Raw genomic sequence first — 55,483 nt, 5'->3', positions numbered from 1 at the left:
GGGACCGAAGGCTGACGTTCGCCGAGCACGCCGCCCAGGTGGCCTCGCTGGCACGGGTGCTGCGCGAGGAGCACGGCGTCGCCAAGGGCGACCGGGTCGCCATCGCCGCCGCCAACTCGGTCGAGTGGATCCAGACGTTCTGGGCCACCGTGTCGATCGGCGCCGTGGTGGTCGGTTTCAACGCCTGGTGGTCGGCGCGCGAGCTGGAGTACGGCGTCGGGCACGCGGCCCCCTCCCTGGTCGTGGCCGACGCCAAGCGGGCCGCCCTGCTCGCCGGGGTCGAGGTGCCCGTGCTCTCGGTCACGGAGGACATCTCCCGCTTCGCCGCCGCGTACGGCGACGAGCCGCTGCCCTCCGTTGACGTCGCCGAGGACGACCCGGCCGTCATCCTCTACACCTCCGGCACGTCCGGCCGTCCCAAGGGCGCGGTCCATACCCACCGCAACCTGCTGTCCGTCGTGGAGTACCACCGGCTGAACGACGCCCTGCTGAAGGCGCTCGGCGAGCCGCTGGACCCGATGGACCGTGTCCATCTGCTCGCCCTGCCGCTGTTCCACATCGCCGGCCTGCACAATCTGGTCGTGCCGCGCCTGGCGACGGGCAGCAAGATCGCCCTGTACGAAGGCGCCTTCGAGGCGGATGCCGTGCTGCGCATGGTGGAGCGTGAGCGGATCACGAACTGGGGCGCCGTCCCCACGATGGCCAACCGGCTCCTGGAACACGGCGACGTCAGCGGGTACGACACGTCCTCGCTGACCGCGTTCTCGCTGGCCTCCGCACCCTCCTCGACCCGGTTCAAGGAGCGGCTGCGCAAACAACTGCCGTTCGCGAAGGACTCGCTCGTGGACAGTTACGGCCTGACGGAGTCCTGTACCGCGATCGCCGTGGCCACCTCCCAGGACCTCGCGGAGGCACCCGGATCGCTCGGCCGGCCGGTCACCGGTGTCCAGTTGGAGATCCGCGATCCCCTCGGCGAAGCGCTTCCCGAGGGGGAGGAGGGCGAGGTGTGCGTCCGCAGCGCCTTCAACATGCTGGGTTACTGGGGCGACGAAGAGGCCACCGGGAACGCGATCGGCGAGGACCGCTGGCTGCGCACCGGCGACATCGGCTGCCTGCGGGAGGGGCGACTTTATCTGACCACTCGCCGCTCCGACCTGATCATCCGCGGTGGGGAGAACGTCTACCCCGCCGAGATCGAGGGGGTGCTGAGCGCGTACCCCGAGGTCTTGGAGTGCATCGTGCTCGGCGCCCCGCACCCCGACCTGGGCCAGGAAGTGGCGGCCGTCGTGGTGACCGGGGCCGGATCCGCGGTCACCGAGGAGGCCCTGCGCGCGTACGCCGTCGGCGAGCTCGCCTACTTCAAGGTCCCGACGCGCTGGCGACTCACCACCGAGAGCCTGCCCCGCAACGCGACGGGCAAGGTGATCCGCGCGTCCGTGCGGCCCTGACCCGCCGACTCCGGCGCTGTCCCCCGCCGTCCCGGACCGTGTGGGTCCGGGACGGCGGTGGCCTGAGAGACGTGGGCGCTCAGAACACCGACGGTCCGCGCAGCGTCGCCTCGGCTCCGCCGTCGGTGTAGAGCACCTGTCCGGTGATGTGGGTGTTCTCGGCCGAGGCCAGGAACGCCACCGCCCGGGCCACGACCTCGGGTTCCATGTAGCCGCCCAGCGGCATCGGGACGGCGGTGTCCATCGCCCGTTTCATCGCCGGATCGTCGAAGAGTCCCGCGCTCATCGGGGTGAGCACCACGCCGGGGGCCACCACGTTCACCGGGATTCCGGCATCGGCCCACCCATCGGCGACGGCGGTCCTCCGGGCCCACTGGGCCAGTGCCGACTTCGACGAGGGGTAGAGCTGCCGCTCCCGCCCGTCCGCGATCGCCGCCCGGGCGTGGACCAGGGCGGTCTCCTCGTCGTCGGCGAGGCAGGCCGCCACGACGGCCGGGTCCGCCGGCTGGGTGCCGGAGATCGACCCGATCAGCACCGCGCGCGGGGCCGACGATGCGGCAAGTGCGGGCTGCAGGGCCGTCACGAACCCGGTACTGCCGAAGTAGTTCACGGTCACCATGGCCTCGCCGGGCACCGAGGTGCCGGCGCAGGTGACCACGGCGTCCACCACTCCGCCGGCCGCCAACCTCGCGGCCCCGGCCGCTGCGGCGCGGCCGTCCGGCGTGGCCAGATCGGCCTCGATCTCCGCACCCCGCAGGTCGACCCCGATCACACGGTCGCCCCGCGCCCGTAGCAGTGCGGCGAGGGCCGCTCCGATCCCGGAGCCGGCTCCGGTCACGACGACGCAGCGGGTCATGGCATCTCCTCACATCGAAGGGTCGGGCGTGCGGACCGCCGTCCGACCGGAGCCCGGCGCGGGCCGGACCGGACGGACCGTTCGTCCGGGACTCGGGTCCGCACCCGACGCTACGGCGAGCGTGCGGGGCCGGGGACGCCGATTCCCGGTGACCGGGAAGCGGGCGGGACGGCGGCGAACGTCTCCCGCCCACCGGGACGAGGCCCGCCCGGTGCCCGCCTCACCGGTTTGGATGTGAGCTCCCGTACCGTACGAAAGAGGTGCCCATGCGACTCGGAATCACCAGTCCCGTCGTCACGGCCGTCCCCGGCGCCCACTCCCCCTGGGAGCGCACCGCCGGCATCGAGGAGCTCGGGGCGATCGCCGAGGCCGCGGACCGCTTCGGCTTTCACCACCTGACCTGTTCCGAGCACGTGGCCGTCCCCACCGGCATCGCCGAGCAGCGCGGGGGGACCTACTGGGACCCGCTCGCCACGTTCGGCTACCTCGCCGCCCGCACCAGCCGCATCCGGTTCGCCACCCAGGTCCTGGTGCTCGGCTACCACCACCCGCTGGCCATCGCGAAGCGCTACGGCACGCTCGACCGGATCTCGGGCGGCCGTCTCGTCCTGGGGCTCGGTGTCGGCAGCCTGGAGGAGGAGTTCGCCCTTCTCGGCGCGGCCTTCGAGGGCCGTGGCGCGATCGCCGACGACGCCATCGCGGCGCTGCGCGCCGGGCTGTCACAGCGCGAACCGGCCTACCACGGCAAGCACTTCGACTTCGAGGGCTTCATGGTGGAGCCGCATGCCGTGCAGGAGCGGGTGCCGTTGTGGATCGGTGGCCGCACACCGCGTTCGCTGCGCCGCGCCACGACGTACGGCGATGGTTGGGTGCCCTTCGGGCTCTCGCTGGAGAAACTGCGGGAGATGGTCGATGCGGCCGACCTGCCCGAGGGCTTCGAGGTCGTCCTCAGCGCCGGCCGTCCGCTCGATCCGGCCGGGGACGGGGAGCGTTTGGCGGTGGCGCTGCGGAAGGTCGCCGATGCCGGGGCCACGCTGGTGAGCGTCTCCCTCGCCGCCGAGTCGGCGGCCCATTACGTCGAGCAGGTCGAGGCGCTGGCCGCGATCGCCGCCGATCTCACCTGAACTCCGCAGATCTCCGCCCCCGTTCCGACAAGGAGAAACCATGATGGATGACCGGATGGCCGCGCTCGAGGCACGGCTGCGGCAGTTGGAGGACGAGCGGGAGATCGCCCGCCTGATGGCGTCGTACGGGCCGCTCGTTGACAGCGGGGCGGCGGACGAGGTCGCCGCGCTCTGGGAACCGGACGGCGTGTACGACATCGACGAGGTCTACCTCGCCGGTCAGGAGCAGATCGGGGCGATGGTGCGCTCCGACGCCCACCAAAGCTGGATCCGAGGAGGATGCGCGCACGTGGTGGGCCCCCCGCACATCACGGTCGACGGCGACGAGGCGGTCGCGGTGTGCCACTCGCTGATGGTCGTGCACGAGGAGGGCCGGTACATCGTCCGCCGGGCCACGGCCAACCACTGGCAACTGCAGCGCGCCGCGACCGGCTGGCGGGTCACCACCCGTACCAACCGCATCCTCGACGGGCGACCGGAGTCCCCCCGACTACTGAACAGCGGAGTGCGGGGCGAGAAGGCATGAGGCTGAAGGGGCGCGTCGCGATCGTCACCGGCGCCGGGAACGGCATCGGCGCCGCAGTCGCCCGGCGGTTCGCCGCCGAGGGGGCCAGCGTGCTGGTCGCGGAGGTGAACGAGGAGACGGGCCACGCCGTGGCCGACGAAACCGGCGGCCTCTTCCTGCGTACGGACCTCGTCAACAACGCCTGGGCCGCAGGCAACGTCGGTCGGGTGGAGGACAAGACCGACGAGATGCTGGCTCGCGGCCTGGGCATCGGCTTCTACGGACCGTTCTGGGCGATGCAGGCGGTCTTCCCCCACATGAGAGACCGGGGCTGGGGCCGGGTGGTCAACATGTGCAGCCTCAACGGCGTGAACGCGCACATGGGGACGCTGGAGTACAACGCCGCCAAGGAGGCCCTGCGCACCCTGACCCGGACCGCCGCCCGGGAGTGGGCCCCCACCGGAGTGGTGGCCAACGCGATCTGTCCCGGCGCGAAGAGTGCGGCCTTCCGGAGCATGATGAGTCGGCATCCCGAGCTGGAGGCGAAGACCAGCGGCATGAATCCCATGGGAAGGGTCGGGGACCCCGCCCACGACATCGCCCCGGTGGCGCTGTTCCTCGCCGGGGAGGACGCGCGCTACGTCACCGGCAACACGGTCTTCGTGGACGGCGGGGCGCACATCAACGGAGTGGCATGGGCCCCCGACCTTCCATGAGCCCGGACGTTGTCGACCTCGTCACCAGGCGGTAGGAGCAGGGGGCTTGTGGGCCGCGTGGCGGGGCGGTGGCACCCACCGGACCGGGTGGGTGCCCCCCCCCCGCCGCTCTGCGTCAGCGCGCCCCGTACACCGGCTGCGGGGGCTCGGAGTCGGCGAGCAGCTTGAGCGCCGCCTCCCCCGCCTCCGCCGGCGTCCAGCGGGCTCCCTTGTCCGCGGTGGGCCCCGGCCGCCAGCCCTCCATGACGGTGATCCGGCCGGCCTCGGCCTCGAAGACCCGGCCGCTCACCCCGGCGGACGCGGCGGAGCCCAGCCAGACGACGAGGGGGGAGACGTTCTCCGGGGCCATGGCGTCGAATCCGCTGTCCTCGGGGGCCGCCATGGTTTCGGCGAAGGTCTGCTCGGTCATCCGGGTCCGGGCGGCCGGGGCGATGGCGTTGACCTGGACGCCGTAGCGGCCCATCTCGGCCGCGGCGACCAGCGTCAGACCGATGATCCCTGCCTTGGCGGCGGAGTAGTTGCCCTGTCCGACGCTGCCCAGGAGACCTGCCCCGGAGCTGGTGTTGACAACCCGCGCCTCGGGCGTACGGCCGGCCTTCGCCTCGGCGCGCCAATGCGCGGCGGCGTGCTTGAGCGGCAGGAAGTGGCCCTTGAGGTGGACGCGCATCACCGCGTCCCAGTCGTCGTCGTCCAGGTTGACGAGCATGCGGTCGCGCAGGAATCCGGCGTTGTTGACGAGGGTGTCGAGGCGGCCGAAGGCATCGAGGGCGGTGGCGATCAGTGAGGCCGCGCCCTCGGTGGTGGTGATGTCGCCGCCGTGTGCCACGGCCTCGCCGCCGAGTGCGCGGATCTCCTCGACAACCTGCTGGGCGGGCCCGGTGGCCCCTCCCGTGCCGTCGAGGCCCACTCCGAGGTCGTTGACGACGACCTTGGCGCCCTCGGCGGCGTGGGCGAGGGCGTGCGCGCGCCCGAGCCCGCGGCCCGCCCCGGTGATGACGGCGACGCGTCCCGTGCACAGTCCGGTCATGGGTGTGTGTCCTTTCGGTGAGCGAATCCAGTGCCCCTCCCGGCAAGCTTTGCCGGTCACCGCACTTGGTCTGCGGCCAGAACCCGCCGGCCGGTGTCGGAAGCGGCGCGTCCGGTCGGTTCGGCGATCGCTGCCATGGACATCTCCCGCCGCACGCCGATCACTGCTAGCTTGCAACCTAACAAACGCTTGGTGGAAAGGTAGCTGATCTGCTCATGGGTGTCTCCACCTCCGCCCCGGAAGAGGGCATCGCCCTCGTCTCCGTGGACTACCCCCCGGTCAACGCCCTCCCCGTACAGGGCTGGTACGACCTGGCCGCCGCGGTACGCGCCGCGGGGGCCGATCCGAAGGTGCGCTGCGTAGTGCTCACCGCCGCGGGCCGCGGTTTCAACGCCGGCGTGGACATCAAGGAAATGCAGCGCACGACCGGGCACGACGCCCTGATCGGCGCAAACCGCGGCTGCTACGAGGCGTTCGCCGCGGTCTACGACTGCGAGGTGCCGGTGGTCGCCGCCGTGCACGGCTTCTGCCTGGGCGGCGGCATCGGCCTCGTCGGCAACGCCGACGCCATCGTCGCCGCCGACGACGCGACCTTCGGGCTGCCCGAGCTGGACCGGGGCGCGCTCGGCGCGGCAACCCACCTCGCCCGACTGGTCCCCCAGCACCTGATGCGGGCCCTGTACTACACCTCGCGGACCGCCACCGCGCAGGAGCTGCACCAGCACGGCTCCGTGTGGCGGGTCGTACCGCGCGAGCAACTGACGGACGCGGCGCTGGAGCTGGCCCGCGAGATCGCCGCCAAGGACGGGACGCTGATCCGCTTCGCCAAGGCCGCGATCAACGGCATCGACCCGGTCGACGTACGCCGCAGCTACCGATTCGAGCAGGGCTTCACCTTCGAGGCCAACCTCAGCGGCGTGGCCGACCGCGTCCGCAACACCTTCGGCACGGAACAGGAGCAGCAGTCGTGAGCAGGGACAAGACCATGACCGCCGACGAGGTCGTCGGCCGGCTGGAGAGCGGCATGACGATCGGCATCGGCGGCTGGGGTTCCCGGCGCAAGCCGATGGCGCTGGTGCGCGCGCTGCTGCGCTCGAACGTCACCGACCTGACCGTCGTCTCCTACGGCGGTCCGGACGTCGGGCTGCTCGCCGCCGCCGGACGGATCCGCAAGCTGATCGCCGCCTTCGCCACGCTCGACTCCATCCCCCTCGAACCGCACTTCGGTGCGGCCCGGCAGCGGGGTGCGTTCGAGATGGTGGAGCTGGACGAGGCCATGTTCATGTGGGGGCTGACCGCCGCCACGCAACGACTGCCCTTCATGCCGGTGCGGGCCGGGCTCGCCTCGGACGTGATGCGTGTCAACCCGCAGCTGCGGACGGTCACTTCACCGTACGAGGACGGCGAGGAGTTCGTCGCGGTCCCGGCACTGCGGCTGGACGCCGCGCTCGTCCACCTCAACCGCGCCGATGTGCACGGCAACGCCCAGTACCTCGGCCCCGACCCGTACTTCGACGACCTGTTCTGCGAGGCCGCCGACACCGCATACGTCTCCTGCGAGCAAATCGTGGACACCGCGGAACTGCTCAAGGAGAACGGACCGCAGACGCTGCTGGTCAAGCGCGCGTTCGTGAACGGTGTCGTCGAGACCCCGAACGGCGCGCACTTCACGTCGTGCGTGCCCGACCACGACCGCGACGAGACGTTCCAACGGACCTACGTCCAGGCCGCCCGCGACCCCGAGGCGTGGCAGGCGTTCACCGAGCGGTTCCTGTCCGGGGACGAGGCCGCGTACCAGGCCGCGGTGGCGGCGTTCCACGAGGAGGAAAAGTGAGCGGCAGCACAGCGACGACAACGGCGACGCGGGCCGAATACTGCGTGGTGGCCTGCGCCGAGGCATGGCGGGACGCGGGCGAGGTCCTGGCCAGCCCGATGGGGACCGTCCCCACGATCGGGGCCCGGCTGGCGAAGCTCACCTTCTCCCCCGATCTGCTGCTGACCGACGGCGAGGCGCTGCTCATCGGCGACGTGCCGGCGGTCGGCGCGAAGTCCGAGGTGGCGGAGGGGTGGCTGCCGTACCGTCAGCATCTGACCATGACCGCCACGGGACGGCGGCACGTGATGATGGGCGCGACCCAGATCGACCGCCACGGCAACCAGAACATCTCCTGCATCGGCGACTGGGCCGCCCCCAAGCGGCAGCTGCTGGGGGTGCGCGGCGCCCCGCTCAACACCCTGAACAACCCGACGAGTTACTGGATCCCAAGGCACTCGGCGCGGGTGTTCGTCGAGCGGGTCGACATGGTCTGCGGCGTCGGCTACGACCGCGCCGCCGCGGCCGGCCCCGCCGCAACCCGCTACCACCGCATCCCGGACGTCATCAGCAACCTCGGCGTCTTCGACTTCGAGACCCCGGACCGCACGATGCGGCTGCGCTCCCTGCACCCCGGCGTCACGGCCGAAGAGGTCGTCGAGGCCACCGGCTTCGCGCTCACGATCCCCGACGAGGTGCCGTACACCCGCGAGCCCACCGCCGCGGAGCTGCGGCTGATCCGCGAGGTCATCGACCCGAAGGGCGTGCGCGAGCGCGAGGTCCCCGCATGAGCGGCGCCGGCATCACCACCCCCTTCACCGAACTGGTCGGCGTACGCCACCCCATCGTGCAGACCGGGATGGGGTGGGTCGCGGGTCCCCGCCTGGTCACGGCGGCCGCCGAAGCGGGCGCGCTCGGCATCCTCGCCTCCGCCACGATGACCGTCGAACAGCTCCGCTCCGCCGTCCGCGAGGTCACCTCACGCACGGACGCGCCGTTCGGCGTCAACCTGCGGGCGGACGCGGGGGACGCGGCCGAGCGGGTACGGATCATCATCGACGAGGGCGTCAAGGTCGCCTCGTTCGCGCTGGCGCCCTCCCGTGAGCTGATCGCGCGGCTGAAGGACGCCGGGGTGGTGGTCATCCCGTCCATCGGCGCCAGAAGGCATGCGGAGAAGGTCGCCGCCTGGGGCGCCGACGCGGTGGTGGTGCAGGGCGGCGAGGGGGGCGGCCACACCGGGAGCGTCGCGACCACCGTCCTGCTCCCCCAGGTCGTCGACGCGGTGGACATCCCGGTCATCGCGGCGGGCGGCTTCCACGACGGCCGCGGCCTGGTCGCCGCGCTGTCCTACGGCGCGGCCGGGATCGCCATGGGCACCCGCTTCCTGCTCACCTCCGACAGCACCGTGCCCGCGGCGGTCAAGGCGAAGTATCTGGCCGCGGCGGTGACGGACGTGACCGTCACCACCGCCGTGGACGGCCTGCCGCACCGGATGCTGCGCACCGAAATGGTGGACGCGCTGGAACGCTCGGGACGGGCCGCCGCGCTGCTGCGGGCGGTCCGGCACGCCGCGGCCTTCAAGAAGGAATCGGGCCTGGGCTGGGCGCGGATGATCCGCGACGGCCTGGCGATGAAGCACGGCAAGGAACTGACCTGGAGCCAGGTCCTGCTGGCCGCCAACACCCCGATGCTGCTCAAGGCGTCGATGGTCGACGGGCGTACCGATCTCGGGGTGATGGCCTCCGGCCAGGTCGCGGGGCTGATCGACGATCTGCCGTCGTGCGCCGAACTCGTCGACCGCATCATGGCCGAGGCGGACGCCACGCTCCGCGGTCTGCCCCTTCCCCTGCCGCGCTGAGAACGAGCACGGCGAAGCGCGAGTGCCCGCGGCCTTGACGGCCGCGGGCACTCGCGCTTCGGTGCGCCGGACATCCGGGCGACGCCGTACGGGGTGCGGCGTCCCGGACCGGGAACCGCACCCCGCACGGATGCTTGTCTGACAACACGTCAGAGGCGTTCGATGATGGTGACGTTGGCCTGGCCGCCGCCCTCGCACATGGTCTGCAGGCCGTACCGGCCGCCGGTGCGGTCGAGTTCGTGCAGCAGGGTGGTCATCAGCTTGGTGCCGGTGGCGCCCAGGGGGTGGCCGAGGGCGATGGCGCCGCCGTTGACGTTGACCTTCTCCGGGTCGGCTCCGGTCTCCTTCAGCCAGGCCAGGACGACCGAGGCGAACGCCTCGTTGATCTCGACCAGGTCGATGTCGTCGAGGGAGAGCCCGGTCTTCTTCAGCGCGTACGCCGTCGCCGGGATCGGCGCGGACAGCATCCGGATCGGGTCCTCGCCGCGCACCGAGAGGTGGTGGATTCGGGCCCGCGGGGTCAGGCCGTGCTCGCGGACGGCCCGTTCGGAGGCGATGAGCATCGCGGCGGCCCCGTCCGAGACCTGCGAGGAGACGGCGGCGGTCAGCCGGCCGCCCTCGACCAGCGGCTTCAGGCCGGCCATTTTCTCCAGCGAGGTGTCCCGGCGCGGGCCCTCGTCGCTCGTCACGTCGCCGTAAGGGATGATCTCCCGGTCGAAGCGGCCCTCGTCGATGGCCCGGATCGCCCGCTGGTGCGAGCGCAACGCGAACTCCTCCATCTGCTCCCGGGTGATGCCCCACTTCGCGGCGATCAGCTCGGCGCCGTGGAACTGGTTGACCGGCTGGTCGCCGTAGCGCGCCCGCCAGCCCGCGGAGCCGGCGTACGGCCCCTCGGTGAGTCCGAGCGGTTCGGCGGCCCGGCGGCTGGCGAAGGCGATCGGGATCTGCGACATGTTCTGGGTGCCGCCGGCGACGACCAGGTCCTGGGTGCCGGAGAGCACCCCCTGGGCCGCGAAGTGCACGGCCTGCTGGGAGGAACCGCACTGCCGGTCCACGGTGACGCCCGGCACCTCCTCCGGCAGCCCGGCGGCCAGCCAGCAGGTGCGGGCGATGTCCCCGGCCTGCGGGCCGACGGTGTCCAGGCAGCCGAAGACGACGTCCTCGACGGCCGCCGGGTCGATGCCCGTGCGCTCGACGAGCGCGGTGAGCACGTGTGCTCCCAGGTCGGCCGGGTGCGCGGCGGCGAGCCCGCCGTTGCGCCTGCCTACCGGGGTACGGACTGCTTCGACGATATAGGCCTCGGCCATGACTGCTCCTTGTTCTGTGTTCACAGTGACATGTCAGTCCCGCAGGGCGATGCCCTCCAGCACCATGGACAGGTACTGGCGGGCGATCTCCTCGGGGCTGTGCTGTCCGCCCGGCCGGTACCACGACGCGGCGACCCAGACGGTGTCGCGCACGAAGCGGTAGGTGAGCCGGATGTCCAGATCGGCACGGAAGATCTCGGCGGCGACGCCGCGTTCCAGGGTTGCCAGCCACGCCTTCTCGAATTTCACCTGCGAGTCGGCGAGATACTGGAATCGTGGCTGGGAGGAGAGGTGCTTGGACTCCTTCTGGTAGATGGCGACCGCGGCACGGTGCCGGTCGATCTCCCGGAAGGATTCGGTGACGAGGGCCTCGATGGTCTCCCGCGGGCCGAGTCCGGCGGCGAGCACGGCGTCGTACCGGGTCCACAGGTCGTCCAGGAAGGTGGAGAGGATCTCGTCGAGCATCGACTCCTTGGAGTCGAAGTGGTAGTAGAGGCTTCCCGCGAGCATCCCGGCGGCGTCGGCGATCTTGCGGACGGTGGTGGCGTTGTATCCCTGCGCGGCGAACACCTCGGCGGCGGCGGCCAGGAGTTCGCTGTGCCGCTCGGGGGACGGGCTCATCGTGGTCTTCTCGCCTTTGCCGGGCGCGCTGCGCTTCGGTATCCGGTCATCACCCGTCACGCCCGCTGGCTGCTGACGGAGACCGTCTCGCCCGTCATGTACGAGGAGTAGCCGCTGGCCAGGAAGACGATCACGTTGGCGACCTCCCAGGGCTCGGCATAGCGGCCGAACGCCTCGCGCTCGGTGAGCTCGGCCAGCAGTTCGGGGGTGGTCACCTTCACCAGGTGCGGGTGCATCGCGAGGCTCGGCGCGACGGCGTTGACGCGCACGCCGTACTCGGCGGCCTCGACGGCCGCGCAGCGGGTGAGCGCCATCACGCCAGCCTTGGCGGCGGCGTAGTGCGCCTGGCCGCGCTGGGCGCGCCAGCCGATCACCGAGGCGTTGTTGACGACGACGCCCCCGCGCTCCCGCTCCTTCATTCGTCGCAGCGCGGCGCGGGTGCAGCGGAAGGTGCCGTTCAGAGTGACGTCGAGAACCGTGGACCACTGCTCGTCGGTCATCTCGACCAGGTCGGCGGTGCCGCCGAGTCCGGCGTTGTTGACGACGATGTCGAGGTCGCCGTGCTGCTCCTGAGCGAGGTCGAAGAGGGCCGCGACCTGCTGTTCGTCGGTGACGTCGCACGGCAGTGCGGCGACCCGGTCGGCGCCGTACTCCTCGGCGAGCGCTTCGGCGCTCTCCTTCAGCCGGCGCGCATGGGCGTCGCCGATGACGATCCGGGCGCCCTCCTCCAGGAATCTGCGGGCGGTGGCCCCGCCGATGCCCGCACCCGCGGCGGCGGTGATGACGGCGGTGCGGCCGTCGAGCAGTGCGTGGCCGGGCACGTAGGGCGGCGGTGTGGTCATGGGCGGGCCTCCTTGGGCAGGCCGAGGACGCGCTCGGCAATGATGTTGCGCTGGATCTCGTTGGAACCGGCGTAGATGGTGTCGGAGCGGGAGAAGAGGAACAGCCGCTGCCAGTCGGTGAGGTCGTACGGCTGACCGGCCGCCAGCATGCCGTCGGCGCCGCACACGTCCATGGCGAGCTCGCCCAGTTCCCGGTGCCAGGTCGCCCAGAAGATCTTGCCGATGGACGCCTCGGGGCCGGGGGCGCCCGCGGCAACCTGGTCGAGCATCCGCAGGGCGTTGCAGCGGATGGTCTCCAGACCGACCCAGGCGCGGGCGAGCCGGTCGCGGATCAGCGGGTCGTCGGCCGCGCCGTTGCGCCGGGCCAGTTCGATGAGGGACTCCAGTTCGCGACGGAAGCCGACCTGCTGGCCGAGGGTGGAGACCCCGCGCTCGAAGCCGAGGGTGGCCATGGCCACCTTCCAGCCCTCTCCGGGGGCGCCGACGACGTGTCCGGCGCGGGTGCGCGCACCGTCGAAGAACACCTCGTTGAACTCCGAGGTACCGGTCAACTGGTTGATCGGCCGGATCTCGACGCCGGGCTGGTCCAGCGGCACCAGGAGGTAGGACAGGCCCTGGTGGCGGGTCGATCCGGCTTCGGTGCGGGCGACGACGAAACACCAGTCGGACTCGTGGGCCAGTGAGGTCCAGATCTTCTGCCCGGTGACGACCCAATCTCCCCCACTCTCGGCTCCGCTCGAGCGGGAGGTGCCCCCCTCATCCCGCTCGGCGCGGGTCCGTACGTTCGCCAGGTCGGAACCGGCGTCCGGCTCGCTGTATCCCTGGCACCACAGCTCCCGGGCCTCCACGATCGGTGGCAGGAACCGCTCCTGCTGCTGGGGCGTGCCGAAGGCGATGAGGGTGGGGCCGAGCAGCTGTTCCCCGATGTGGCCCACCCGGGCGGGGGCGTCGGCCAGGGCGTACTCCTCATGGAAGGCGACCTGTTGCTCCAGGGTCGCGCCCCGGCCGCCGTACTCCTTCGGCCAGCCCACGCACGTCCAGCCCTCGGCCGCCATGTGCCGTTCCCAGGCGAGCCGATCGGCGAATGCCTCGTGCTCCCGGCCCGGGCCGCCGCGGCCACGCAGGCTCGCGAACTCCCCTGTGAGGTGGGCGGCCAGCCAGTTGCGGAACTCGGTACGGAACTCCTCGACGCTGCTCATGGCCGTACGGTAGTCTACCAAACACTTGTTAGGGAAGGAGGGGGCCCGATGACCGCTGCCCATGACGAACCGGTGTGCTACGAGAGGCAAGGCCCGGTCGCGACCGTCACCATGAACCGGCCCGACTACCGCAACGCCCAGAACTCCGCGATGACCTACGCCCTGGACCGGGCCTTCTACCGCGCCGCCGACGACGACGAGGTCAAGGTCGTCGTCCTGGCCGGAGCGGGGAAGCACTTCTCCGCGGGCCACGACATCGGCACGCCGGAACGGGACGCCCATCTGCCGTTCGACCGCAAGGCGGGCCTGTGGTGGGACCACTCGGACAAGCAGGGAGCGGAGAGCCGCTTCGCCCGCGAGTCCGAGGTCTACCTGGGCATGTGCCGCCGCTGGCGCGAACTGCCCAAGCCCGTCATCGCCTCGGTGCAGGGCGCCTGCGTCGCCGGGGGCCTGATGCTCGCCTGGGTCTGCGACCTCATCATCGCCTCCGACGACGCGTTCTTCGCCGACCCGGTGGTCCGCATGGGCATCCCCGGCGTCGAGTACTTCGCGCACCCCTGGGTGATGCCGCCGCGCATCGCCAAGGAGTTCCTGTACACCGGCGACCGGATGAGCGCCCAGCGGGCGTACGAGGTCGGCATGGTCAACCGCGTCGTCCCGCGCGCCGAACTGACCGAACGTGTCACGGAGTTGGCGACCCGGATCGCCGAGATGCCGCGCATGGGGCTCGCCCTCACCAAGCGCGCGGTCAACCAGGCCGAGGACCTGCAGGGTCTGCACACCGGCATGGACTCGGTCTTCGGACTGCACCACCTCGCACACGCGCACAACGCCGAGACCGCCCCCGACGCGCTGGGCGGCATGGACATCCGCGCGATGAAGAAGGCGGGATCCTGATGGACCTCGATTTCACTGAGCAGGAGGACGCCTTCCGCGCCGAGGCCAGGGCCTGGCTCGCCGCGCACGTCCCCGGTACCCCGCTGCCCTCCCTGGAGACCGCCGAAGGCTTCACCGCCCACCGGCAGTGGGAACGCACCCTCTTCACGGACCGCTGGTCGGTGGTCTCCTGGCCCGAGGAGTACGGCGGACGCGGCGGTTCGATCCTTCGATGGCTGATCTTCGAGGAGGAGTACTACGCGGCCGGCGCGCCCGGCCGGGTCAGCCAGAACGGCATCAACCTGCTCGCCCCCACCCTCTTCGAGCACGGTACGCAGGAGCAGCGCACCCGCATCCTGCCCCGCATGGCGAGCGGCGAGGTCATCTGGGCCCAGGCCTGGTCCGAGCCGGAGTCCGGCTCCGACCTCGCCTCCCTGAGCTCGACGGCCGTGCGCACCGACGGCGGCTGGCTGCTGGGCGGCCAGAAGACCTGGTCCTCGCGGGCCGCCTTCGCCGACCGGGCCTTCGGCCTCTTCCGCAGCGACCCGGATGCCGGCAGGCCGCACCAGGGCCTGACGTATCTGATGTTCCCGCTGGACGCCGACGGCGTGACCGTACGGCCCATCGGCCGGCTGGACGGCAAGCCCGCCTTCGCCGAACTCTTCCTCGACGACGTGTTCGTGCCCGACGAGGACGTCATCGGCGAGCCCGGGCAGGGCTGGCGGGTGGCGATGAGCACCGCGGGCAACGAGCGCGGCCTGACCCTGCGCAGCCCCGGCCGCTTCACCGCGGCCGCCGACCGCCTGACCGCGCTGTGGCGGGAGCGGGCCGACCCCGCCGACACGGCTTTGCGCGACCGGGTTGCCGATGCGGTGATCGGTGCCCGCGCCTACCAGCTGTTCACCTACGCGGGCGCCTCGCGCCTGGCCGGCGGCGGCGCGATCGGCGCCGAGTCCAGCCTCAACAAGATCTTCTGGTCCGAGCTCGACATCCCCCTGCACGAAACCGCCCTGGACCTCCTCGGTCCGTACGGCGAGCTGGCCGACGGCGCCGAGGAGGCGCCCGGACACGGCAGTTGGGCCGAGGGCTACACCTTCTCCCTCGCCGGGCCGATCTACGCCGGCACGAACGAGATCCAGCGCGACATCATCGCCGAGCGGCTGCTCGGCCTGCCGAAGGGACGCCGGTGATGCGGTTCCTCCTCGACGACGAACAGCGGGAGTTCGCCCGCACCCTGGACGGCATGCTCGGCTCGTACGACACCATGGGTGCCGTACGGGCCTGGGCGTCCGGCGACCACGGACCCGGGCGCGCGCTGTGGGACCGGCTCGCGCAGGCCGGGGTCTTCGCCCTCGCCGTACCCGAGCAGCACGACGGCCTCGGCCCGCTCCCGCTCGAACTGGCCGTCGCCTTCACCGAACTGGGACGGCACGCCGTCCCCGGACCGCTGGTCGAGACCGTCGCCGCCGCCGCGCTCCTGGACCGGCTCGGCGACGAGGCCGCTGCCGCCGATTGGCTGCCCGTGATCGCCTCCGGCAAGACGGTCGCCTCGCTCTGCCTGCTCTCCCCCGACAGCCCCTACGCCCTGGACGCCGATGCCGCCGACGCCGTCTTCGTCGTGGACGGCGACACCCTGCGCCTGGCGGAGTCGGCGGGCCCCGTCCAGCCGTCCGCCGACCCGGCCCGACGGCCGGCCCGGCCGGTCGGGGGAACCGTGCTGGCGCGGGGGCCCGAGGTGGTCGCCGCGGCCGCGTACGCCGCCGACGTCGCGGCGCTGGCCGCCGCCGCCCAGGCCCTCGGGCTGGGCCGCGCCCTGCTGGCGCGCACGGTCGAATACGTCCGGCAGCGCACCCAGTTCGGGGTGGCCATCGGTTCCTTCCAGGCGGTGAAGCACCGGCTGGCGGACACCCTCCTCGCCCTCGAATTCGCCCAGCCGCTGGTCCACTCGGCCGCCCTGGCCCTGGCCTCCGGCCGGGCGCCGGCCCGCGAGATCGCGGCAGCCAAGGTCACGGCGGGCGAGGCCGCGTACGCCGCGTCCCGCACGGCCCTGCAACTGCACGGCGCCCTCGGCTACACCGACGAACTCGACCTGTCGTTGTGGATCCGCAAGGCCCGCCCGCTGCGCGACGCCTGGGGCACCCCCGCCGCGTGCCGGGCCCGCGTTCTCCAGGGAGCAGACATATGAGACTGACGGAGGAACAGGAGGAACTGCGGTCCGCAGTAAGGTCGTTGCTCGCACGTTACGAGGGTGCGACGGCCTGGCGTCCGCTGACCGGGCAGATCGGCGTCGCGGGGCTCGCGGTCCCCGAGGAGTACGGCGGCGCGGGCTGCGGAGCGGCGGAAGTCCACGTCGTGATGGAGGAGTTGGGGCGGGAGCTGAGCCCGGTCCCCTTTCTCGGCTCCGCGGTGCTCGCGGTGCAGGCGCTGCTCGCCTCCGGTGACGCGGCGGCCTGCACCCGGTTGCTGCCGCGGCTCGCCGAGGGCCACGCGGTGGGGACGCTGGCGTGGGCCGAGCAGGGTTCCTGGGACCCGGCGGCGATCCGGGCCGGGGCCGTCGCCGTCCCCGGCGACGGCGGCATTTGGCGGATCACCGGAACCAAGGAGCACGTGCTGGACGGCACAGAGGCCGATGTGCTGCTCGTGGCGGCCCGCACGGCGGCCGGGGTCTCGCTCTTCGAGGTAGCCGTGGACGGTGCGGGAGTACGCCGCGAGGCGGTGGTGACGATGGATCTGACGCGGCCACAGGCGCGCGTGGTCCTCGACGGCGCCGAGGGCCGACTCATCGGCACCGACGGCGAGGGCGACCGGGTGCTGCGGCACGTACTGGACCTGGCCTGCGCGGCGCTCGCCGCGGAGCAGGTCGGCGCGGCCGAACGCTGTCTCGAACTCACGGTCGCGTATGCCAAGGACCGCGTCCAGTTCGGCCGACCCATCGGTTCCTTCCAGGCGGTGAAGCACCGGCTCGCGGACGCGTACGTGCTGGTGGAGTCGGCGCGCTCGGCCGCACTCGGCGCGGCCTTCGCGGCCGTCGAGGGCTCGTCGGAGCTGAGCCGGTCCGCGGCCGTCGCCAAGTCCGCCTGCTCGGAGGCGTTCTCCGCGGTGGCGGGCGAGATGATCCAGCTGCACGGCGGTATCGGCATCACCTGGGAACACACCGCGCACCGCTACTTCAAACGCGCGCACGGCTCCGGCCGGCTCTTCGGCCCGCCGTCGTGGCACCGGGGCCGGCTCGCCACCGGCCTGGGGCTGACCGCCGCGTGACCGGCCGGGCACAAGCCCGGTCACCCGGGTCCGTGGTTCCAGCCACGGATTCCAGTAAGACCGACCGGAGCCTGAAAGAAGGCGGGACCATGGACAGCAACAACCCGATTGACTTCACCGGACGGGTCGTGGTGGTCACCGGGGGCACCAAGGGCATCGGTGCGGCGATCGCCGAGGCGTTCCTCGGCGCGGGCGCGGATGTGGTCGTCTGCGGCCGCAACGAGCCGGGGTCGCTGCCCGGTTCGAACGGGCGGCACGCCGTGTTCCTCCCGGCCGATGTCCGCGACCCCGCGGCGGCGGCGCGGCTCGTCGACGGCGCCGTGGACCGCTTCGGCCGGCTCGATGTCCTCGTGAACAACGCCGGCGGCTCACCCGACGCCGAAGCGGCCACGGTCTCGCCGCGGTTCGTCGAGAAGATCGTCGCCCTCAATCTGCTGGCCCCGTTCTACGTGGCCCAGGCCGCCAACCGGGTCATGCAGACCCAGAGCGGTGGTGGCTCGGTCATCAACATCGGCAGTGTCTCCGCCCACGACCCGCAGCCCGGCACGGCCGCCTACTCCGCCGCCAAGGCCGGTCTGCTCACCCTGACCAGGGCATTGGCCCTGGAGTGGGCGCCGAAAGTGCGGGTCAACCACATCACCACCGGCCTGATCCGCACGGAGAGCGCCGCGGCCGTCTACGGCGAGGACGGCGGGGCCGCGGTGGCGCGGGTCGTCCCGATGGAGCGGATGGCCGTCCCGCAAGATGTCGCGGGCGCCTGTCTCTACCTCGCCGGTGGCCTCGCCTCCTACGTCAACGGCGCGGACCTGGCGGTGCACGGCGGCGGCGAGTTCCCTTCCCGCTATCTCGCCGTGAAGTCCGGCGAGACGGGGTGAGGGTGAGGGTGAGGCCGGGCGGACGGGCCGGTTGAGGTCTGTGTTCGGGCCCCTCAGGGGCCCGAACGGGAACGGCCGCGCGGGTGCCGCGCGGCCGTTTCCCTTTTCCGTCTCGCCGTGACCGGACATTCCGTCTCGCCGTGACGCGACGAGGCGCCACCGCCGGAGTCCGGCAGCGGCGCCTCGTCGTCTCAGACCAGGTTGTCCTCGACGGTGAGCCCGAAAGCGCCGCGGCCGTACATCGCCAGCGCCCGTTCGACGTCGTTGGCCACGTGCACACTGCCTGCGTGGGCGTCCCGCCAGGCGCGTTCAATGGGGTTGCCCCGGCGCAGCGAGTTGCCGCCCGCCGTCTTGAACAGCAGGTCCATCGCGGCGACGGCCCGCTCGGTGCCCCGCACCTGGTCCCGGCGCGTGCGCAGGCGCAGTTCCACGGGGATCTCCCGCCCCTCCGCCGCCAGTGCCGACAGCTCGCGCAGGTTGCGGTCCATCTGCAGCAGCGTCGCGTCGAGGTCGGAGGCCGCCCGCGCGATCGCGACCTGGGCGAAGGGGTCCTCGACGAACCTGCCGCCGCCCAGGCTGAGCCGGACCCGCTCCTTCATCAAGGAGATGTACGAGTCGTAGCCGCCGGCCACCGCGCCGATGACCGGAGCGGTGATCGCACTGGTGAAGACTGCCGCGAACGGCAGCCGGTACAGCGGCCCGGGGTTGACCTTCTGGCCGGGCCCCTTCAGCTGCGCCTGCTCATAGTTGCGGATCACGCGGTGAGCCGGGACGAACACCGGCTCCACGACGATGTCGTTGCTGGCGGTGCCCCGCAGCCCCACCACGTCCCAGACGTCCTCGATCCGGTAGTCGCAGCGGGGTACCAGCACCGTCATGAAGTCGACGGGACGGCCCTGCGCCCCGACGACCAGGGCCCCCAGCAGCGCCCATCCGGCGTGCCCGCAGCCGGAGGAGAAACTCCACCGGCCGGAGAGCCGGTAGCCGCCGTCGACCGGGGTCAGCCGGCCCACGGGCGCGTAGGCCGACGAGACCAGGGTGTCCTGGTCCTCGCCCCACACCTCGTCCTGCGCCTGCCGGTCGAACAGTGCCAGCTGCCAGGGGTGCACGCCCAGCACCGAGGCCACCCAGCCGGTCGAGCAGCAGACGGCGGAGATCGCCCGGACCACTTCGTAGAAGTCCACCGGGTCGCCCTCCAGCCCGCCGTACCGCCGGGGCTGGAGCATCCGGAAGACGCCGGCGTCGACGAGTTCGCGGATCGTCTTCTCAGGAACCTGCCGCGATTCGTCGGTGGTCTGCGCCCGCTCCGCGATCGCGGGGAGCAGGGCGCGTACCGACTCCAGAACCTCGTTGCCCATCGTGCAGTCCTCCATGTCCGTGCGTCGTCATGTGCTCTGGAGCCCGGCCTTGTGGACCTTGCCGGAGGCGTTGCGCGGGAACTCCTGGAGCACGACGACCTCGCGTGGGACCTTGAAGTTCGCCAGCCTGTCGCGGCAGAAGCCGATCAGCTCGGCGGCTGCGGCGTCCGCGCCCGGCCGCAGGGTCACATAGGCCCGTCCGACCTCGCCCAGCCGGTCGTCCGGGACGCCGACGACCGCGGCCTCGGCGACGGCGTCGTGCCGGCTGAGCACCTGCTCGATCTCCGCCGGGTAGACGTTGAAGCCTCCGACGGTGAACATGTCCTTCGACCGGCCGGTGATGGTCAGGTTGCCGCGCTCGTCGACGCGTCCCACGTCACCGGTGGCCAGCCAGCCGTCCGGGTCGACCGTCTCGGCGCTCGCCCGTGGGTCGTCGAGGTAGCCGAGCATGACGTTGTAACCGCGCACCAGGACCTCGCCGTCCTGCCCCACGGGCACGGTCCGGCCTTCGCCGTCGACGACGGCCAGTTCCACGCCGTCGATCGGCCGGCCGGCGGTCAGGGCCACGGTCTCGTCGTCGTCCGCGACAGCACACGCGGTCACGGTGCCGCAGCACTCGGTCAGGCCGTACGCGGTGAGTACGACGGGAAACAGTTCGGCCCTCATCCGCTGCACCAGGGCGATCGGTACCACGGCGGAGCCCGTCACGGCCAGGCGCAGGGAGCTCAGGTCGTACCGGGTCCGATCCGGCGCGTCCAGGATCGAGGTGTAGATCGTGGGCGGGCCCGGCAGGACGGTGACACGCTCCGCCTCGATGGCGGTCATCGCCTTCGTCACGTCGAACACGGCTTGCAGGACCATCGTCGCGCCCTGCAGCAGACAGGCCAGGACCCCTGCCTTGTAGCCGAAGCAGTGGAACAGCGGGTTGATGATCAGGTAGCGGTCGTCGCCGGTGACTCCGGTCCGGCCGCACCAGGCCCGGTAGGTCGAGAGATTCTGCTGATGGCTCGTCAGCACGCCCTTGGGTCTGCCGGTCGTCCCGGAGGTGAACAGCAGATCCGACACGTCGTCGGGCCGTACGGACGCCCACCGGGCGACCGCCTCGTCCTCCGGGACCCGGCTGCCGAGCTCCACGAAGGCCACCCACGGCCGCGCGGCGGAATCCGCCGGACCGCCCAGCGTGACCACGTCGACGAGATCGGGCAGCCCCGGGACCGGGGTCTCCCCCGTGGCGTCCGTGCCGAGCATGGCCAGGTAGTCGTTGCCCAGGAAGCCGTTCTCGACCAGCAGGAGCCGCGCCCGGCTCTTTTCGAGCACCCGGCGCGCCTCGTCGCCCTTGTACCGCGTGTTGACGGGTACCAGGATCGCGCCGGTACCGGCGACGGCGAGGGCGGCCACCACCCAGCGGTGGCTGTTGGGCGCCCACAGGGCGATCCGGTCGCCGCGCCGGACGCCGAGCGCCAGCAACGACCTCGTGGCCGCCAGGGCCTCGTGGCGCAGCTGCGCGTAGGTCAGCCGCACCTCGTCGTCCACGACCGCTTCCGTCCGCGGACGGGTGGTCGCGGCGAGGTCGAGCGCGCCGGGAATCGTCAGCGGGCCCCTCATGAGCTCGGGAGCAGGCGCCGGGACGCCTCGTGGGCGCCGCGTACGAGTCCGGCGCGGGGGAAGCCGCTGCGCTTCTCGGCCGCCGCCTGGTTGCCGCCGGCGACCCACACGGGTCCGTCGGCGAGATGGGCCAGGCCCTCCTCCGCGACGTCGTCGGGTTCGGCCACCCGCAGTCCGGGCAGGTCCATGCGCAGGCCGGCCCGCTCCATCGCGGGGGTGCGGGTCACGCCGAGGACCAGTTCGAGGACGTGCACGCCGTACGGCTCCAGCTCCAGCCAGAGCCCCTCGGCGAAGACCCGGCTGAACGCCTTCGCGGCGGAGTAGATGCTGATCTGCGCCTGGCCGAGGTAGCCGGAGAGCGAGCCGACGAGCATGATGCCGCCCCGGCCTCGCTCCTTCATGCTCGCGCCGAAGTGGTGCGAGAGGGCGAGCTGGGCGGTGATGTTGAGGTCGATCACGCCCTGGACCCGGTCGAGGTCGCTGCTCACGAACTCGTGGCCGTAGCTGTTGGCGCCCGCGTTGAAGATCAGCAGTCCGACCTCGACGTCATCGGTCGCCTTGCGGATCGATGCCAGTGCGCCGGGGTCGAGGAGGTCGAGTTCGAGGGTGCGCACCTCGACGCCCTTGGCGCGGACCTCGTCTGCGGTCCGGCGCAGCGGTCCCGACTTGCGTGCGACGAGGACCAGGTTGATTCCGGCGTCGGCGAGCCGGTGCGCGAAGGAGGCCCCCACGCCCTCGGATCCGCCGGCGACGACCGCCCACGGCCCGTACACGCTCTTGTCGATCATCGGCTTCCTTCCTGCCCCGGCGCGACGGCCGTCCTTCGGAACGCGGTGTGCCGGGGACGATAGGCCGGGCGGCCGGGGGTGCGGCTACGGGATCCCACTGGTCGGGATCCTCGTCGGGTGGGGGCGGCTCGCGGCAGGCATCCGGCCGGTTCCGCGGTCCGGTCAGTTCGTCTGCTGCCGGGCGATGTCCGTGGCCGCCAGGTAGGCGAAGACCATCGCCGAGCCGATGGGCACACCCGGGCCCGGGTAGACCAGTCCGCTCACGGACGCCATGGTGTTGCCCGCCGCGTACAGGCCCGGGATGACGTCGCCGCCGGGTGTCGTCACGCGGGCCTGGTCGTCAGTGGTCAGGCCGCCCTTGGTGCCGAGGTCGCCGAGTACGACGGGAACGGCGTGGAACGGCCCCTTCTCCAGCGGCACAAGATTGGGGTTCGCGCCCTCACCCGTCGCGAAGAAGCGGTCGTAGGGGTCTTCCCCGCGGTGGAAGTCCTCGTCCACGCCGGCCGCCGCGAAGCTGTTGAACCGCTCGACCGTTGCCGTGAGTTCCGCGGCCGGGACGCCGATCTGCTCCGCGAGGCCGACCAGGGTGTCGGCCTTCTTCCACACGCCGCTGTCGAGGTACGGCCGGGCGTCGCCGGGGTTCGCGCTGACGATACCGGGCGGCAGGCCTTCGGTCGTGCCGTCATAGATCCAGTAGCAGGGTAGGGGGTTGCCGGCGGCCTCCTGGGCGAGCAGGGCGCGGCCCATCCGGTCATAGGGAAGGGACTCGTTGGCGAACCGGCGTCCTTGGGCGTTGACGAAGATGCCGCCCCTGGCGCCGAGGGTGAAGGACGCGGTGGATTCGTCCAGCGCCACGCTGGGGCACCACCAGCATTCGCCCAGCAGGTCGGTGCCCGCGCCGGCCGAGAGACCTGCCCGAAGCGCGTCCCCGGTGTTGGCTCCCGTCGGCCCCATGGTCCACCGGGCATCCCGGGGGGCCTGGTACGTCCGGCGCAACTCGTCGCTGCCCTCGAAGCCGCCGGCGGCCAGGATGACGCCCTGGCGGGCCCGGATACGCAGCGGGCGGCCGTCCCGCAGAGCCTGGACGCCGACGACGCGGCCGTTCTCCTGGATCAGCCCGTCCAGGGCGGTGCTGTGGCTCAGCCGCACCCGGGACGTCTCCCGCAGGGCCAGCAGGAAACGCCCGATCAGGGCCTGTCCGCCGCCCAGTCGGGCCCGGGGCAGATCCGCGCCCAGGCGGTCGGCCGCCCAGGAGGGGCGCAGGAGGTCCAGCAGGTCTCCGAGTTCCGCGGCGTCGATCTCCTCCGGCACGATCGAGCGTCCCCGGTCGAACCTTCCCGGAGCGTCGTAGTAGTCCGGGAACGCCGCGTAGCGGAAGCGCAGGTGACGGCTCTCCTCCAGGAACGCGACCAGGTCCCCACTGTGGTTGACGTAGGACTCCTGCAGTGACGCCCTGGTGCGCTCGCCGACCGTGGCGCGCAGGTAGCCGAGAGCCTGCTGTGCGCTGTCGTCGAGTCCGGACCGCTGCTGCGCCTGGTTGCCCGCCAGCCACAGGGAGGCGCCTGAGTAGGCGGTGGTGCCGCCGAAGAGCGGCGTCTTCTCGATGAGCATCGTGTCCAGTCCGTGGGCTGCGGCCGTGTAGGCGCCGGTACAGCCGCCGCCTCCCGAACCGACCACGAGGACGTCGCACTCGGCGTCCCATCCTTCGGCTGGGGACGGACTGCTTGCGGCAATGGACATGCGGTTTCCTCCTGGCCGGTCGTCATGTGCCGGTCAGCGTAAGAAGAAGTGCCGTCATCGCGGGTACGCGCAGTCCCGTTCACCGGGAGGAGATGGGCCCGGTCGGACGCCTGAACGGACCGGCTCCCATGCGGGCAGGCAGTCGCGTACGGAAACGGGCCGGGTCCCGCTGCCGAAGCCGCCATCGGGTGTGGGCCCGGTCGCGCTGAGCGGGACTACCCCGCGCCCTTTCCCACCCCTTGCCGCGTATCCTCGGACGTCGTTCCTGTATGCGACCGTTCAGGGGGAGAAGTGCCGAGAATCGCCGAGGCCAGGGCAGGTGCCGAGCCCAGCTCTCCCGGGCAGCGGGCGCGTCAGCTGCGCATCCTCCGCGCGGCCGCGGAGCTCGCGGCCGAGCAGGATCTGGACCGGGTGCAGATGCATGAGGTGGCCAAGGCCGCCGGAGTGGCGATCGGCACGCTCTACCGCTACTTCCCGTCGAAGACCCACCTGTTCACGGCAGTCATGGCCGAGCAGATCGAAGGCTTCGGCGCACGGCTGCCCGAGCGCGGCGCCGACACCTCTCCGGTGGACGCCGTCTTCGAGACGCTGGCCAGCGCCACGCACAACCTGCTGCGCCATCCGACGCTCGCCACCGCGATGATCCAGTCGGCGAACTCCGCGAGCGCCGCGACCGTCACCGATGTGACGCGCGTCGACACCGGCTTCCGCGACCTCATGCTGAAGGCGTGGGGGGTGGAGCATCCCGCGGAGCAGCACCTCACCCGCGTCCGGCTGCTGACGCTGCTCTGGTACGGCGTCCTGCAGTCGCGGCTCAACGAGCGGATCTCCGCGGCCGACGCGGAGTCCGACCTGCGCATGGCGTGCGAGCTGCTGCTCGCGCCCGGCCCCACGCCCCTGGAGACGCGCTCCGGTTGATCGCACCGGTCCGTGCGGAGCGCGCCGGTGCGGGGGCAGCGCGAAGCGGGGGCCGTCTCCTTCCCGGAGACGGCCCCCGCTTCGTGAGCCCCGCGAGGCGTCAGTTCGCGGCTGCCACGTTCTCGACCCCGGTGGTGTCGAGCTCGGCGACGCTGAAGGCCGCGTAGTTGTGGTACGGGTTGCGCCCGCTGAAGTAGGGCGTCAGCTGGGAGTCGAGCTCCTCCGGGGTGAAGGCCCCGTCGCCCGCGGTGAACTTCCGTTCCACGGTGGGGGCCGCCATCAGGGCCACCATGTCGCCGTAGACGACGAACACCTGCCCGTTGATCTCTGCCGCGGCGGGCGAGGCCAGGTAGCTCACGAACGTCCCGACCCGCTCGGGGGCGAGGATGTCCAGTCCGTCGTCGGCATTCGCTCCGGCGCCGAAGACGCCCGCCGTCATTCCGGTGCGGGCACGCGGGCAGATCGCGTTGGCGCGCACGCCGTATCGGGACAGCCCTTGGGCGGTGGCCAGGGTCAGCGCGGTGATGCCGGCCTTCGCCGCGGAGTAGTTCGGCTGGCCCGGGGCCCCGAAGAGGAAGGCTTCGGAGGAGGTGTTGACCACCCGCCCGTAGACGGGGCCGCCGGCCGCCTTGGCGGCCGCCCGCCAGTGCGCCGCCGCCGCGCGCGAGACGGCCGCGTGCCCCTTGAGGTGGACGCGGATGACGTCGTCCCAGTCGGACTCGGTGAGGTTGAAGAGCATCTTGTCGCGCAGCACACCCGCGTTGTTGACGAGGATGTCCAGGCTGCCGAAGCTCTCCACCGCGGCCCGCACCAGACGGTCGCCCATGGACCATTCGCCGACATCGCCGGTCACCGCGACGGCCTCGCGGCCCAGAACCTTGATCTCCGCGACGACCTCCTCGGCGGCCGGCCCCACGTCGTTCACCACCACGTTGGCGCCCTGGGCCGCGAGCGCCAGCGCCTCGCTCCTGCCCAGGCCGGCGCCGGCGCCGGTGACGACGGCGGTACGCCCCGCCAGGCTGTTCGTCGAGCTCATGCTGCCTCATTCCTCTCGTGCGACCTGCATTCCGAGAGCCCGAAACTAGTATGAATTCTAGTTCTGCCCGGCGGGGTGTCCCGCTGAGTGGTGCGGGCCCCGTCGCTAGGCGAAGCGGACCGACACCGAGTCCAGTCCGGCAAACTCGGCCCGGAAGTCGTCCCCGGGCCGCACGTCGACCGCCCGGGTGCACGAGCCGGGCAGAACGATGTGACCGGCCTCCAGCCGGACGCCGAACGACGCCACCTTGCGGGCCAGCCAGGCGACGGCCTCGGTCGGATCTCCGAGCACCGCGCTGGTGTTGCCGCGCGCGATCTCCTCGCCGCCCCGGTACAGCACGGCGCCGATGTCGGTGAGGTCCAGGTCGCGCGGGGCGACCCGGGCGGCCCCCAGGATCACCCCCGCCGAGGAGGCGTTGTCGGCGATGGTGTCCGCGAGCCCGATCTTCCAGTCCTGGATCCGGCTGTCGATGAGTTCGATGCTCGCGACGACGTACTCCGTCGCGGCGAGGACGTCCTCGCCCGTGCACCCCTCACCGGGGAGGCTCTCGCCGAGTACGTAGCCGATCTCGACCTCGATCCGGGGGAAGCAGTAGCGGCCGGTGTCCACGGGGGTCTCTTCCGACAGCACCATGTCCGAGAGCAGATGGCCGTAGTCCGGCTCGTCGACCCCCATCATCTGCTGCATGACCTTCGAGGAGAGCCCCACCTTGTGGCCGCTCACGGTGACCCCGGTCACCAACTGCCTGCGGATGTTCGCCAGTTGGATCTCATAGGCGTCGACCACGTCGATGCCGGGGAACGTCTCGGTCAGCGGGGCCACGGGTACCCGGTCCCGCTGCGCTGCCCACAACAGGTCTGCGGCTTCGGCGCGCTGCGAGGGCTCAAGCATCGTGGTCTTCCTCCTGGATCGGGGGTCCGCCGGTCGGGCGGGTGGAACGGAAACGGATACGGCCACCGGAGATCGCCGTACGTTCGTGTGCCGATGTCTCGAACCGCAGGCCGGCGTCGCCGTCCTGCCATCCGTGGACGTCGAGCCGCTCGCCCGGGAACACCGGCGCGGCGAACCGGGCTTCGAGCTCCACCACGTCGGCCGGGTGGGCTCCCAGCGTCTCGGCCATGGGAAGGGTGACCGCGGCGAGCGTGCACAGACCGTGCAGGAACGGCCGGGGCATGCCCGCGGCTCGGGCCGCCTCGGGGTCGATGTGCATGTGGTGCCGGTCGCCGAGCAGCCGGTAGAGCGCGGCCTGGTCGGGGTGCGTGGCCACGGCCAGCCGCTGGTCGGCGGGTTTCTCCGGCCGTTTCGGGGCGCTGGGACCCCGGTCGCCGCCGAAGCCGCCGCAGCCGGGGGCGAACAGCGACCACGTCGCCACGAAGCACTCGCTCGCCACCTCGACGTCGAAGACGGCGGCGGAATCCTTGTCCCACACCTCGGCGACCCGGGCCGTCATCGCCACCTCGCCGCTCCTCGCCAGCGGCGCCAGCACCTTCAGCCGCTGGGCTCCGTGGACGGCGGTCCTGATGTCGAAGGCGCCCAGCGCGCCGAGGGCGTCGGGAGCCCACTGCGCCAGCGTCAGCGCGAACGTGGGCAACACCCGCAGCCGTTCCTCGAACACGAGGTCGAGGTCGCTCGCCCGCGCTCCGACCGCGAGCGCGTACAGGATCGCGTCGCGTTCGGTGTAGGAGACGGTACGGGTGCCGAGGTCGCAGCCGTGCCACGGGGATTTGGTCATCGGTCGGCTCCCAGGACGAGTCCGCTGGTAGGTACCCCGGTCCCCGCGGTGACGAGGACGTTGCCGACACCGTCGGGCTGGTTCACGGACGTGCCGCGGACCAGCCGGACGCCCTCCGCGATGCCGTTCATGCCGTGCAGGTAGGCCTCGCCGAGCTGACCGCCGTGGGTGTTCACCGGTAGCCGGCCGCCGATCTCCAGGTTCCCCTCCGCGATGAAGTCCTTGGCCTCGCCCGTGCCGCAGAAGCCGAGCTCCTCCAGTTGCGGCAGCACCAGCGGGGTGAAGTGGTCGTACAGGACCGCGGCGTCGATGTCCTCGGGCCCGAGGCCGCTCTGCGCGTACAACTGCCGCCCGACCAGGCCCATTTCCGGGATGCTGCTGATCGTCGGCCGGTAGTAGCTGGTCATCATGTGCTGGTCGGCTCCCAGTCCCTGGGCCGCGGCGCGGATCATCGCGGGCGGGTGGGGCAGGTCACGGGCCCGCTCCACCGACACGACCACCAGGGCCTGGCCGCCGTCGGTCTCCTGGCAGCAGTCCAGCAGGCGCAGCGGTTCGGCGATCCAGCGCGAGTTCTGGTGGTCCTCCAGGGTGATGGGCCGCCCGTGGAACCAGGCGGCGGGATTGTTCGCCGCGTGCTTGCGGTCGACGACGGCGACACGGCCGAAGTCCTCGCTGGTGGCACCGTATTCGTGCATGTACCGGCGGGCGAACATCGCGACCCACTGGGCGGGTGTGCTCAGTCCGAACGGGGTCATCCAGGCGTACGCGGCGCGGTCGGCGGTGGTGTCCATCGGCCGGTCGGCCTGGCCGAGTCCGTACCGTTCGCCGGAGCGCTCGTTGAAGGCGCGGTAGCAGACGACCACCTCCGCGGCGCCCGTGGCGACGGCCATGGCCGCCTGCTGCACGGTCCCGCAGCCGGCGCCGCCGCCGTAGCCGATGCGGGAGAAGAACGTCAGCTCCCCCATACCGGTGTTGCGGGCCAGGTGGATCTCGGAGTTGGTCTCGGCGGTGAAGGTGACCAGGCCGTCGACGTCGGACGGCTTGAGCCCGGCGTCGGCGAGGGCGGCGAGCACGGCCTCGCAGGCCAGTTGGAGTTCGCTGCGCCCGGAGGACTTGGAGAACTCGGTGGCCCCGATACCCACCACGGCGGCGGCACCGGTCAGGGCGCTGACGGTCATCGGGTCCCCGCCCCCTTCGGCAGTTGCACGGTCACCGTGCCGGAGACATGGGTGCCCAGGCCGTTGGTGCCGCGCACCGAGATCTCCAGCCCGCGGTCCTCGTCGGTCCTGGCCATGACTGTGCCGGTGAGCACCATCGTGTCGCCGGGGTAGTTGGGCGCGCCGAGCCGGATCCGGATCGCCTTGACGACCGCGGCCGGGCCGGCCCATCCCGTGATGTACCGGTCGACCAGCCCGTTGGTGGTCAGGATGTTCATGAAGATGTCCTTCGAGCCGCGCTGCCGCGCCAGTTCGGGGTCGTGGTGCACGTCCTGGTAATCGCGGCTCGCCAGGGCGGTGGCGACGATGAGCGTGCGGGTCAGCGGGATCGACAGCTCGGGGAGCGTGTCGCCGACGGCCACCTCTTCGTACATCCGCGTGGCCGACGTCGTCCGCGCGGCCGGTGGTGTGCTTCTGACCGGTGCCGTCATGAGGCCACCGCCTCGCGGGCCAGGAGCGCGCCGAGCCGGGAGAGGTCGGCGCCCGCCCCGCCCAGGGTGGTCGAGATCTGTTTGCCCCACAGGAAGTGGCGGTGCACCGGATAGTCGGTGTCCACGCCGATGCCGCCGTGCACGTGCTGGACGCGGTGGACGACGTTCAGCCCGCCTTCGGTGGCCCACCACTTGGCGACCAGCGCCGCCCGGGTCGCGCCTTCGCCGTCGTCGAGCGCGGTCACCGCCTGCCACAGCGTCACCCGCATCGCCTCGATGTCGATCCAGCAGTCGGCGAGCTGGTGCTGCACGGCCTGGAAGGTGGCCAGCGGACGGCCGAACTGCCGGCGCTCGCCCAGATAGCCCGCTGCGTGCCGCAGCGCGCCCTCGGCAACCCCGAGCTGTACGGCGGCCAGCGCGACGGCGGCGCGTTCGACGGTCCACTCCACGGTTCCGGTGCCCGGGGCGCCGACCGCCTCGGCGAGGGCACCGTCGAGCGTGAGCTGCCCGGCAAGGTCGTGGCTGGTGGTCTCGGCGTGCTCCCAGGTGACCCCGGCGGCGTCCGCGGCGACGAGGAAGAGACCGGTGCCTGCTTCGGTTCTGGCGGTGACGAGTACCTGCCCGGCGCCCGCGGGCGAGGGCACCACGGCCTTGGTGCCGCTGAGCCGCCAGTCGTCCCCGTCGGCCGTGGCGGTCGTCAGCGGTGCGAGCGGATCGGCCGGGCCGAATTCCTCCAGCGCGAGGGTCGGCCGGGCCGTGCCGTCGGCCACGGCCGGCAGGAGCGCACCGCGCTGCCGCTCGGAGCCGTGCGCGTCGACCGCGAGGGCGGCGACGACGGCCGGCCAGATCGGGACAGGTGCCACGCACCGCCCCTGTTCCTCCAGCAGGACGCACAGCGCGGCTGTCCCGAGTCCGGCTCCGCCGGCCTCCTCGGGCAGGGCGGTGCCGAGCAGCCCGGCAGCGGCCAGGTCGGCCCAGAGCTTGCCGTCGACACGGGTCCCGGACGTCTCGATCTCGCGCAGCCGCTCGGGGGTGGTCCGGTCGGTGAAGATCTCACGCGCCAGGTCCCGGACTGCTTCGAGCTCTTCTCCCAGCGAGAAATCCACTAGTGGTCCTCCGTCGCGACAGGCCGGAACACCGGCAGTGAAAGGTCGGGGTCGGCGTCCAGCCAGTCGAGGACGACGGGCATGTCGATGGCCACGTCCTCGGGTGCGATGCCGGCCAGGTTGGTGATGAGCCGGGTGCCCTCCGCCAGTTCGACGACCGCGACGACCATCGGGAACGCGAAGGCCGGATGCCGCGGGTGGTGGTTCACCGTGAAGCTGTAGACGTGGCCGCGCCCCGATGCCTCGACGGTGCCCCAGTCCAGGGAGTTGCACTGCGGGCAGCAGGGCCCCGGCGGATGGCGCAGGGTCGCGCAGGAGGAACAGCGCTGGATCAGCAGGCGGTGCCCCTTGGCCGCCTCGAACCAGAAGGCGTTGTCCCGGTTGACGGCGGGCCGTGGCCGCGGCGCCGCCGGCTCCCGCTGCGGCGCCGCGGCCGCCTCCTGTTCCTGCTTCTGCTTCTGCTCCGGCTCCGGCTGCGACTCCGCCGGACGGAACCGCAGGGTGCGCCAGCGCTGGGTGGCGACCGGCTGCCCGTCCTGGTCCCGGTAGGTCTTCACGGTGGTGACGAACCGTCCGACGCCGAGCCCGGTCCGCTTCTCCGGTGAGATCGACTCGACCACCTCCTGCACGCCGACGTGGTCCCCCGGCGCCAGTTCGCGCAGGAACTCCAGCTCGGAGTCGGTCGCCACCACGGAGGTGTAACCGCCCGCGTCCAGCAGCTCGACCAGCTCGTCGAACCCGCTGTGCGCACCCGGCAGGGCCATCGTGGCGGCGTAGCCCCGCATCGTCCACGCCTGGACCATCGATGCCGGGGCCACCACACCGGCGCGTCCCGTGGCGCGGGCCGCCTCGTCGTCGACGTACACCGGGTTGTCGTCCCCCATCGCCTCCGCCCAGTGCCGGATCATCGGCCGGTTGACGGGGTCCTGGCCCGGGGCGAGCGGCTTCAGTTCACGGCCGACGAAGGCCCGCAGCTGCTCCTCGTACTCCTCGTTCACGCGCCACGCCCCTTGCGGGGAAGGCCCAGGCCCTGGGTGGCGACCATGTCGCGGAGGACTTCGTTGACGCCGCCGCCGAAGGTGTTCACGATGCCCTGGCGCGAGAGCTGCTCCACCTGTCCGGCCAGTACCGCGCCTGGCGACTCGGGCCGGATGCGTCCCGCCGCTCCCAGGATCTGGGTCAGGCTCCGCTGTACCTCGATGTGGGTCTCGGTGCCGTACGTCTTGGCCGCACCGGCCTCGGCCCCGGTCAGGGTGCCCTGGGCGACCGCGCCGGTCATCTTCCAGTTCATCAGCCGCATCGCCTCCAGCCGGGCGTGGGTGCGTGCGAACTCCTGGCGGACCCACGGCAGTTCGACGGTGCCGTTGGCCTTGGCCCACTCCAGGACCCGCTCCCACAGCTGGATCATCCGGCCCCCCAGCGCCGCCAGGCCGATGCGCTCGTGGTTGAGCTGCGCCGTGATCAGCCGCCAGCCGCCGTTCACCTCGCCCACCACCTCGGTGGCCGGCACCCGGACACCGCTGTAGTAGGTGGCGGTGACGACCATGCCGCCCACGGTCCGGATGGGGCTCCAGGAGAATCCCTCGGCGTCGGTCGGGACGACCAGGATCGAGATGCCCTGGTGCTTGGGGGCGTCGGGGTCGGTCCGGACGGCCAGCCAGATGTGGTCGGCGGTGTTGGCGCCACTGGTGAAGATCTTGCTGCCGTCGACGACGAAGCCGTCGCCGTCACGGACGGCCCGCGTCGTCAGCGACGCCAGGTCCGTGCCGGCCTCGGGCTCCGTGTAGCCGATCGCGAAGACGATGTCGCCGGAGAGGATGCCCGGAAGGAAGCGTTCCTTGTGCTCTTGCGACCCGTACGCCATGAGCGTGGGGCCGACCGTGTTCACGGTGACGAACGGGAACGGGAGACCGGCCCGCTGGACCTCGTCGAAGAACACGTACTGTTCCTCGATCGAGCGGCCCTGGCCCCCGTACTCCTTCGGCCAGCCGATGCCGAGCCAGCCGTCGGAGCCGAGCCGTTTGACCACCTCGCGGAAGCGGTCCCCGCCGACGCCCTCCTCGCCGACCCGACGGCGCTCCTCCTCGGGCATCAGGCCCGAGAAGTACCTGCGCAACTCCTTGCGCAGCTCGCGCTGTGCGGCACTCTCGCGCAGTTGCATGTGGTTCTCCTGTCGTTGTCGCCGACGGACGTGGTCAGGGAAGGAAGCGCGCGCGCCCGTTGGCGAGGAACTCGCCGCGCAGTGCCGTCTTGTCCTCGTCGGTCATGGGTACGTAGTCCGGCTCCCCGCGTCCGGCCCAGCGGTAGACCGGGTCCTTTGTGCGCCAGCCCTGGAGCTGCATCTCCTTCTTGCGAAGCTTGTTGGAGCCGGTGCTCGGGAGGGCGTGGGAGACCCGGACGAAGCGCGGTGCGCCCTTGGTACCGAGGTCCTCCTGCCGGGACAGGAACTCCGGCAGGCGCAGCTCCTCGAAGCGTGTGCCCTCGGGGATCTCGACCGCGGCCATCACCTGGTCGCCGGAGCGGGGGTCGGGCACGCCGAAGACTCCGGCGGCGACGATGGCGGGGTGTCTGCGCAGAATCCGTTCGGTCAGCAGCGCCGAGGTGTTCTCCCCGTCGACGCGGATCCAGTCGCCGGAACGGCCCGCGAAGTAGAACCAGCCGGACTCGTCGACGTATCCGAGGTCACCGGTCCAGTACCAGCCGTGGCGTACGCGTTCGGCGTTCGCGGCGTCGTTCTTGTAGTAGCCCTCGAACCTGGCGGCGCCCTCGGTGTCGACGATCTCCCCGATGGCCTCTTCCGGGTTCTTCACCCTGCCGTGCTCGTCGAGGACGGCGGGCGGGCACTGCTCGCGGGTCTCCGGGTGGACGATCCTGACGCTGTCGCGTGCGGGCACACCGAGCGCCCCCACCGGGCCGCCGGGTGCCTGTTTGAGCATGCCGCCGCCCTCGCTCGAACCGTAGCCCTCGATGAGCCGGCATCCGAAGCGGTGCAGGAAGGCGGCCTGGTCCTCCGGGGAGGCTTCCGTGCCGAAGGCGTGGGTCAGCCGGTTGTCGCCGTCGTCGGCCTGCTCGGGTGTCGCCAGGACGTAGCCGATCGCCTTGCCGACGTACGTGAAGAAGGTGGCTCCGAAGTGCTTGACGTCCGGGAGGAAACCGGAGGCCGAGAACTTGGGGGTGAGGGCGATGGTGGCGCCGGCGGCCAGGGCGGGAGCCCACAGCATCATCAGCGCGTTCCCGTGGAACAGCGGCATGGAGCAGTAGCAGATGGCGTCGCGGCCGATGTCGTACTTGGCGCAGTTGGCCCGGGCGAGCGCGGTCAGCCGGCCCTGCGAGCAGATCGCCGCCTTCGAGGCGCCCGTCGTACCGGAGGTGAACAGCAGCAGCATCCGGGTGTCCGCGGTGACGGCCGGGTCCCGGACCGGGTCGGCGGCGTACGCCGCCGCCTGCTGCGCGTAGCCCGGCTCGTCGACGATCAGGACCCGGTCACGGTCCACGCCGGGGTCCAGGCCGTCGAGCAGTGCGAGGCCCGCACGGTCGGTGACGAGCAGCCCGCAGTCGGCGTGCCGCACCTCCTGTTCGAGCTGGGCGCCGCGGCGGGTGGAGTTGATGCCGACGACGGTCGCGCCGCTGAGGGCGGCACCACCCAGCCAGAAGATGAACTCGGGCACGTTGTCCAGCAGTACGCCGATGTGGAACGGACCCTCGGTGCGCAGCGACCGGGCCCAGGACGCGCGCGCCGCGCTCTCCCGGACGACCTCGTCCCAGGTCCAGCTGCGCTCGCGGGTGCGCAGACCCACGTGGTCGTCCCCGGCCCTGGCGAGCAGCAGGTCGGCAATCATCTCGTGCAACGTCGGTCCCTCTCACCCGTTGACCGGGGTTTCCCGCTGTCGGTGCGGGCGTCGGCGCGTGCAGATGTGCGCGCCGGGCCGCCCGCCGTGAATGGTGATGCGCTGATGCCCCGATGGGCGTGGCACGACGGAGAGTTCGCGCGGTCCTGACCCGTCGGCCGGTCCTCGTTCCGGTCCTCCGCCGGCGCACCGGTCAAGGTGCTGACCGCGACGTTAGCCGGGAGGGTTTCCCCTGGTGCGGGCGGTCCCGCTGACCGGGAGGCTCAGGGTCTGTCCGGCACCCGGGGGGAACGAGCGGTACGTCAGTCGAAGTTGGCCTGGCCTCCATCGAGTGGCACGGTCGCGCCGGTGAAATAGCGGGCGTCCGGTCCGCAGAGCATCACCACGGCCCGTCCGATGTCCTGCTCGCAGTCGCCGACGTAGCCGAGCGGGATGGACTCGCAGAACGCGGCGGCCTCCTCCGGGTTGGCGGTCTGCCATTTCTCGTACGCGGGCGAAACGGCGTGCGGTGCCACCGCGTTGACGCGGATGTTGTCGGGCCCCCACTCGCAGGCGGCGCTGCGGGTCAGGGAGCGGACGGCCACCTTGGCGGCGGCGTACGCGCCGTAGTTGCGCAGATCCCAGCGGACCATGGCCGAGGTGACCAGGTTGACGACGACGCCGCCGCCCCGTCGTTTCAGATGGGGGTGGGCGGCCTTCATGAAGGCGAAGGTCGCGAAGGGGCCGCTGTGGAAGCCCTTGCGGAACTGCGCGTCGCTCATCGACAGCAGCGGGCCGTAGGCGCCCGTGTACGCGTTGTTGACCAGGATGTCGATGCCGCCGAACCGGTCGGCGACCGCGTCCACCACCCCGGGGACGCGGTCGGTGTCGCTCACGTCGCAGACGAAGGGTTCGGCCCGGAGGCCGCGGGCACGCAGCAGTTCGCAGGTCGCTTCGAGCTTCTGTGGTGTCCGCCCGAGGACGGCGATCGACGCGCCCTCGGTGGCGAGCGCGAGGGCGATGCCCTGGCCCACTCCTTGTCCGGCCCCGGTGACGACCGCGACCTTGCTCTCAAGACTTCCCACCGGTCTGCCTCTCTTCGTGTGCGGGTGTGCTCCGGCCGGGCGTTCAGCGCGGGCGGGCCAGGTGCTTGGCGATGAACAGGCCCTCTGCGCTCACGCAGTCCTGGCCGCCGGCCGAGATGGTCCCGACGGTGCGGATCTTCGCGCCGTCCACATGGACCTGGCGGCCGGTGACCGTCAGCGGTTCGAACAGCGGGGTGGGGCGGTGGTAGCGCAGGGTGAGTTCCGCCGTCATGCCGGAGGGGCCGCCCCAGTGGTTCGCGACGCCGAGGGTGTGGTCCAGGAGCAGCGCCGAGATGCCGCCGTGCACATGTCCGGGCGGCCCCTGGTAGGGCAGGCCGAGGGTGACGGTGCCCTCGATGGCGCCGTCGTCCCGGCCGTACAGCTTCAGCGGGGGCGCGAGGGCGTTCTCGGGTCCGGTGACCGGGTCGTGCCTGGTCACCCCCTCGCCGTTCCACATGTCGACCAGGCGCTCCTCGCGGGCGGGGGCGTGCTCCGCCAGGTGGTCCGCGACCGCGTGGAGCTGCTTGGCGACGCACGACATGTCGGCGTCCGACCGGTCGCCGGCCAGCAGCAGCGCGGCGATCACCCGGCGGGCCGCGGCGACGGCCGCGTCCAGTCCGGTGTCGTGGGCCTCGGCCACCAGCGGCGGCCGTGCGGCGGTCTCGCCGTCGGTACGGGTGTCGGATCCGGTGCTCATGAGGTGACCTTCGCCGTCGCGTGGGTGAGCACCGGGGCGTTGTCGCGTTCGGGGCAGGTGGAGTGCAGCACCAGTCCCTCTCCTTCTCGCCACACCGAGGTGCGGATGGTCTCGCCCGGGAACAGTGAGCCCGCGAAGCGTACGGAGAAGCCGTTCAGCCGCGTGACGTCACCGTCGAGCACTCCGTCGACGAGCGCCTTGCAGACGATTCCGTACGAGGCCAGCCCGTGCAGGATCGGCCGGTCGAAGCCTGCCGCACGGGCGAACCCGGGGTCGGCGTGGAGCGGGTTGAGGTCTCCGTTGAGCCGGTACAGCAGCGCCTGCTGCGGGGTGGTGGGCGTTTCGAGCACGAGGTCGGCCGGGCGCTCCGGCGCCGTCCAGGAGGTCTCCGGTCCGGGCTCTCCCCCGAAGCCGCCCTCCCCGCGGGCCCAGATCTGCATGGTGGTGGTCCACAGCGGATCGCCCTGTGGGTCGGCCGCGGCGGACTCCAGCACGATCACCGCCGCCTTCCCCTTGTCCCACACCTCGGCGACCCGCGAGGTGACTGTGGCCGAGCCCGAGGCCGGCAGCGGCCGGTGGATCTCAAGTCCCTGGCCCGCGTGGAGGATCGAGCGGAGGTCGGTCTCGATGCCGGGCATGTTCACGGACATCGTGGGCACCTCTCCGGCCGAGATGCCGGAGCCGGCCACCAGGGCGAAGGTGGGCAGCACCTGGAGGCCACGCTCGAAGGTCAGGTGCAGTTCCGGGTCGGTGGCGGCGTCCGAGCCGGCCCCGAGGCTGAGGTGGTACAGGAGCACGTCGCGGGTGCTCCAGCTGATCTCGCGCACGGACGGGTCCGCGCTCAGCGCCTTGTGGCGGTCGATGGGCATGGTGGTTCTTCCTTCACGAGGGGTTTCGGCCCGGTGGCGCGGCCGGCCCGGCCGGCCGCGCCGCGGTCGCGTCTTCAGGCACGCTTCGGGGTGGGCCTGGGGTCTCGGTCCAGGCCCAGCAGGCGTTCGCCGATGATGTTCAGCTGCACTTCCGTCGTACCGCCCGCGATCGACAGACAGCGGGAGTTGAGGAACATCCAGGTGGCGTCGTGACGCCGGCCCTCGCCGGTCAGCGCGGCGCTGCCCTGCCAGTCCATGGCGGTCTCCCAGACCTGCTGCTGATGCTCGACGCCGAGGAGTTTGGCGATGCTGGCCTCCGCGCCCGGTTGCTGGCCGGAGACCGAGCGCAGCGTGGTGCGCAGGCCGAGCAGGGCACCGGACTGCGCGTCGCAGAGGATGCCGCCGAGGGTGGTGAGCCGTTCGTCGTCCATCTCGTGGGGGGTTGCGGCGGCGATGTCGAGCAGCGCCTCGCCGGACCCCAGCGACGAGTCGTGGGAGAGGGCGACTCGTTCGTTGGCGAGCGTGGTGCGGGCGAGTTTCCAGCCGTCGCCCGGCTGTGCGACGAGCATGTCGTCGGGGACGAACACGTCGTCGAGGAAGATCTCGTTGAACTCCGACTCGCCGGTGATCTGCCGCAGCGGGCGGATGTCCAGGCCGGGGGCGGTCATGTCGAGCAGGAAGTACGACAGTCCCTTGTGCTGGGGTGCGGCGGCGTCGGTCCGGGCCAGCAGGATGCCCCAGTGGGCGTCGCGGGCCATGGAGGTCCACACCTTCTGTCCGGTGATCCGCCAGCCGCCGTCGGTCTTCTCCGCGCGGGTGCTCAGGGACGCGAGGTCGGAACCGGCTCCGGGCTCGCTGAAGAGCTGGCACCAGACGATGTCGCCGCGCAGGGTCGGCGCGAGGAACCTCTCCTGCTGGGCGGCGTTGCCGTGGGCGATGATGGTGGGGACGACCCAGCCGCCGATGATCATGTCGACGGGGGTCAGGCCCGCCGCGCGGATCTCCTCCGCGATGACCAGCTGGGTCACGGCGTCGGCGCCCTTCCCCCAGGGTGCGGGCAGGTGCGGTGCGGTGTAGCCGTGGTCGGCGAGGTGGACGAGCCGTTCCCTGCCTTCCAGGGCGGCCGCGGAGCTCAGTTCGGCGCGGATGCCGGCGCGTATCTCCTCGGCCTCGGGCGGCAGTTCGACGCCGAGATCGCGGCGGGCGCCGTCCAGGGTGAGCCGGGCCACCCGGCGGCGCCACCGGGCGGTCGGGCCGAGGGTGAGGCGCAGGGTCTGGACCCGGCGCAGCCAGAGGTGGGCGTCGTGCTCCCAGGTGAAGCCGATGCCGCCGAGGACCTGGATGGCGTCCTTCGTGGTGGTGAACGCCGCTTCGACGCTGGTCGCTCCGGCGACGGCGGCGGCGAGGGACGCCTCCGCCGGGTCCTGGACGGCGCCCGGTTCGCCGGCGCGGGCGGCGTCCCAGGCGCAGGCGCGGGCCTGTTCGGCGAGCGCGAGCATCCGTGCGCAGCGGTGTTTGACGCCCTGGAACTGGCCGATGGGGCGACCGAACTGCTCGCGCACCCGGGCGTATTCGGCCGAGACGGCGACGGCCCGGTCGGCGATGCCGGAGGCCTCCGCCGCGAACAGCACCGCGGCCAGGTCGAGCGGGAGCTGCTGGTCGACCGCCAGTACGTCGGTGGCGGGGACCGCGGTGTTCCGCAGGCGCACCCTGGACGGGCGGCGGGCCAGGTCGTGGCCGGCCACGTCGGTGGTGTCCACGGAGGCGCGCGGGAGCACGAACCACGTCGTGCGGTCGCCGTCGCGGGCGGGCAGCACGAACAGGTCGGCGAGGTGGCCGCCGATGACGAGTTCGGACTCGCCGGAGACCGTCGCGGCGCCGTCGTCACCGCGGGAGAGCGTGAGGCTGCCGGCGCCCAGGCCCACCGCACCGATCGTGGTGCCGTCGGCGAGCCCGGCCAGATGTGTCCGGTGTCCCGCCCGGTGCAGGACCGCGGCGGCGAGCGTCGTGGGCAGGAAGGGGCCCGGGGCCATGGCCCGGCCCAGTTCCTCGACGACGACGGCGAGTTCGAGGAGCCCGTAGCCGGCACCGCCCGCGTTCTCGGGCAGGTGCAGGCCGAGCAGCCCCTGTTCGGCGAGGGTCTGCCAGAACGGCGGGAGCATCTCCTGCTCGGCGCTCACCGCCTTGTGGACGACGTCCTGGGTGATGTGCCGGTTCGCGAACGTGCGTACGGTGTCGCGCAGGTCGCGGTGCTCTTCGGTCAGTCCGATGGTCATGGCGGTCCCTCAGATCCGTTCGATGATCGTCGCCGTCGAGTGCGCGCCGCCGGCGCACATGGTGATCAGTGCGGTGGACTTGTCACTGCGCTCCAGCTCGTGGAGGGCTTGGGTGATCAGCCGGGCGCCGGTCGAGCCCACCGCGTGGCCGAGGGCGATCGCACCCCCGTTGACGTTCACCTTGTCCATGTCGGCGCGGTGGACCTGCGCCCACGACAGCACGACGGAGGCGAATGCCTCGTTGATCTCGACCAGGTCGATGTCGGCCAGTGTCATGCCGGCCTTGCACAGCACGTGGTCGGTCGCCTCGATGGGCCCGTCGAGGTGGTAGTAGGGGTCGGAGCCGACCATGCCGGAGGCGACGATACGGGCCCGCGGGCGCAGTCCCAGGCGGTCGGCGCGCTCGGCGCTCGTCAGGAGTACGGCGGCGGCGCCGTCGCTGATCTGGGAGGAGTTGCCGGCGGTGTGGATGCCGTCGGGCAGCACCGTCTTCAGCTGGGTGAGCCCCTCGGTCGTAGTGTCCCGGAGGCCCTCGTCGCGGGTCACGGCGGCGGTCTTCCCGGTCGGGCCCTCGGGGCCGGGCACCGGTGCCTCGACCTCGATGATCTGCCGGTCGAAGCGGCCTTCCGCCCACGCGCGGGCGGCGTTGCGCTGGGAGGCGAGTGCGAGGGCGTCCGCGTCGGCCCGTGTGATGCCGCGTTTGTGTGCGATCCGCTCGGCGGCGGTGAACTGGTCTGGCATGTCCAGTGCGAAGTCCCCCGGCACCGGCAGGCCGGTGCCGGGGGCGAGCGCCTGTCCGAGGAAGACCCGGCTCATCGACTCGACGCCGCAGCCGATCCCGACGTCGATCGCACCGGAGGCGATCAGCCCGGCGATCAGGTGCACGGCCTGCTGGGACGAGCCGCAGGCGCAGTCGATGGTGGTGCAGGCGGTGGCGTGCGGCAGTCCGGTGTGCAGCCAGGCGTTGCGGGTGACGTTGTTGGACTGCTCGCCGGCCTGGGTGACGCAGCCTCCGATCACCTGGTCCACCGCGTCCGGGGCGATTCCGGCGCGGTCCAGCAGGCCCTTCTGGGCCAGCCCCAGCAGCTCGGCCGGGTGCAGCCCCGACAGCGCTCCGCGGCGCCGCCCGACCGGTGTGCGCGTGGCTTCGACGATGACGGCCTCGGGCATGGTTCTCCGTAGGGTGTGAGGCGGCCCTTGGCGGGCCGGGTCGGTTGGCGGACCGGCCTGGTCCGGTCGGTCGCGGCGCCTGCCGCGGCCTCGGGAGGCTCGCGGGGTTCAGCACCGCACCCAAAAACTAGAATTCGTTCTTGTGCGGTGCAATACCCAGTCCCACTGAATGGCTCTGCGCCGCCGGCCGGCCGGGACGGGCGGCCCCTCAGATGTGTGAGCCTCCGTCGACCCTGATCTCCGCTCCCGTGAGGTAGCTCCCGTCCCGCGAGGCCGCGAAGGCGATGACGCCGGCGATCTGCTCCGGGTCGGCGGCGCCCAGCAGCGACCGGATCCGCCCGTAGTAACTGGCGTCCAGCTCCGGCGGCAGGACGTGCGGCCCCACCAGCGGCGTGGCGACCGTGCCGGGTGAGACGGGCACAACGCGGATGCCGCGGTGCACCACCTCGGCGGCCAGGGACAAGGAGAACGCCAGCACCGCGCCCTTCGACGCCGAGTAGGCGCTCATGTACGGGTTCCCGTGCGCGGCCGACGACGAGGCCACGTTGACGATGACGCCCGTCCGGTCGGGCAGATGCCGCAGCGCCTCCCGGCAGAACAGGGCCGTTCCGACGGCGTTGACGGAGAACAGCTGCTGCATGTCGGCGACGGTCAGCCGGTCGATGGGAGTCGTCCGGTGGATGCCCGCCACATTGATCAGGACATCGATGCCGCCGAGCTCCTCGGCGGCCGCCCGTACGGCGTCCACGACGGCACTCTCCTCGCAGACGTCGGCGACATGGGTCACGATCCGCCCGGGCCCGGAGGCCGCCCCGGCGGTCTCCCACAGACCGTCGCCCGAGAGGTCGACGGCGAACACGGCCGCCCCCTCGGCCACCAGGCGGATCGCCGTGGCCCGGCCGATACCGGACCCCGCTCCGGTGAGGAGAACATCAACACCTTCGAAACGCTTCATGACGGCCCTTCTCCCGGACAACCGCAGGCAGGGCGGCGGACGTTACCCGGCCCCGATGACCGGCGTCGGCACCGTCCCGCTCACCGGAACCGCCCTTCACCAGGGACCCGGCGCATGCCATTCCGGTCAGTGGGACTGCCCCGGTGGGCCGGCAACGCCCCGTCCTACCGTCCGAACACTGGAGACCCTGCGTCCTTGAGGGGATGGGAACAACGTGACCGCAGTCGAGTCAGAACACGACGGAGTCCGCGCCATCGAGGCGGCGGCCGCACCGGCCCGGTTTGCCCGTGGATGGCACTGCCTGGGGCTGTCGGAAAAATTCAAGGACGGCAAGCCCCATTCGGTCCAGGCCTTCGGCCAGAAGCTCGTGGTGTTCCGCGGCAGCGACGGCGAGCTCAGTGTCCTCGACGCCTACTGCCGCCACATGGGAGGCGATCTCTCCCAGGGCACCGTCAAGGGCAACGAGGTGGCCTGCCCCTTCCACGACTGGCGCTGGGGCGGGGACGGCCGCTGCAAGCAGATCCCGTACGCCCGGCGCGTGCCGCTCCGGGCCCGTACGGCGGCCTGGCCGACCCTGGACCAGGACGGGATGCTCTTCGTCTGGAACGACCCCGAGGGGAACCCGCCTCCGGCGGACGTCACGATCCCCCGTATCGAGGGGGCGACGAGCGACTCGTGGACCGACTGGATCTGGTACGAGACCGTCGTGGACGCCAATTGCCGCGAAGTCGTCGACAACGTCGTGGACATGGCGCACTTCTTCTATGTGCACTACTCGTTCCCGACGTTCTTCAAGAACGTCTTCGAGGGTCACACCGCCACCCAGTTCATGCGGGGCACGGGCCGCCCGGACGCGCGCCCGCAGGCGAAGAACGGCCAGCCGAAGACGACCGGCAGCACGTCGGTGGCGTCCTACCACGGCCCGTCGTTCATGATCGACGACCTCACCTACCACTACGACACGGGCGATGTGCAGTCGATCCTGATCAACTGTCACTACCCGGTGAGCGCCGACCGCTTCGTCCTGCAGTACGGCATCATCGTCAAGCGCTCGGACAGCCTGGAGGGCGCGGAAGCCGACAAGCTGGCCACGAACATGGCCGACTTCATCAAACTGGGCTTCGAACAGGACATCGCGATCTGGAAGAACAAGACCCGCATCGACAACCCCCTCCTGTGCGAGGAGGACGGCCCGGTCTACCAACTGCGCCGCTGGTACGAGCAGTTCTACGTCGATGCCGCCGACGTCAAGCCGGAGATGGTGAATCGTTTCGAGTTCGAGCTCGACACCACCCGTCCCGTCGAGGCCTGGCAGAAGGAGGTCGAGGCCAACCTCGCCCGCAAGGCCGCGGCCGAGAGCCGGCCCCTCTGATGCCGCGCGAGGACAACCGGCTGACCGACAGCGCGCCCATGCGGCCGCTGTCCTGCCTGCGGTGCGGCAACCAGGTGCGGGTGCGCAAGAGCAGCTGGCAGCAGACGAGCGTGCAGTGGGACGCGCAGGCCATGCTGGGCTGCCCGGAGCGGCAGGCCGGCGGTTGTGGCGAGGGACCGAACGGCGGTGCGTTCGAAGGCTGCCGTTCGCTCGGTGACACGATCCGGGAGGCCGCGCTGAGCGGTGCGATCACCGTGCTCCAGGAGTGAGGGAGCGGGTCGCCCGGTACAACGGTGAAGGGGTGGCCCTCCCGCTTACATGAGCGGGAGGGCCACCCCTTCACCGTTGTACCGGGAAATTATCCGCGGGCCGCGGCCACCCCGGCCCTGCGGCCGAAGAACGTGCCGTCACCCAGCGACGTACCACTGATGTATCCCTCGCCGTGGATGCCGGACGCCGCCCGGCCGGCCGCGAACAGCCCGGGAACGGCGGTGCCGGAGACGTCCAGCACCGCGCCGTCGGCGGTCGTGCTGAGCCCGCCGAGGGTGAATCCGGCGACCCCCGTCCCGGCGCCCGTGTTCCCGCTCTCCCCGGGGTTGAAGCCGAGGCGGGGGTCGATCGCCGCGAAGGGCCCCTTCAGCGGCCGCAGCCACCGGGCGTCCTTGTGGAAGTACGAGTCCTGTCCCTCCTCGGCGTACCTGTTGTACGTGCCCACCGTCGACTCCAGCGCGCCCGCCGGCATCCCGAGCTCCTCCTCCAGCTCGGCCAGGGTCTCCCCGACGAACTGCGGGAGCACACCCCAGCGTTCCGCCTCGGGCACGGACTCGTAGCCCTCCTCGTCGACGATCACCCAGTACGGGCCCGGCTGGGTCAGCACCGCCGCCACGCTGTACAGGCCCGGGTAGACGTCCTCGTTGATGAAGCGCTGCCCGTGGCCGTTGACCAGCATGCCGCGGGTGGCCATGGCGGGGAGGGCGGTGAGCGCGATCTCGGTCACCGACATGCGCCGGGTGGCCGCTCCGATCGCGGACGCCATCCGGATGCCGCTGCCGTCGTCCAGCCCGTCGCTGATCTTTCCGTGACCGACGAGGTGCGGTGCGTGGTCGGCCAGCATCTCCTCGTTGTCGACGAAGCCGCCGGTGGTGAGCACCACCGTTCCTGGGCAGTGAACAGGAGTGGGTCCTGGCTCACCGGCACGCCCCGAACGGTCTTGGGCGCACTGGTCCTCCGCTTTCGCATCCCGGGCGGCGACGCATATCCCGTATGCGCTCCGTTCCAGGCGGGCGGAATCCCTACGACCTGGCCATATGGGTGTGGCCAGAGGCGACGGGGAGGCCCCGAACCATCTCACTGGTGACACGGGGGCCCCGACTGCTGACACCACACCCGGCGTCCCAGATCGCACCGAGAACGTTACCCACACCCCGCCGGGCATACCCGCAGCTCATCGCGCCGATCACCCCATCGTGTCCATGTTCGCCAAAACGATGTGCCGGCCCAACAGTTGTGAACCCCTTCCGGGCGCGGTAGGCCCGCTCCTCGCCGTAGCTCCGGGCGGTGACGCCGACGACCCGGCCGTCTTCGTCCACGATCAACGCCGTGGCCAGGGTGTCGGTGTGGGTGAGCGCCCCTGCGGCCCCGGCGGCCTCGACGAGCTTCTCCATGATCAGCCAGCCGCCGTACGACTCGGTGGCGCAGCGGTGGCCACGCGGCGCGGGGCGGGCGACGGTGTTGTACGGCCAGGCGTTCTCACCCAGCCACATCAGGCCGTCCTTCGACAGCGGCATCCAGGTGGGGGCGTCCCACAGGCTCTTCTCGAAGGTGAGGCCGCGGTCGACGAACCACTGGAAGTGCCCGGTGCTCTCGTCGCAGTAGACCCGCAGCTTCTCCTCGTCGGCGTGCGGACCGAGTGCCGACTTCAGGTAGGCGAACATGTCGTCCGCGGCGTCCTGGAAGCCGCACGCGGTCTGTACCGGCGTGCCGCCGCCGAGGTAGAGCTCGCCACCGGACAGGGCCGAGGAGCCGCCGGGCCCGCCGGCCCGTTCCAGTACCAGGACCTCGGCGCCGGCCGAGGCCGCTTCGAAGGCGGCGGCCGCGCCCGCGCAGCCGAAGCCGACGACGAGTACGTCGGTCTCGGCGTCGTACCGGGAGACGGACGAGGCGGGGACCGGTGTCACCGGCCGGGAGGCGCTCACCGGCCCGCCTCGGGCGGGGTGAAGGCCGCGAGCGGCTCCGAGCCGGACCAGTCGTGGCCCCAGTAGCTGTCCGCGGTGATCTCCTCGGCGGTGTAGTACGTCTCGTCGACGAGCATGCCCTCGCAGCCGTACTCGATGTCCCAGCCGCCGGGCGCGCGCACGTAGAAGGAGACCATCTTGTCGTTGGTGTGCCGGCCCAGGGTGGAGGAGATGGAGAAGCCGAGCCGCCCGACGCTGTCGAGTGCGCGGCCCACCGCGTCCAGGCTGTCGACCTCGGCCATGAGGTGGACCAGGCCTGGTTCCTGCCCGTGCGGCGCGGGGCAGATGGCCAGACTGTGGTGCCGCTGGTTGACGCCCATGAAGCGCACGCGGCGAGGTGGGGTGTCGGGATCCGTGCCGGCGAGCCTGATCGCTCCGCGCGGCAGGAAGCCGAGGACCTCGGTGTAGAAGGAGACGGTCTCCTCCATACAGGTCGTGGGCAGGACGACATGGCCCATGCCCTGGCCGCCGGTGACGAAGTTCTGGGCGAAGCCGGTGCGCACGGGGCTGTGGTCGAGGATCGGGGCGAAGAAGACCTCGACGGGGACGCCGGCGGGGTCGTCGAAGGTGATGCCCGCTTCCACCCCGCGTTCGTCGGCCTCCTTCTGCGTCAGCTCCTTGACCGCTCTGCCCGACGCCTCGACGGCGCGCCCGACCTCCCCCAGGGCGAACTGGTCGCGCACCTCCCACCCGACGGCCAGTACCCGGTCGGTGTCACCGGGCAGCACGGCCAGTCGTGCCCGGCGCTCGTCCATCCGCAGGTAGAGACCGTCGGGATCCGGCCCGGACCCTTCGGCGAAACCGAGGCCGTCGACGGTGAGTTCGCGCCAGCGGTCGATGTCGCGCGTCTGGACCCTGAGATAGCCCAGCCCTCGTATCTGCGTCATGTGTTCCTCCCTCATCTGCCGGTCTTTCGGTCTGCCTGTCCTTCGTCGGACGGGCGCTGGTGCCGTGACGGTCGTCAGATCATCGAGCGCATCGGTCCGTTCGGCGGCTCGATGTCGAGCTGCGTCAGCGCGGCGGCGTGGAAGACCGAACCGGGCACGTGGATGGCGTGGGCGAGGCCGGTGTGGGCGTCGCGCCAGAAGCGCTGGATCGGGTTGTCCATCCGCATGGCGTTCCCGCCGGAGCGCGCGACGATCTCGTCGACGGCCCGCACCGCGCGCCACGCCGCCCGGGCCTGGGTACGCCGGCCCACGGCCCGCCGGTCGAAGGTGACCTCCCGGCCGGCCGCCACCATGTCGTGGAGCTGCGAGATGTTGTCCAGCAGCGCCGAGCGCGAGGCCGCGATCTCTGCCGCCGCCTCGCTGACGGCGTAGAGGACGTACGGGTCGTCCTTGACGGCCGTGCCGGTGATCTGGACGCGGTGGCGCTGATAGGCCATGTGGTGGGCCAGCGCCCCCTCGCAGATGCCGATGACGGCCGCGGTGATGCCGAGGGGGAAGGCGGCGGAGAACGGCAGGCGGTAGGTGGGGTTGGTCAGCCCGGCCTCCTTCGCCAGGGTGCCGTCGACCACTTTGGAGTACTCGATGACGCGGTACTCGGGGACGAACGCGTCCTTGACGACGATGTCCTTGCTGCCGGTGCCGCGCAGGCCGACCACGTCCCACGAGTCCTCGATGATCTCGTAGTCCGAGCGCGGCAGGACGACGTGCACCGACCTCGGGGGGTTCAGCCGGTTGCCGTCCTTGTCGGCCAGGAAGGCGCCGAGGAAGAGCCAGTCGCAGTGGTCGGTGCCGGAGGAGAACTGCCAGTGGCCGTTGAAGACGTAGCCGCCGTCCACGGGGCGGAGCACCCCCATCGGCGCGTAGGGAGAGCCGATCCAGGTGTCGTTGTCCTCGCCCCACACCTCCTCCTGGACCCGGGGGTCGGCCATCGCCATTTCCCAGGGGTGGACGCCGACGACCCCGGCGACCCAGCCGGTCGCGCCGTCGCAGGCGGCGATCCGCATGATGGTCTCGGCGAACTCGCGCGGGTGCAGTTCCAGGCCGCCGTACGTCTTCGGCTGGAGCATCCGGATCGCACCGGTCTCCCGCAGCACCTTGGCCGTCTGGTCGTCCAGTCGGCCGAGCGACTCGTTCGCCGGCCCCAGCGCGCGGATCTCCTCCGCGTGCTCGTTGATTGCGTCAAGTACCGTATTGGGCATGGCTGTTCTCACTTCCGTGCGGAGGTGTTCTCGGCGAGGGCGACGGCGATCTCGATGAGCTGGTCCTCCTGGCCTCCGACGAGGTTGCGGCGGCCGGCCTCCAGCAGGATCTCGGCGCCGGACACGCCGTACTTCGCGGCCTGGCGGTCGGCGTGCTTGAGGAAGCTGGAGTAGACCCCGGCGTACCCCATGGTCAGCGACATCCGGTCGAGGAGGCACTCGCCGTCCATGACCGGCCGTACGACGTCCTCGGCGGCGTCGATGATCTTCCGGGTGTCGATTCCGGTACGGATGCCGAGCTTCTCCGCGACCGCGGCGAAGGCCTCGACCGGGGTGTTGCCCGCGCCCGCGCCGAACCGGCGGGTCGAGCCGTCGATCTGCTGTGCGCCGGCCCGCACGGCGAGCACGGAGTTGGCGACGCCGAGTCCCAGGTTCTCGTGGCCGTGGAAGCCGACCTGCGCGTCGTCGCCGAGTTCGGCGACGAGCGCCGCGATCCGGTCGCTGGTCTGCTCCATGACCAGTGCTCCGGCGGAGTCGACGACGTAGACGCACTGACAGCCGGCGTCGGCCATGATGCGGGCCTGCCGGGCGAGCACCTCCGGGGACTGGCTGTGCGACATCATCAGGAAGCCGACGGTCTCCAGGCCCAGATCGCGGGCCAGCCCGAAGTGCTGGACCGCGATGTCGGCCTCGGTGCAGTGGGTGGCGATCCGGCAGACGGCGGCACCGTTGTCGGCCGCCTCACGGATGTCGTCCTGGACGCCGAGGCCGGGCAGCATCAGGAAGGCGATCTTCGCCCGGCGCGCGGTCTGCACGGCCGCCTTGATCAGCTCCTGCTCCGGCGTGTGGCTGAAGCCGTAGTTGAACGACGAGCCGCCGAGGCCGTCGCCGTGGGTCACCTCGATGACCGGGACCCCGGCCTCGTCGAGTGCCCCGACGATCGACCGGACGTGCTCGATGGTGAACTGGTGCTGCTTGGCGTGCGATCCGTCTCTCAGGGACGAGTCGGTGACGCGGATGTCGAGGTCGGCGCTGTAGGGCATGGCTGGTGAACTCCTTGGGTGCTCAGGATCCGGCGCGCTGGGAGACGATCCGCCGGGCGAAGCCCTCACCGACCTCGGTGGCCGCGGCGGTCATGATGTCGAGGTTCCCGGAGTAGGGCGGCAGGAAGTCCCCCGCGCCCTCCACTTCGAGGAACACCGCGACGCGGGCGAGGCCGCCGCTCACCTCGGTCGGCTCGTCGAACTGCGGCTCGGCGCGCAGCCGGTAGCCGGGTACGTACGACGCGACCTGGGCGACGATCTCGTGGATCGACGCGGTGATCGCGGCGCGGTCGGCGTCGGCCGGGATGGAACAGAAGACCGTGTCCCGCATCAGCATGGGCGGTTCGGCCGGGTTGAGGATGATGATGGCCTTGCCCTTGGCCGCGCTGCCGATGGTCTCGATGCCCCGGCTGGTGGTGATCGTGAACTCGTCGATGTTGGCCCGGGTCCCCGGGCCGGCGGACGGCGAGGCGACGCTGGCCACGATCTCCGCGTAGGCCACCTCGGTGACCCGGGAGACGGCGTGGACCACGGGAATGGTGGCCTGTCCCCCGCAGGTGATCAGGCTGACGTTGGGCGCGTCCAGGTGCTCGCCCAGGTTGACGGCCGGGACGACGGCGGGGCCGAGCGCGGCGGGCGTCAGGTCGACGGCCTGGATGCCGAGTTCGGCGTATTTGGGGGCGTTCGCCTTGTGCACGTACGCCGAGGTGGCCTCGAAGACCAGGTCCGGGCGCTCGTCCTGGGCGAGCAGCCGGTCCACGCCCTCGGCACTGGCGATCAGGCCCTCCTCGGCCGCGCGCTTGAGGCCGGGGCTCTGCGGGTCGATCCCGATCATCCAGCGGGGCTCTATCACTGCGGACCGGAGCAGCTTGTACATCAGGTCGGTTCCGATGTTTCCGGAGCCGATGATCGCGGCGGTCGCCTTGGTCACTGTTCGAACCTCATCCGAATCGAGGGGGTTGGGGGGCGATCACCCGTCGTAGGTGACCTTGATGCGTTCACTGACCGGGAGCGCCTGGCAGGAGAGGATGAGTCCGTCGGCGAGGTCCTGCTCGTCGAGGACCTCGTTGCGCTCCATGACCACCTCGCCCTCGGTCAGCACACAGGCGCACGCGCTGCAGCTGCCCTCGCGGCAGGAGAACGGCGCGTCCAGTCCTGCCGCGAGGAGCACGTCGAGCAGCTTGCTGCCCTGGGGCCAGGGCACGGTCGTGGTCCGCGCGTCGAGCTCGACCTCCACGGTGCCGGACGGGCCCGTGGGGTCGGCGGCGGTCTGCGGGGCGGCGAACGGGTCGTTCGTCAGGGAGGTGAACCGTTCGACGTGCACGCGCCGCGGCGGCACACCGAGGTCGGTGAGCGTCGTGACGGCGAGGTCCATGAAGGGACCCGGGCCGCAGATGAACGCCTGGCGTCCGGTGTACGGCTCGGCCAGCGCCCGCAGACCGGGGCCCGCGGGCAGGCCCTGGACAGACTCCAGCCAGTGGACGACGGTCAGCCGGTCGCCGTACTCCCTTGCCAGTGTGGCGAGTTCGTCGCGGAAGATGACGGAGTTCTCGTCGCGGTTGGCGTAGATCAGGGTGACGGATCCGCTCCCGCCGTGCAGGCAGGAGGTGAGGATCGACATCACCGGCGTGATCCCGCTGCCCGCGGCAAGGAGCAGGAAGTCCTCGTCCAGCGAGTCCGGGGTGAAGGTGCCCGCGGGGCGCAGCACTTCGAGGGTGTGGCCTTCGACGACGTTGTCGCAGATCCAGTTGGAGCCGTATCCGTTCACCGTGCGTTTGACGGTGACCTTGAGCTTTTCGTCGCGCAGCGGGGAGCTGCACAGCGAGTAGCAGCGGGCGGCCCCGCCGTCGTGGTCGGAGGGCACCTTGACGGTGAGGAACTGGCCGGGCTTGTAGCGGAACTTGTCCTGCGTCCCGTCCGAGGGTTCCAGGACGAGCGAGTGGGCGTCGGACGTCTCGCGGATGACTTCGACGACGCGGACGGTGAGCGGGCCGGGCAGTGTCACGATGCTCTCCCGGTCGTCTCGCCGGCGGCGTGCCGGGCGGCGACGTAGCCGAAGACGATGGACGGGCCGATGGTGGCGCCCGGTCCGGCGTACTCGCCTCCCATCACCGGCGCGGAGGTGTTGCCGGTCGCGTAGAGGCCGCCGATGAGTGAACCGTCCTCCCTCAGGACCCGGCTGTGTTCGTCGCAGACCAGCCCGCCCTTCGTCCCGAGGTCACCGACCTCGATGGGCACGGCGTAGAAGGGCGCCTTGACGATCTCCTCCAGGTTGGGGTTCTTCAGGGTCGGGTCACCGTAGTAGCGGTCGTAGGCGCTGTCGCCCCGGCCGAACTCGGTGTCCTTGCCGGTGCGCGCGAAGCCGTTGAACCGCTCGACGGTCGCGGCCAGTTCCTCGGGGGGAACGCCGATGGCGACGGCGAGTTCGGCGATGCTGTCCGCCCGGTGTGCCAGGCCGCTCGCGTAGAAGTCCTTGGGGAACGGCATTCCGGGCAGGATCTGCGCGAAGGGGTAGCGGGCGCGGGCCTTGGCGTCCATCACGAACCAGGCCGGGACGTGGCCGCCCGCCAACTGGTCGTGGACGAAGTTCACGTACGGGGAGGACTCGTTGGTGAAGCGGCTGCCGTGGGAGTCGACGATCACCGACGGCGGGATGCACCGCTCGGACACCAGGGGGATTGTGGCGCCGGACGGGTGGCGCACCGAGGGCATCCACCACGCGTCGTCCATGAAGTCCACTGCGGCGCCGAGCTCCAGCCCGGCGACGATGCCGTCGCCGACGTTCTCCCGCGCACCGGCGCTGTGGATCTCCCGGCCGCCGGCGGGCAGGTACTTCTCGCGCATCTCCTGGTTGTGGTCGAAGCCACCGGTCGCGAGCAGCACACCGCGCCGCGCCCCGATGCGCACCTGCTTGCCGTCGCGCTGCGCGACGATCCCGGTCACCGTGCCGTCGTCGCCGACGACCAGGCCGGTCATCGGGGTCCGCAGCCACACGGGGACCCCGGCGTCCTTCAGGGCCATCCTGAGCCGTGCCACCAGCGCGCGACCGCCGGTGGCCATGTGCCGGCGGCGGACCACGTTGGACGAGACCCGCCAGGCGGCGACGACGGACGCCCAGCGTCCGCGCCAGGTCCGCTTGACCATCGCGAGGTCGCGGTAGTCCTTGGCGGTGATCCACAGACCGAGCGGGCCCTTCATGTTGTTGGGCCGCTGGTGCCGCTCGTCCTCGCCGAGCTTGCGGGTGTCGAAGGGGAGCGCCTCGATGGAGCGGCCCATCGGACGGCCGCCGTCGTACTCGGGGTGGTAGTCGGCGTATCCCTTGACCCAGAAGAACCGCATCCACCGGCTCTTGCCGAGCAGTTCCATGGCGGCCGGGCCCTGGTCGACGTAGGTGTCGAGGCGGGCGGCCGGGACGCGGCCCTCGGTGAGGCGGTCCAGATACTGCCGGATCGACGTGCGGCTGTCGTCGTGGCCCTTGGCGCGCAGCGTGGGGTTGTTGGGGATCCAGATGCCGCCGCCGGAGATGCCGGTCGAACCGCCGTACATCTTCCCCTTCTCGATCACGACGGTGGACAGGCCGCTGTCCTCGGCGGTCAGCGCGGCCGCCATGCCGCCACCGCCGCTGCCGACGACGACGAAGTCGAACTCGTGGTCCCAGGACGTGTTCGCGCCCGCGTTCGCACCGGCGCTCATGCCGCGTCCTTACGGGTCAGGAAGGCGAGCACGGTACTCTCCCACGCCGCCTTCTGTTCGATCATCACCCAATGCCCGCAGTTGGGGAACAGGTGCAGTTCGACGTCGGGAATGGTCCGCATCGGCACGATGGACATGTCGACCGGGCTGACCCGGTCGTCCCGGCCCCAGGTGATCAGGGTCTTGGCCCGCAGTCCGTGGAGCATCGCCCAGAGCGGCGCCTCCTCGGACCTCGCCGCGGCGGCGGCGGTGGCGGCGAACGCGGCCTTCCCGTACATCCTGCGCGCGGCGGCGAGCGTGTCCGGCTCGGTGGCCTGGGCCCACCGCTCCTCGATCAGTTCCTCGGTGACCATGGCCGGGTCGTACACCATGGAGTACAGCCACTGGACCAAGCGTTCACGCGTCGGGTTCTCGGTGAACTCCATCAGCAGATTGATGCCCTCGCCGGGGCCGGGGCTGTAGAGGTTCCGGCCCATGCCGCCGATCGTCACCAGGCGGCGTACGCGGTCGGGGTTGTCCAACGCGAACCGGGTGCCGACGAAGCCGCCCATGGAGTTGCCGATCACGTCGACCTGGTGCAGCCCGAGTCCGTCGAGGAACCGGCCGACGGCATCGGTGGCGGTGGCCATGGGGTGCCCGTCGGCCGGGTCGCTGACCCCGAACCCGGGGAACTCCAGGACCAGGCAGCGGAAGTACTCGGAGAACCGGGCCAGATTGCCGCGGAAGTTGCGCCAGCCCGTGACGCCGGGGCCCGAACCGTGCAACATCAGCAGAGGCGGACCGTCCCCGGCCTCGTGATAGCGCAGAACCCCCTGATCAGTTGTGAGTTCACGCAATGTGGAGTCGTGGCTCAGCTCCATCATCATCCCTGCCTTCGACGTCCCTGTGGTCAACGGTTCCTGGAACGTAGCCAGGGCCCCCGGAGGGGCGCCTCACTCATCCCGATCAGCGGGACGCGGGTGTTCCGGGCAGCCGGAGCGGTACGGGCCGGCCCTGTGGCCTGTCGTGTTCCACTCATCGGGAGCGCGCGGTCCGGTGCCGGACGCGACGGTCCTACCGTCGGGACGTGCCCCACCAGGAGCACGTCACAGACCCGGCCCCGTCGAGGTGAATCCGATGTCAGCAGAGTCCTTGACCGCACCCACGACAGGTGAGGTCACGGCGCCCACTCCTCAGGAAATGCGGCGCGCCATGGGAGCGTTCGCGACGGGTGTCACCGTCGTCACCGGGATGGACCGTTCGGATCCGGTCGGGTTCGCGTGCCAGTCCTTTGCATCCGTTTCGCTGGAACCGCCCCTCGTCCTGTTCTGCGCCGACCACAAGGGACGCGCCTGGCCGAGGATCAGGGAGTCGGGCCGGTTCTGCGTCAACGTGCTCGCCGAGGACCAGACCGATGTGTGCGGCCGCTTCGGGTCCAGCAGGGGAAGCAAGTACGATGGGCTGGACTGGGACCCCTCGCGCTGGGGGACCCCGTCCCTGCGCGGCGTGCTGATCAGGGTCCATGCCGAGGTGTACGACGTGCACGTCGCCGGTGACCACGATGTGGTGATCGGGCGGGTCCTGGAACTGGAGACGATGCCCGAACAACGACCGATGCTCTTCTTCCGCGGGCGGTTCGGCGTCGAGGAGCAGCCGGTCACCATGCCCGACCCCTGGGGCTGGGGCGACCACTGGGGCTGAGGTCCGGTCGTCGAACTGCCGGTCGTCGCACGGCGGACCGCGGTTCGGCGACAGGCCCCGGGCTCCAGGGGCCTGTCCGGCTGCGCTCCCCCGGACACGCTCTACAGCCAGTCGCCGCTCTGGCTGGCGACGAGCAGCCGGTCCATGGCCTGCGGAGACCAGGTCTGCTCCGGGAAGGCGGGCGCGCGGTGCCCCCGGCCAGGGGTCTCCAGGCCGGGGAACAGTTCCAGGGAGACCTGTCGCGCGGCGTCGACCACCAACGGGGCCACCTTCTCCAGCGGGGTCCGCGCGTCGCCGATCAGCGAAATGGCGGCCACGGGCCCCTCGGGGCCACGGATCGCCGCCGCGGCACAGGCGATGCCGGGGAAGCACTCGCCCCGCTCGAACGCCAGGCCGCGACGTTGCCGGATCCGGTTGAGCTCCTGGTGCAGGGTGTCCAGGTCGGCGATCGTGCGGTGAGTCAGCCGGGTGATGGCGCCGCCCACCCGGGCCTCGACCTCCTCCGGTTCGAGCCAGGCCAGCATCGCCTTGCCCAGCGCCGTCGAGTGGGCCGGCGCACGCCCGCCGACCCGCGAGGGGACCGACGCGGCGAACCGGCCGCCGGCCTTGTCGAGGTAGTGGACGTCGGCACCGTCGAGCACGGCGAGGTGGACGACCAGCCCGGTCCGGATCTGGACGCTGTGCAGTCTGGGCGCGGCGGCTTCACGGATCTCACTGTTCGTGCCGTCGCCCCCACCGAGCCCGAGTGCCCGCCGCCCGAGGCCGTAGCCGAACCCGGTGTGCTCGAGCCACTGGAGCCGTACGAGCTGGTCGAGGATCCGATGGGCCGTGGAACGCGGGAGGTGCGTGCTGCGGGCCACGTCCTCCAAAGACAGCCGAGTGGTGCGGCATTCGAACGCGTCCATGATCAACGTCATGCGTTCGACCATCGACGGCGGGAGCTCCCGGCGAGCGGACATGTCCACGGCAGCAGCGACATCGACAACCGTCATGCCGAATCCTCCAGGTAAACTGAAATGAATTCTTGTTTTCCGGAATGTAACAGCGGTACGAGGTATGGGGAACCCTCGTACACCGGGAGATCTGCGACCCCGTGATCCGCGACGCCAGCACATGGCGCGCCAAATGACGGAGCGCGACGAGGAAACACCACCGGGACCGCCGAACGGGACCGGGCAAGGAGCGGGCGTGCGAAGGCACTGCCTGCGATCGAGGCAGCTCGCCTGGCGGACATGCCCGTGTCGGGCAGGGTGCGCTGGCCTGGATGTGTGGGCCGCGGGCTCGGACGAGTCGGTGTCGGGGTGGGGTGTGGGCAAGGTTTGGTCGGAATGGGGGAGGGAGAGAGGGACGGTGCGACGTGTGCCGTTCAGAAACTCATCGCTGCTGGTCAAGCCACGTATCTGTCCTCGTTGATGACGCCGCCCCGTACTCGGGTGCAAAGGAGTCGGTGCACGGTCAAGTCGGTCGCGGGCGCCGGGTGCTCCTGGGCGAGAGGAGGAAGTTGTCCCCGGGCCTGGTGGGGGCGATAGCCGTTGTAGTGGAAGGCGTAGACGTCGAGCACACGTCGAGCGTGGGCTTCGTTCAGGACCAGCAGGTGGTCAAGGGCCTCGCGCCGGAGCGTCCCGATGACCCTTTCGCAGTGCGCGTTCATCCGTGGGGCCCGCGGCGCCGTCTTCAGGGTCTCGATGCCTCGGACGCGAAGACCGCGTCAAAGGACTCGGTGTACTTGCGGTCCCGGTCGCGGACCACAAAGCGCAGCGACTCCACGCGCAGGCCCAGGCCGACGGCAAGGCTGCGGACTTGCTGGACCGTCCACTGCGCGGTCGGATGCGCGATCACACCAGCGATGTGCAGGCGGCGCGTGCCGTGCTCCAGGAAGACCAGCGCGTAGACCCGGCGAAGATCAACCAGGTCGATGTGCAGGAAGCCGCAGGCAATGACGTCGTCGGCCCGCGCCGTCAGGAACTCCCGCCACGTCGGCCCACCCCTACGGGGAGCAGGGCCCACTCCGGCAACAGTCAAGATCTCCCAGACCGTGGAGGCTCCGACCCGATGCCCGAGCCGCGCGAGCTCGCCTTGGATCCCGCGACACCCCCAATGCGGATTCTCTGCGCCCAGCCACAGCACCGGCGTTGTCACGTTGTTGGGTGCGTAGGTATCTGACGGTGTGTCGGGGC

The 55,483-nt window shown here is 71.4% G+C and carries 52 protein-coding genes and 1 pseudogene (1 of these 53 running past the window's edge); 17 read left to right on the top strand and 36 right to left on the bottom strand.

Annotated features, from left to right (window positions below; translation table 11 throughout):
• Positions 1 to 1,448 carry the 3' portion of a class I adenylate-forming enzyme family protein gene (locus tag OG395_RS49155; protein ID WP_327248713.1) on the top strand. The gene continues 196 nt to the left of window position 1, outside the view, so only the last 1,448 of its 1,644 coding nucleotides appear in the window; its start codon lies off the left edge, out of view; its stop codon occupies positions 1,446 to 1,448.
• 79 nt (positions 1,449 to 1,527) lie between these two features.
• Here OG395_RS49155 and OG395_RS49150 read toward each other — a convergent pair whose 3' ends face one another.
• The gene (locus OG395_RS49150) at positions 1,528 to 2,304 is read right to left on the bottom strand and encodes an SDR family oxidoreductase (RefSeq protein WP_327248712.1); all 777 of its coding nucleotides are present in this window, start codon (positions 2,302 to 2,304) and stop codon (positions 1,528 to 1,530) included.
• 266 nt (positions 2,305 to 2,570) lie between these two features.
• Between OG395_RS49150 and OG395_RS49145 the strand changes: the two genes are divergently transcribed.
• From OG395_RS49145 to OG395_RS49135, 3 genes are read left to right on the top strand one after another with little or no spacing between them, the layout of a single operon-like run.
• Positions 2,571 to 3,428: a TIGR03619 family F420-dependent LLM class oxidoreductase gene (locus OG395_RS49145; protein ID WP_327248711.1), complete on the top strand. Its 858-nt coding sequence runs from the start codon at positions 2,571 to 2,573 to the stop codon at positions 3,426 to 3,428.
• Between the two features lie 40 nt (positions 3,429 to 3,468).
• The gene (locus OG395_RS49140) at positions 3,469 to 3,954 is read left to right on the top strand and encodes a nuclear transport factor 2 family protein (protein WP_327248710.1); all 486 of its coding nucleotides are present in this window, start codon (positions 3,469 to 3,471) and stop codon (positions 3,952 to 3,954) included.
• Positions 3,951 to 4,649: an SDR family NAD(P)-dependent oxidoreductase gene (locus OG395_RS49135; RefSeq protein ID WP_327248709.1), complete on the top strand. Its 699-nt coding sequence runs from the start codon at positions 3,951 to 3,953 to the stop codon at positions 4,647 to 4,649. Before OG395_RS49140 ends, OG395_RS49135 begins: the two co-directional genes overlap by 4 nt.
• A 115-nt stretch (positions 4,650 to 4,764) precedes the next feature.
• Here the strand turns inward: OG395_RS49135 and OG395_RS49130 are convergent, their stop codons facing one another.
• A complete protein-coding gene (locus OG395_RS49130; protein ID WP_327248708.1) occupies positions 4,765 to 5,676 on the bottom strand; it encodes an SDR family oxidoreductase in 912 nt (303 codons plus the stop codon).
• A 215-nt stretch (positions 5,677 to 5,891) separates the two neighbouring features.
• Between OG395_RS49130 and OG395_RS49125 the strand changes: the two genes are divergently transcribed.
• From OG395_RS49125 to OG395_RS49110, 4 genes are read left to right on the top strand one after another with little or no spacing between them, the layout of a single operon-like run.
• Positions 5,892 to 6,647: an enoyl-CoA hydratase family protein gene (locus OG395_RS49125; protein ID WP_327248707.1), complete on the top strand. Its 756-nt coding sequence runs from the start codon at positions 5,892 to 5,894 to the stop codon at positions 6,645 to 6,647.
• 14 nt (positions 6,648 to 6,661) lie between these two features.
• A complete protein-coding gene (locus OG395_RS49120) occupies positions 6,662 to 7,510 on the top strand; it encodes a CoA transferase subunit A (protein WP_327249705.1) in 849 nt (282 codons plus the stop codon).
• On the top strand, positions 7,507 to 8,280 hold the full coding sequence (locus OG395_RS49115; protein ID WP_327248706.1) for a CoA-transferase subunit beta: 774 nt from the start codon (positions 7,507 to 7,509) through the stop codon (positions 8,278 to 8,280). Before OG395_RS49120 ends, OG395_RS49115 begins: the two co-directional genes overlap by 4 nt.
• On the top strand, positions 8,277 to 9,347 hold the full coding sequence (locus OG395_RS49110) for an NAD(P)H-dependent flavin oxidoreductase (protein WP_327248705.1): 1,071 nt from the start codon (positions 8,277 to 8,279) through the stop codon (positions 9,345 to 9,347). Before OG395_RS49115 ends, OG395_RS49110 begins: the two co-directional genes overlap by 4 nt.
• A gap of 149 nt (positions 9,348 to 9,496) precedes the next feature.
• Here OG395_RS49110 and OG395_RS49105 read toward each other — a convergent pair whose 3' ends face one another.
• The 4 genes from OG395_RS49105 to OG395_RS49090 are packed head-to-tail and all read right to left on the bottom strand — an operon-like array spanning position 9,497 to position 13,316.
• Complete coding sequence (locus OG395_RS49105; protein WP_327248704.1) at positions 9,497 to 10,654, bottom strand: acetyl-CoA C-acetyltransferase; 1,158 nt, start codon at positions 10,652 to 10,654, stop codon at positions 9,497 to 9,499.
• Between the two features lie 33 nt (positions 10,655 to 10,687).
• Complete coding sequence (locus tag OG395_RS49100; protein WP_327249704.1) at positions 10,688 to 11,275, bottom strand: TetR/AcrR family transcriptional regulator; 588 nt, start codon at positions 11,273 to 11,275, stop codon at positions 10,688 to 10,690.
• Between the two features lie 56 nt (positions 11,276 to 11,331).
• Positions 11,332 to 12,117 (bottom strand): SDR family oxidoreductase, encoded by a 786-nt coding sequence (locus OG395_RS49095; RefSeq protein WP_327248703.1) that lies wholly within the window; start codon positions 12,115 to 12,117, stop codon positions 11,332 to 11,334.
• On the bottom strand, positions 12,114 to 13,316 hold the full coding sequence (locus OG395_RS49090) for an acyl-CoA dehydrogenase family protein (protein ID WP_327248702.1): 1,203 nt from the start codon (positions 13,314 to 13,316) through the stop codon (positions 12,114 to 12,116). The genes OG395_RS49095 and OG395_RS49090 overlap by 4 nt, the downstream gene beginning before the upstream one ends.
• A 48-nt stretch (positions 13,317 to 13,364) precedes the next feature.
• Here OG395_RS49090 and OG395_RS49085 point away from each other — a divergent pair, with 48 nt between their 5' ends.
• The 5 genes from OG395_RS49085 (at position 13,365) to OG395_RS49065 (ending at position 18,328) form a co-directional block, all read left to right on the top strand.
• Entirely contained in the window at positions 13,365 to 14,213 is an 849-nt protein-coding gene (locus OG395_RS49085) for an enoyl-CoA hydratase (protein ID WP_327248701.1), read from the top strand.
• A complete protein-coding gene (locus OG395_RS49080) occupies positions 14,213 to 15,382 on the top strand; it encodes an acyl-CoA dehydrogenase family protein (RefSeq protein ID WP_327248700.1) in 1,170 nt (389 codons plus the stop codon). The genes OG395_RS49085 and OG395_RS49080 overlap by 1 nt, the downstream gene beginning before the upstream one ends.
• Positions 15,382 to 16,377, top strand: a complete 996-nt coding sequence (locus OG395_RS49075) for an acyl-CoA dehydrogenase family protein (RefSeq protein WP_327248699.1) — start codon at positions 15,382 to 15,384, stop codon at positions 16,375 to 16,377. The genes OG395_RS49080 and OG395_RS49075 overlap by 1 nt, the downstream gene beginning before the upstream one ends.
• Positions 16,374 to 17,453 carry an acyl-CoA dehydrogenase family protein gene (locus tag OG395_RS49070; protein ID WP_327248698.1) on the top strand — a complete coding sequence of 360 codons (1,080 nt, stop codon included), beginning with the start codon at positions 16,374 to 16,376 and terminating at the stop codon, positions 17,451 to 17,453. The genes OG395_RS49075 and OG395_RS49070 overlap by 4 nt, the downstream gene beginning before the upstream one ends.
• 89 nt (positions 17,454 to 17,542) lie before the next feature.
• Complete coding sequence (locus tag OG395_RS49065; RefSeq protein ID WP_327248697.1) at positions 17,543 to 18,328, top strand: SDR family oxidoreductase; 786 nt, start codon at positions 17,543 to 17,545, stop codon at positions 18,326 to 18,328.
• Between the two features lie 191 nt (positions 18,329 to 18,519).
• Here the strand turns inward: OG395_RS49065 and hsaA are convergent, their stop codons facing one another.
• From hsaA to OG395_RS49045, 4 genes are all read right to left on the bottom strand, one after another.
• The gene (gene hsaA, locus OG395_RS49060) at positions 18,520 to 19,686 is read right to left on the bottom strand and encodes a 3-hydroxy-9,10-secoandrosta-1,3,5(10)-triene-9,17-dione monooxygenase oxygenase subunit (protein ID WP_327248696.1); all 1,167 of its coding nucleotides are present in this window, start codon (positions 19,684 to 19,686) and stop codon (positions 18,520 to 18,522) included.
• 27 nt (positions 19,687 to 19,713) lie between these two features.
• A complete protein-coding gene (locus OG395_RS49055; protein WP_327248695.1) occupies positions 19,714 to 21,291 on the bottom strand; it encodes a FadD3 family acyl-CoA ligase in 1,578 nt (525 codons plus the stop codon).
• Positions 21,288 to 22,079, bottom strand: coding sequence for an SDR family NAD(P)-dependent oxidoreductase (locus OG395_RS49050; protein ID WP_327248694.1), 792 nt, complete (start codon positions 22,077 to 22,079; stop codon positions 21,288 to 21,290). The genes OG395_RS49055 and OG395_RS49050 overlap by 4 nt, the downstream gene beginning before the upstream one ends.
• Positions 22,080 to 22,241: 162 nt before the next feature.
• Positions 22,242 to 23,819, bottom strand: a complete 1,578-nt coding sequence (locus OG395_RS49045; RefSeq protein ID WP_327248693.1) for an FAD-dependent oxidoreductase — start codon at positions 23,817 to 23,819, stop codon at positions 22,242 to 22,244.
• Positions 23,820 to 24,110: 291 nt separating this feature from the next.
• On the opposite strand from OG395_RS49045, the gene OG395_RS49040 reads away from it, so the two are divergent.
• A complete protein-coding gene (locus OG395_RS49040; RefSeq protein ID WP_327248692.1) occupies positions 24,111 to 24,737 on the top strand; it encodes a TetR family transcriptional regulator in 627 nt (208 codons plus the stop codon).
• A 100-nt stretch (positions 24,738 to 24,837) separates the two neighbouring features.
• Here the strand turns inward: OG395_RS49040 and OG395_RS49035 are convergent, their stop codons facing one another.
• The 15 genes from OG395_RS49035 to OG395_RS48965 form a co-directional block, all read right to left on the bottom strand.
• Entirely contained in the window at positions 24,838 to 25,773 is a 936-nt protein-coding gene (locus OG395_RS49035; protein ID WP_327248691.1) for a 3-oxoacyl-ACP reductase, read from the bottom strand.
• Between the two features lie 105 nt (positions 25,774 to 25,878).
• Positions 25,879 to 26,664, bottom strand: a complete 786-nt coding sequence (locus OG395_RS49030; RefSeq protein WP_327248690.1) for a 2-keto-4-pentenoate hydratase — start codon at positions 26,662 to 26,664, stop codon at positions 25,879 to 25,881.
• Positions 26,657 to 27,505, bottom strand: coding sequence for a MaoC/PaaZ C-terminal domain-containing protein (locus OG395_RS49025; protein ID WP_327248689.1), 849 nt, complete (start codon positions 27,503 to 27,505; stop codon positions 26,657 to 26,659). The genes OG395_RS49030 and OG395_RS49025 overlap by 8 nt, the downstream gene beginning before the upstream one ends.
• Positions 27,502 to 28,683 carry a lipid-transfer protein gene (locus tag OG395_RS49020; protein WP_327248688.1) on the bottom strand — a complete coding sequence of 394 codons (1,182 nt, stop codon included), beginning with the start codon at positions 28,681 to 28,683 and terminating at the stop codon, positions 27,502 to 27,504. The genes OG395_RS49025 and OG395_RS49020 overlap by 4 nt, the downstream gene beginning before the upstream one ends.
• A complete protein-coding gene (locus tag OG395_RS49015) occupies positions 28,680 to 29,096 on the bottom strand; it encodes a MaoC family dehydratase (RefSeq protein WP_327249703.1) in 417 nt (138 codons plus the stop codon). The genes OG395_RS49020 and OG395_RS49015 overlap by 4 nt, the downstream gene beginning before the upstream one ends.
• Before the next feature lie 53 nt (positions 29,097 to 29,149).
• Positions 29,150 to 30,259, bottom strand: coding sequence for an acyl-CoA dehydrogenase family protein (locus OG395_RS49010; protein WP_327248687.1), 1,110 nt, complete (start codon positions 30,257 to 30,259; stop codon positions 29,150 to 29,152).
• Positions 30,259 to 31,257 carry a bifunctional MaoC family dehydratase N-terminal/OB-fold nucleic acid binding domain-containing protein gene (locus OG395_RS49005; protein WP_327248686.1) on the bottom strand — a complete coding sequence of 333 codons (999 nt, stop codon included), beginning with the start codon at positions 31,255 to 31,257 and terminating at the stop codon, positions 30,259 to 30,261. Before OG395_RS49005 ends, OG395_RS49010 begins: the two co-directional genes overlap by 1 nt.
• Complete coding sequence (locus OG395_RS49000) at positions 31,254 to 32,420, bottom strand: acyl-CoA dehydrogenase family protein (RefSeq protein WP_327248685.1); 1,167 nt, start codon at positions 32,418 to 32,420, stop codon at positions 31,254 to 31,256. Before OG395_RS49000 ends, OG395_RS49005 begins: the two co-directional genes overlap by 4 nt.
• Before the next feature lie 34 nt (positions 32,421 to 32,454).
• Positions 32,455 to 34,098 (bottom strand): AMP-binding protein, encoded by a 1,644-nt coding sequence (locus OG395_RS48995; protein WP_327249702.1) that lies wholly within the window; start codon positions 34,096 to 34,098, stop codon positions 32,455 to 32,457.
• 311 nt (positions 34,099 to 34,409) lie between these two features.
• Positions 34,410 to 35,171, bottom strand: coding sequence for an SDR family NAD(P)-dependent oxidoreductase (locus OG395_RS48990; protein ID WP_327248684.1), 762 nt, complete (start codon positions 35,169 to 35,171; stop codon positions 34,410 to 34,412).
• A 43-nt stretch (positions 35,172 to 35,214) separates the two neighbouring features.
• Positions 35,215 to 35,868 carry a PaaI family thioesterase gene (locus OG395_RS48985; RefSeq protein ID WP_327248683.1) on the bottom strand — a complete coding sequence of 218 codons (654 nt, stop codon included), beginning with the start codon at positions 35,866 to 35,868 and terminating at the stop codon, positions 35,215 to 35,217.
• Positions 35,865 to 36,737, bottom strand: a complete 873-nt coding sequence (locus OG395_RS48980; RefSeq protein ID WP_327248682.1) for a MaoC/PaaZ C-terminal domain-containing protein — start codon at positions 36,735 to 36,737, stop codon at positions 35,865 to 35,867. Before OG395_RS48980 ends, OG395_RS48985 begins: the two co-directional genes overlap by 4 nt.
• A 74-nt stretch (positions 36,738 to 36,811) precedes the next feature.
• Entirely contained in the window at positions 36,812 to 39,013 is a 2,202-nt protein-coding gene (locus tag OG395_RS48975) for an acyl-CoA dehydrogenase (protein ID WP_327248681.1), read from the bottom strand.
• 9 nt (positions 39,014 to 39,022) lie between these two features.
• Entirely contained in the window at positions 39,023 to 40,183 is a 1,161-nt protein-coding gene (locus OG395_RS48970; protein WP_327248680.1) for a steroid 3-ketoacyl-CoA thiolase, read from the bottom strand.
• Positions 40,184 to 40,391: 208 nt separating this feature from the next.
• Entirely contained in the window at positions 40,392 to 41,138 is a 747-nt protein-coding gene (locus tag OG395_RS48965) for an SDR family NAD(P)-dependent oxidoreductase (protein ID WP_327248679.1), read from the bottom strand.
• Positions 41,139 to 41,352: 214 nt separating this feature from the next.
• On the opposite strand from OG395_RS48965, the gene OG395_RS48960 reads away from it, so the two are divergent.
• Both OG395_RS48960 and OG395_RS48955 read left to right on the top strand, forming a co-directional pair.
• Entirely contained in the window at positions 41,353 to 42,510 is a 1,158-nt protein-coding gene (locus OG395_RS48960; protein WP_327248678.1) for a Rieske 2Fe-2S domain-containing protein, read from the top strand.
• Positions 42,510 to 42,779 carry a ferredoxin gene (locus OG395_RS48955; RefSeq protein WP_327248677.1) on the top strand — a complete coding sequence of 90 codons (270 nt, stop codon included), beginning with the start codon at positions 42,510 to 42,512 and terminating at the stop codon, positions 42,777 to 42,779. Before OG395_RS48960 ends, OG395_RS48955 begins: the two co-directional genes overlap by 1 nt.
• A gap of 89 nt (positions 42,780 to 42,868) precedes the next feature.
• On the opposite strand, the gene OG395_RS48950 is transcribed toward OG395_RS48955, so the two are convergent.
• The 9 genes from OG395_RS48950 to OG395_RS48910 all read right to left on the bottom strand — a co-directional run bounded on the left by OG395_RS48950 (position 42,869) and on the right by OG395_RS48910 (position 52,519).
• Entirely contained in the window at positions 42,869 to 43,663 is a 795-nt protein-coding gene (locus OG395_RS48950; RefSeq protein WP_327248676.1) for an FAD-binding protein, read from the bottom strand.
• Positions 43,664 to 43,802: 139 nt separating this feature from the next.
• Positions 43,803 to 44,705: an FAD-dependent oxidoreductase gene (locus tag OG395_RS48945; protein WP_327248675.1), complete on the bottom strand. Its 903-nt coding sequence runs from the start codon at positions 44,703 to 44,705 to the stop codon at positions 43,803 to 43,805.
• Positions 44,702 to 45,631, bottom strand: a complete 930-nt coding sequence (locus tag OG395_RS48940; RefSeq protein WP_327248674.1) for a VOC family protein — start codon at positions 45,629 to 45,631, stop codon at positions 44,702 to 44,704. Before OG395_RS48940 ends, OG395_RS48945 begins: the two co-directional genes overlap by 4 nt.
• Positions 45,632 to 45,705: 74 nt before the next feature.
• The gene (locus tag OG395_RS48935; RefSeq protein WP_327248673.1) at positions 45,706 to 46,890 is read right to left on the bottom strand and encodes an acyl-CoA dehydrogenase family protein; all 1,185 of its coding nucleotides are present in this window, start codon (positions 46,888 to 46,890) and stop codon (positions 45,706 to 45,708) included.
• A gap of 8 nt (positions 46,891 to 46,898) precedes the next feature.
• A complete protein-coding gene (gene dmpG / locus OG395_RS48930; RefSeq protein WP_327248672.1) occupies positions 46,899 to 47,933 on the bottom strand; it encodes a 4-hydroxy-2-oxovalerate aldolase in 1,035 nt (344 codons plus the stop codon).
• A gap of 22 nt (positions 47,934 to 47,955) precedes the next feature.
• Positions 47,956 to 48,864, bottom strand: a complete 909-nt coding sequence (locus OG395_RS48925) for an acetaldehyde dehydrogenase (acetylating) (protein ID WP_327248671.1) — start codon at positions 48,862 to 48,864, stop codon at positions 47,956 to 47,958.
• A 39-nt stretch (positions 48,865 to 48,903) separates the two neighbouring features.
• The gene (locus OG395_RS48920) at positions 48,904 to 49,938 is read right to left on the bottom strand and encodes a ferredoxin--NADP reductase (RefSeq protein WP_327248670.1); all 1,035 of its coding nucleotides are present in this window, start codon (positions 49,936 to 49,938) and stop codon (positions 48,904 to 48,906) included.
• A complete protein-coding gene (locus OG395_RS48915; protein WP_327248669.1) occupies positions 49,935 to 51,626 on the bottom strand; it encodes an FAD-binding protein in 1,692 nt (563 codons plus the stop codon). The genes OG395_RS48920 and OG395_RS48915 overlap by 4 nt, the downstream gene beginning before the upstream one ends.
• On the bottom strand, positions 51,623 to 52,519 hold the full coding sequence (locus OG395_RS48910) for an alpha/beta fold hydrolase (RefSeq protein WP_327248668.1): 897 nt from the start codon (positions 52,517 to 52,519) through the stop codon (positions 51,623 to 51,625). Before OG395_RS48910 ends, OG395_RS48915 begins: the two co-directional genes overlap by 4 nt.
• 223 nt (positions 52,520 to 52,742) lie before the next feature.
• Between OG395_RS48910 and OG395_RS48905 the strand changes: the two genes are divergently transcribed.
• Positions 52,743 to 53,306 carry a flavin reductase family protein gene (locus OG395_RS48905; RefSeq protein ID WP_327248667.1) on the top strand — a complete coding sequence of 188 codons (564 nt, stop codon included), beginning with the start codon at positions 52,743 to 52,745 and terminating at the stop codon, positions 53,304 to 53,306.
• A 101-nt stretch (positions 53,307 to 53,407) separates the two neighbouring features.
• Here the strand turns inward: OG395_RS48905 and OG395_RS48900 are convergent, their stop codons facing one another.
• On the bottom strand, positions 53,408 to 54,298 hold the full coding sequence (locus OG395_RS48900) for an IclR family transcriptional regulator (RefSeq protein WP_376345023.1): 891 nt from the start codon (positions 54,296 to 54,298) through the stop codon (positions 53,408 to 53,410).
• A 395-nt stretch (positions 54,299 to 54,693) separates the two neighbouring features.
• Positions 54,694 to 55,433 (bottom strand): annotated as a pseudogene (locus OG395_RS48895) (integrase core domain-containing protein); the annotation flags it as partial.
• Between the last annotated feature and the right edge of the window lie 50 nt (positions 55,434 to 55,483).

Origin of the sequence: Streptomyces sp. NBC_01320 (assembly GCF_035974375.1) — a bacterium.
In the GTDB taxonomy this organism is placed as follows: Bacteria; Actinomycetota; Actinomycetes; order Streptomycetales; family Streptomycetaceae; genus Streptomyces; species Streptomyces yanii.
This window is presented reverse-complemented; position numbering and strand designations above follow the sequence as displayed.

What these genes read in the sequence shown, in the direction of transcription:
- OG395_RS49110 (WP_327248705.1), top strand. Translation starts at nt 8,277, where the DNA reads ATGAGCGGCGCCGGCATCACCACCCCCTTCACCGAACTGGTCGGCGTA.
- OG395_RS49135 (WP_327248709.1), top strand. Translation starts at nt 3,951, where the DNA reads ATGAGGCTGAAGGGGCGCGTCGCGATCGTCACCGGCGCCGGGAACGGC.
- OG395_RS48995 (WP_327249702.1), bottom strand. Translation starts at nt 34,098, where the DNA reads ATGATTGCCGACCTGCTGCTCGCCAGGGCCGGGGACGACCACGTGGGT.
- OG395_RS49065 (WP_327248697.1), top strand. Translation starts at nt 17,543, where the DNA reads ATGGACAGCAACAACCCGATTGACTTCACCGGACGGGTCGTGGTGGTC.
- OG395_RS49085 (WP_327248701.1), top strand. Translation starts at nt 13,365, where the DNA reads ATGACCGCTGCCCATGACGAACCGGTGTGCTACGAGAGGCAAGGCCCG.
- OG395_RS49100 (WP_327249704.1), bottom strand. Translation starts at nt 11,275, where the DNA reads ATGAGCCCGTCCCCCGAGCGGCACAGCGAACTCCTGGCCGCCGCCGCC.
- OG395_RS49080 (WP_327248700.1), top strand. Translation starts at nt 14,213, where the DNA reads ATGGACCTCGATTTCACTGAGCAGGAGGACGCCTTCCGCGCCGAGGCC.
- OG395_RS48985 (WP_327248683.1), bottom strand. Translation starts at nt 35,868, where the DNA reads ATGAGCACCGGATCCGACACCCGTACCGACGGCGAGACCGCCGCACGG.
- OG395_RS49000 (WP_327248685.1), bottom strand. Translation starts at nt 32,420, where the DNA reads ATGCAACTGCGCGAGAGTGCCGCACAGCGCGAGCTGCGCAAGGAGTTG.
- OG395_RS48965 (WP_327248679.1), bottom strand. Translation starts at nt 41,138, where the DNA reads ATGAAGCGTTTCGAAGGTGTTGATGTTCTCCTCACCGGAGCGGGGTCC.
- dmpG (WP_327248672.1), bottom strand. Translation starts at nt 47,933, where the DNA reads ATGCCCTACAGCGCCGACCTCGACATCCGCGTCACCGACTCGTCCCTG.
- OG395_RS49105 (WP_327248704.1), bottom strand. Translation starts at nt 10,654, where the DNA reads ATGGCCGAGGCCTATATCGTCGAAGCAGTCCGTACCCCGGTAGGCAGG.
- OG395_RS48955 (WP_327248677.1), top strand. Translation starts at nt 42,510, where the DNA reads ATGCCGCGCGAGGACAACCGGCTGACCGACAGCGCGCCCATGCGGCCG.
- OG395_RS49095 (WP_327248703.1), bottom strand. Translation starts at nt 12,117, where the DNA reads ATGACCACACCGCCGCCCTACGTGCCCGGCCACGCACTGCTCGACGGC.
- OG395_RS49150 (WP_327248712.1), bottom strand. Translation starts at nt 2,304, where the DNA reads ATGACCCGCTGCGTCGTCGTGACCGGAGCCGGCTCCGGGATCGGAGCG.
- OG395_RS49025 (WP_327248689.1), bottom strand. Translation starts at nt 27,505, where the DNA reads ATGACCAAATCCCCGTGGCACGGCTGCGACCTCGGCACCCGTACCGTC.
- OG395_RS49015 (WP_327249703.1), bottom strand. Translation starts at nt 29,096, where the DNA reads ATGTACGAAGAGGTGGCCGTCGGCGACACGCTCCCCGAGCTGTCGATC.
- OG395_RS49125 (WP_327248707.1), top strand. Translation starts at nt 5,892, where the DNA reads ATGGGTGTCTCCACCTCCGCCCCGGAAGAGGGCATCGCCCTCGTCTCC.
- OG395_RS48975 (WP_327248681.1), bottom strand. Translation starts at nt 39,013, where the DNA reads ATGACCATCGGACTGACCGAAGAGCACCGCGACCTGCGCGACACCGTA.
- OG395_RS49070 (WP_327248698.1), top strand. Translation starts at nt 16,374, where the DNA reads ATGAGACTGACGGAGGAACAGGAGGAACTGCGGTCCGCAGTAAGGTCG.
- OG395_RS48970 (WP_327248680.1), bottom strand. Translation starts at nt 40,183, where the DNA reads ATGCCCGAGGCCGTCATCGTCGAAGCCACGCGCACACCGGTCGGGCGG.
- OG395_RS49130 (WP_327248708.1), bottom strand. Translation starts at nt 5,676, where the DNA reads ATGACCGGACTGTGCACGGGACGCGTCGCCGTCATCACCGGGGCGGGC.
- OG395_RS49140 (WP_327248710.1), top strand. Translation starts at nt 3,469, where the DNA reads ATGATGGATGACCGGATGGCCGCGCTCGAGGCACGGCTGCGGCAGTTG.
- OG395_RS48980 (WP_327248682.1), bottom strand. Translation starts at nt 36,737, where the DNA reads ATGCCCATCGACCGCCACAAGGCGCTGAGCGCGGACCCGTCCGTGCGC.
- OG395_RS49120 (WP_327249705.1), top strand. Translation starts at nt 6,662, where the DNA reads ATGACCGCCGACGAGGTCGTCGGCCGGCTGGAGAGCGGCATGACGATC.
- OG395_RS49090 (WP_327248702.1), bottom strand. Translation starts at nt 13,316, where the DNA reads ATGAGCAGCGTCGAGGAGTTCCGTACCGAGTTCCGCAACTGGCTGGCC.
- OG395_RS49075 (WP_327248699.1), top strand. Translation starts at nt 15,382, where the DNA reads ATGCGGTTCCTCCTCGACGACGAACAGCGGGAGTTCGCCCGCACCCTG.
- OG395_RS48935 (WP_327248673.1), bottom strand. Translation starts at nt 46,890, where the DNA reads ATGCCCAATACGGTACTTGACGCAATCAACGAGCACGCGGAGGAGATC.
- OG395_RS48915 (WP_327248669.1), bottom strand. Translation starts at nt 51,626, where the DNA reads ATGAGCGCCGGTGCGAACGCGGGCGCGAACACGTCCTGGGACCACGAG.
- OG395_RS48900 (WP_376345023.1), bottom strand. Translation starts at nt 54,298, where the DNA reads ATGACGGTTGTCGATGTCGCTGCTGCCGTGGACATGTCCGCTCGCCGG.
- OG395_RS49055 (WP_327248695.1), bottom strand. Translation starts at nt 21,291, where the DNA reads ATGAGGGGCCCGCTGACGATTCCCGGCGCGCTCGACCTCGCCGCGACC.
- OG395_RS48940 (WP_327248674.1), bottom strand. Translation starts at nt 45,631, where the DNA reads ATGACGCAGATACGAGGGCTGGGCTATCTCAGGGTCCAGACGCGCGAC.
- OG395_RS49145 (WP_327248711.1), top strand. Translation starts at nt 2,571, where the DNA reads ATGCGACTCGGAATCACCAGTCCCGTCGTCACGGCCGTCCCCGGCGCC.
- OG395_RS48905 (WP_327248667.1), top strand. Translation starts at nt 52,743, where the DNA reads ATGTCAGCAGAGTCCTTGACCGCACCCACGACAGGTGAGGTCACGGCG.
- OG395_RS49045 (WP_327248693.1), bottom strand. Translation starts at nt 23,819, where the DNA reads ATGTCCATTGCCGCAAGCAGTCCGTCCCCAGCCGAAGGATGGGACGCC.
- OG395_RS49030 (WP_327248690.1), bottom strand. Translation starts at nt 26,664, where the DNA reads ATGCTTGAGCCCTCGCAGCGCGCCGAAGCCGCAGACCTGTTGTGGGCA.
- OG395_RS49050 (WP_327248694.1), bottom strand. Translation starts at nt 22,079, where the DNA reads ATGATCGACAAGAGCGTGTACGGGCCGTGGGCGGTCGTCGCCGGCGGA.
- hsaA (WP_327248696.1), bottom strand. Translation starts at nt 19,686, where the DNA reads ATGGGCAACGAGGTTCTGGAGTCGGTACGCGCCCTGCTCCCCGCGATC.
- OG395_RS49020 (WP_327248688.1), bottom strand. Translation starts at nt 28,683, where the DNA reads ATGACCGTCAGCGCCCTGACCGGTGCCGCCGCCGTGGTGGGTATCGGG.
- OG395_RS49035 (WP_327248691.1), bottom strand. Translation starts at nt 25,773, where the DNA reads ATGAGCTCGACGAACAGCCTGGCGGGGCGTACCGCCGTCGTCACCGGC.